General features: G+C 65.8%; 54 protein-coding genes, 1 tRNA gene, 2 pseudogenes and 1 riboswitch (1 of these 58 only partly in view). Of the genes and pseudogenes, 29 read left to right on the forward strand and 28 right to left on the reverse strand.

Features of this window, described 5'->3' with window-relative positions:
• Window positions 1–90 precede the first annotated feature (90 nt).
• From ACIBK4_RS45100 to ACIBK4_RS45115, 4 genes are all read right to left on the reverse strand, one after another.
• Window positions 91–948: a fumarylacetoacetate hydrolase family protein gene (locus tag ACIBK4_RS45100; protein ID WP_399005064.1), complete on the reverse strand. Its 858-nt coding sequence runs from the start codon at window positions 946–948 to the stop codon at window positions 91–93.
• Window positions 949–1,087: 139 nt separating this feature from the next.
• Window positions 1,088–1,762, reverse strand: coding sequence for a YidC/Oxa1 family membrane protein insertase (locus tag ACIBK4_RS45105; RefSeq protein WP_399005066.1), 675 nt, complete (start codon window positions 1,760–1,762; stop codon window positions 1,088–1,090).
• Window positions 1,763–1,849: 87 nt separating this feature from the next.
• Window positions 1,850–2,143, reverse strand: a complete 294-nt coding sequence (locus ACIBK4_RS45110) for a DUF6412 domain-containing protein (RefSeq protein ID WP_399005068.1) — start codon at window positions 2,141–2,143, stop codon at window positions 1,850–1,852.
• A 70-nt stretch (window positions 2,144–2,213) separates the two neighbouring features.
• Window positions 2,214–2,741 (reverse strand): winged helix-turn-helix transcriptional regulator, encoded by a 528-nt coding sequence (locus ACIBK4_RS45115; RefSeq protein ID WP_399005070.1) that lies wholly within the window; start codon window positions 2,739–2,741, stop codon window positions 2,214–2,216.
• 68 nt (window positions 2,742–2,809) lie between these two features.
• Here ACIBK4_RS45115 and ACIBK4_RS45120 point away from each other — a divergent pair, with 68 nt between their 5' ends.
• Complete coding sequence (locus ACIBK4_RS45120) at window positions 2,810–4,228, forward strand: MFS transporter (protein ID WP_399005072.1); 1,419 nt, start codon at window positions 2,810–2,812, stop codon at window positions 4,226–4,228.
• A gap of 39 nt (window positions 4,229–4,267) precedes the next feature.
• Here the strand turns inward: ACIBK4_RS45120 and ACIBK4_RS45125 are convergent, their stop codons facing one another.
• Entirely contained in the window at window positions 4,268–5,071 is an 804-nt protein-coding gene (locus ACIBK4_RS45125) for a class E sortase (RefSeq protein ID WP_399005074.1), read from the reverse strand.
• A 275-nt stretch (window positions 5,072–5,346) separates the two neighbouring features.
• On the opposite strand from ACIBK4_RS45125, the gene ACIBK4_RS45130 reads away from it, so the two are divergent.
• The 6 genes from ACIBK4_RS45130 to ACIBK4_RS45155 all read left to right on the forward strand — a co-directional run bounded on the left by ACIBK4_RS45130 (window position 5,347) and on the right by ACIBK4_RS45155 (window position 11,977).
• A complete protein-coding gene (locus ACIBK4_RS45130) occupies window positions 5,347–6,822 on the forward strand; it encodes a beta-1,6-galactanase (RefSeq protein WP_399005076.1) in 1,476 nt (491 codons plus the stop codon).
• 89 nt (window positions 6,823–6,911) lie between these two features.
• Window positions 6,912–8,084, forward strand: a complete 1,173-nt coding sequence (locus tag ACIBK4_RS45135; RefSeq protein WP_399005078.1) for an MFS transporter — start codon at window positions 6,912–6,914, stop codon at window positions 8,082–8,084.
• Between the two features lie 153 nt (window positions 8,085–8,237).
• A complete protein-coding gene (locus ACIBK4_RS45140; protein ID WP_399005080.1) occupies window positions 8,238–9,248 on the forward strand; it encodes an SEC-C domain-containing protein in 1,011 nt (336 codons plus the stop codon).
• A gap of 48 nt (window positions 9,249–9,296) precedes the next feature.
• The gene (locus tag ACIBK4_RS45145) at window positions 9,297–9,623 is read left to right on the forward strand and encodes a nuclear transport factor 2 family protein (RefSeq protein WP_399005378.1); all 327 of its coding nucleotides are present in this window, start codon (window positions 9,297–9,299) and stop codon (window positions 9,621–9,623) included.
• A gap of 90 nt (window positions 9,624–9,713) precedes the next feature.
• The gene (locus ACIBK4_RS45150) at window positions 9,714–10,115 is read left to right on the forward strand and encodes a very short patch repair endonuclease (protein WP_399005380.1); all 402 of its coding nucleotides are present in this window, start codon (window positions 9,714–9,716) and stop codon (window positions 10,113–10,115) included.
• Between the two features lie 626 nt (window positions 10,116–10,741).
• Window positions 10,742–11,977 carry a DNA cytosine methyltransferase gene (locus ACIBK4_RS45155; RefSeq protein ID WP_399005082.1) on the forward strand — a complete coding sequence of 412 codons (1,236 nt, stop codon included), beginning with the start codon at window positions 10,742–10,744 and terminating at the stop codon, window positions 11,975–11,977.
• A gap of 9 nt (window positions 11,978–11,986) precedes the next feature.
• On the opposite strand, the gene ACIBK4_RS45160 is transcribed toward ACIBK4_RS45155, so the two are convergent.
• The 4 genes and pseudogenes from ACIBK4_RS45160 to ACIBK4_RS45175 all read right to left on the reverse strand — a co-directional run.
• A complete protein-coding gene (locus ACIBK4_RS45160; protein WP_399005084.1) occupies window positions 11,987–12,868 on the reverse strand; it encodes a DUF6339 family protein in 882 nt (293 codons plus the stop codon).
• Entirely contained in the window at window positions 12,865–13,857 is a 993-nt protein-coding gene (locus ACIBK4_RS45165) for a hypothetical protein (protein WP_399005086.1), read from the reverse strand. The genes ACIBK4_RS45160 and ACIBK4_RS45165 overlap by 4 nt, the downstream gene beginning before the upstream one ends.
• Window positions 13,854–16,004, reverse strand: a complete 2,151-nt coding sequence (locus ACIBK4_RS45170) for a helix-turn-helix domain-containing protein (RefSeq protein ID WP_399005382.1) — start codon at window positions 16,002–16,004, stop codon at window positions 13,854–13,856. Before ACIBK4_RS45170 ends, ACIBK4_RS45165 begins: the two co-directional genes overlap by 4 nt.
• A 198-nt stretch (window positions 16,005–16,202) precedes the next feature.
• Window positions 16,203–17,057 (reverse strand): annotated as a pseudogene (locus tag ACIBK4_RS45175) (RNA polymerase sigma factor RpoD/SigA); the annotation flags it as partial.
• A gap of 533 nt (window positions 17,058–17,590) precedes the next feature.
• Here ACIBK4_RS45175 and ACIBK4_RS45180 point away from each other — a divergent pair.
• From ACIBK4_RS45180 to ACIBK4_RS45195, 4 genes are read left to right on the forward strand one after another with little or no spacing between them, the layout of a single operon-like run.
• Complete coding sequence (locus ACIBK4_RS45180; RefSeq protein WP_399005088.1) at window positions 17,591–19,210, forward strand: NERD domain-containing protein; 1,620 nt, start codon at window positions 17,591–17,593, stop codon at window positions 19,208–19,210.
• Entirely contained in the window at window positions 19,207–22,365 is a 3,159-nt protein-coding gene (locus ACIBK4_RS45185; protein ID WP_399005090.1) for a helicase-related protein, read from the forward strand. The genes ACIBK4_RS45180 and ACIBK4_RS45185 overlap by 4 nt, the downstream gene beginning before the upstream one ends.
• Before the next feature lie 3 nt (window positions 22,366–22,368).
• The gene (gene drmB / locus ACIBK4_RS45190) at window positions 22,369–24,246 is read left to right on the forward strand and encodes a DrmB family protein (protein ID WP_399005092.1); all 1,878 of its coding nucleotides are present in this window, start codon (window positions 22,369–22,371) and stop codon (window positions 24,244–24,246) included.
• On the forward strand, window positions 24,243–25,343 hold the full coding sequence (locus ACIBK4_RS45195; RefSeq protein WP_399005094.1) for an AAA family ATPase: 1,101 nt from the start codon (window positions 24,243–24,245) through the stop codon (window positions 25,341–25,343). The genes drmB and ACIBK4_RS45195 overlap by 4 nt, the downstream gene beginning before the upstream one ends.
• 99 nt (window positions 25,344–25,442) lie before the next feature.
• On the opposite strand, the gene ACIBK4_RS45200 is transcribed toward ACIBK4_RS45195, so the two are convergent.
• The gene (locus ACIBK4_RS45200) at window positions 25,443–26,063 is read right to left on the reverse strand and encodes an ATP-binding protein (protein WP_399005384.1); all 621 of its coding nucleotides are present in this window, start codon (window positions 26,061–26,063) and stop codon (window positions 25,443–25,445) included.
• Window positions 26,064–26,289: 226 nt separating this feature from the next.
• Between ACIBK4_RS45200 and ACIBK4_RS45205 the strand changes: the two genes are divergently transcribed.
• The gene (locus ACIBK4_RS45205) at window positions 26,290–27,138 is read left to right on the forward strand and encodes a helix-turn-helix domain-containing protein (RefSeq protein WP_399005096.1); all 849 of its coding nucleotides are present in this window, start codon (window positions 26,290–26,292) and stop codon (window positions 27,136–27,138) included.
• Complete coding sequence (locus tag ACIBK4_RS45210) at window positions 27,135–27,338, forward strand: DUF397 domain-containing protein (RefSeq protein WP_399005098.1); 204 nt, start codon at window positions 27,135–27,137, stop codon at window positions 27,336–27,338. The genes ACIBK4_RS45205 and ACIBK4_RS45210 overlap by 4 nt, the downstream gene beginning before the upstream one ends.
• 19 nt (window positions 27,339–27,357) lie before the next feature.
• On the opposite strand, the gene ACIBK4_RS45215 is transcribed toward ACIBK4_RS45210, so the two are convergent.
• Window positions 27,358–27,978, reverse strand: coding sequence for a nitroreductase family protein (locus ACIBK4_RS45215; protein ID WP_399005100.1), 621 nt, complete (start codon window positions 27,976–27,978; stop codon window positions 27,358–27,360).
• 207 nt (window positions 27,979–28,185) lie between these two features.
• Between ACIBK4_RS45215 and ACIBK4_RS45220 the strand changes: the two genes are divergently transcribed.
• The 9 genes and pseudogenes from ACIBK4_RS45220 to ACIBK4_RS45260 form a co-directional block, all read left to right on the forward strand.
• The gene (locus ACIBK4_RS45220; RefSeq protein WP_399005102.1) at window positions 28,186–28,395 is read left to right on the forward strand and encodes a hypothetical protein; all 210 of its coding nucleotides are present in this window, start codon (window positions 28,186–28,188) and stop codon (window positions 28,393–28,395) included.
• Window positions 28,379–28,900 carry a DUF6879 family protein gene (locus ACIBK4_RS45225; RefSeq protein WP_399005104.1) on the forward strand — a complete coding sequence of 174 codons (522 nt, stop codon included), beginning with the start codon at window positions 28,379–28,381 and terminating at the stop codon, window positions 28,898–28,900. Before ACIBK4_RS45220 ends, ACIBK4_RS45225 begins: the two co-directional genes overlap by 17 nt.
• Window positions 28,897–29,727: a helix-turn-helix domain-containing protein gene (locus ACIBK4_RS45230; protein WP_399005106.1), complete on the forward strand. Its 831-nt coding sequence runs from the start codon at window positions 28,897–28,899 to the stop codon at window positions 29,725–29,727. The genes ACIBK4_RS45225 and ACIBK4_RS45230 overlap by 4 nt, the downstream gene beginning before the upstream one ends.
• A gap of 794 nt (window positions 29,728–30,521) precedes the next feature.
• Window positions 30,522–30,959: a glycine-rich domain-containing protein gene (locus ACIBK4_RS45235; protein WP_399005108.1), complete on the forward strand. Its 438-nt coding sequence runs from the start codon at window positions 30,522–30,524 to the stop codon at window positions 30,957–30,959.
• 95 nt (window positions 30,960–31,054) lie between these two features.
• On the forward strand, window positions 31,055–31,426 hold the full coding sequence (locus tag ACIBK4_RS45240) for a hypothetical protein (RefSeq protein ID WP_399005110.1): 372 nt from the start codon (window positions 31,055–31,057) through the stop codon (window positions 31,424–31,426).
• A gap of 143 nt (window positions 31,427–31,569) precedes the next feature.
• Window positions 31,570–32,127 carry a DUF6879 family protein gene (locus tag ACIBK4_RS45245; protein ID WP_399005386.1) on the forward strand — a complete coding sequence of 186 codons (558 nt, stop codon included), beginning with the start codon at window positions 31,570–31,572 and terminating at the stop codon, window positions 32,125–32,127.
• Complete coding sequence (locus tag ACIBK4_RS45250; RefSeq protein WP_399005112.1) at window positions 32,124–32,726, forward strand: DUF5753 domain-containing protein; 603 nt, start codon at window positions 32,124–32,126, stop codon at window positions 32,724–32,726. The genes ACIBK4_RS45245 and ACIBK4_RS45250 overlap by 4 nt, the downstream gene beginning before the upstream one ends.
• A gap of 192 nt (window positions 32,727–32,918) precedes the next feature.
• The gene (locus ACIBK4_RS45255) at window positions 32,919–33,770 is read left to right on the forward strand and encodes a hypothetical protein (RefSeq protein ID WP_399005114.1); all 852 of its coding nucleotides are present in this window, start codon (window positions 32,919–32,921) and stop codon (window positions 33,768–33,770) included.
• A gap of 381 nt (window positions 33,771–34,151) precedes the next feature.
• Window positions 34,152–35,078, forward strand: a pseudogene (locus ACIBK4_RS45260) (hydrolase); the annotation flags it as partial.
• A 112-nt stretch (window positions 35,079–35,190) separates the two neighbouring features.
• Here the strand turns inward: ACIBK4_RS45260 and ACIBK4_RS45265 are convergent.
• The 5 genes from ACIBK4_RS45265 to ACIBK4_RS45285 all read right to left on the reverse strand — a co-directional run bounded on the left by ACIBK4_RS45265 (window position 35,191) and on the right by ACIBK4_RS45285 (window position 41,891).
• Window positions 35,191–36,567 (reverse strand): HupE/UreJ family protein, encoded by a 1,377-nt coding sequence (locus ACIBK4_RS45265; protein WP_399005117.1) that lies wholly within the window; start codon window positions 36,565–36,567, stop codon window positions 35,191–35,193.
• Window positions 36,564–37,832: a DUF3500 domain-containing protein gene (locus tag ACIBK4_RS45270; protein WP_399005120.1), complete on the reverse strand. Its 1,269-nt coding sequence runs from the start codon at window positions 37,830–37,832 to the stop codon at window positions 36,564–36,566. The genes ACIBK4_RS45265 and ACIBK4_RS45270 overlap by 4 nt, the downstream gene beginning before the upstream one ends.
• 666 nt (window positions 37,833–38,498) lie before the next feature.
• Window positions 38,499–38,906, reverse strand: a complete 408-nt coding sequence (locus tag ACIBK4_RS45275) for a hypothetical protein (RefSeq protein WP_399005122.1) — start codon at window positions 38,904–38,906, stop codon at window positions 38,499–38,501.
• Between the two features lie 76 nt (window positions 38,907–38,982).
• Window positions 38,983–40,461 carry an MFS transporter gene (locus tag ACIBK4_RS45280; protein ID WP_399005124.1) on the reverse strand — a complete coding sequence of 493 codons (1,479 nt, stop codon included), beginning with the start codon at window positions 40,459–40,461 and terminating at the stop codon, window positions 38,983–38,985.
• Window positions 40,462–40,538: 77 nt separating this feature from the next.
• Complete coding sequence (locus ACIBK4_RS45285) at window positions 40,539–41,891, reverse strand: DUF445 domain-containing protein (protein WP_399005126.1); 1,353 nt, start codon at window positions 41,889–41,891, stop codon at window positions 40,539–40,541.
• A 106-nt stretch (window positions 41,892–41,997) separates the two neighbouring features.
• Here ACIBK4_RS45285 and ACIBK4_RS45290 point away from each other — a divergent pair, with 106 nt between their 5' ends.
• The gene (locus tag ACIBK4_RS45290) at window positions 41,998–43,359 is read left to right on the forward strand and encodes an SGNH/GDSL hydrolase family protein (RefSeq protein ID WP_399005128.1); all 1,362 of its coding nucleotides are present in this window, start codon (window positions 41,998–42,000) and stop codon (window positions 43,357–43,359) included.
• A 24-nt stretch (window positions 43,360–43,383) separates the two neighbouring features.
• Here the strand turns inward: ACIBK4_RS45290 and ACIBK4_RS45295 are convergent, their stop codons facing one another.
• From ACIBK4_RS45295 to ACIBK4_RS45310, 4 genes are all read right to left on the reverse strand, one after another.
• A complete protein-coding gene (locus ACIBK4_RS45295) occupies window positions 43,384–44,241 on the reverse strand; it encodes a DUF1707 domain-containing protein (RefSeq protein ID WP_399005130.1) in 858 nt (285 codons plus the stop codon).
• A gap of 56 nt (window positions 44,242–44,297) precedes the next feature.
• Window positions 44,298–45,296: an ATP-binding cassette domain-containing protein gene (locus tag ACIBK4_RS45300; RefSeq protein WP_399005132.1), complete on the reverse strand. Its 999-nt coding sequence runs from the start codon at window positions 45,294–45,296 to the stop codon at window positions 44,298–44,300.
• A 17-nt stretch (window positions 45,297–45,313) separates the two neighbouring features.
• On the reverse strand, window positions 45,314–46,090 hold the full coding sequence (locus ACIBK4_RS45305) for an ABC transporter permease (RefSeq protein ID WP_399005388.1): 777 nt from the start codon (window positions 46,088–46,090) through the stop codon (window positions 45,314–45,316).
• A 70-nt stretch (window positions 46,091–46,160) separates the two neighbouring features.
• Window positions 46,161–46,961, reverse strand: coding sequence for an ABC transporter permease (locus tag ACIBK4_RS45310; protein ID WP_399005134.1), 801 nt, complete (start codon window positions 46,959–46,961; stop codon window positions 46,161–46,163).
• Between the two features lie 221 nt (window positions 46,962–47,182).
• Here ACIBK4_RS45310 and ACIBK4_RS45315 point away from each other — a divergent pair, with 221 nt between their 5' ends.
• On the forward strand, window positions 47,183–49,627 hold the full coding sequence (locus ACIBK4_RS45315; RefSeq protein ID WP_399005136.1) for a transglycosylase domain-containing protein: 2,445 nt from the start codon (window positions 47,183–47,185) through the stop codon (window positions 49,625–49,627).
• 8 nt (window positions 49,628–49,635) lie between these two features.
• On the opposite strand, the gene sugE is transcribed toward ACIBK4_RS45315, so the two are convergent.
• The 3 genes from sugE to ACIBK4_RS45330 form a co-directional block, all read right to left on the reverse strand.
• Window positions 49,636–49,956, reverse strand: coding sequence for a quaternary ammonium compound efflux SMR transporter SugE (sugE, locus tag ACIBK4_RS45320; protein ID WP_033286057.1), 321 nt, complete (start codon window positions 49,954–49,956; stop codon window positions 49,636–49,638).
• Window positions 49,957–49,990: 34 nt separating this feature from the next.
• Window positions 49,991–50,058, reverse strand: a riboswitch (guanidine-III (ykkC-III) riboswitch).
• A 73-nt stretch (window positions 50,059–50,131) separates the two neighbouring features.
• Window positions 50,132–50,488 (reverse strand): co-chaperone GroES, encoded by a 357-nt coding sequence (locus ACIBK4_RS45325; protein ID WP_026150372.1) that lies wholly within the window; start codon window positions 50,486–50,488, stop codon window positions 50,132–50,134.
• A gap of 56 nt (window positions 50,489–50,544) precedes the next feature.
• Complete coding sequence (locus ACIBK4_RS45330) at window positions 50,545–50,892, reverse strand: DUF3618 domain-containing protein (RefSeq protein WP_399005139.1); 348 nt, start codon at window positions 50,890–50,892, stop codon at window positions 50,545–50,547.
• A 94-nt stretch (window positions 50,893–50,986) separates the two neighbouring features.
• Here ACIBK4_RS45330 and bcp point away from each other — a divergent pair, with 94 nt between their 5' ends.
• Window positions 50,987–51,454: a thioredoxin-dependent thiol peroxidase gene (bcp, locus tag ACIBK4_RS45335; protein WP_399005141.1), complete on the forward strand. Its 468-nt coding sequence runs from the start codon at window positions 50,987–50,989 to the stop codon at window positions 51,452–51,454.
• Here bcp and ACIBK4_RS45340 read toward each other — a convergent pair.
• Entirely contained in the window at window positions 51,451–52,002 is a 552-nt protein-coding gene (locus ACIBK4_RS45340) for a GNAT family N-acetyltransferase (protein WP_399005143.1), read from the reverse strand. The two genes, bcp and ACIBK4_RS45340, sit on opposite strands and share 4 nt — an antisense overlap.
• A gap of 155 nt (window positions 52,003–52,157) precedes the next feature.
• On the opposite strand from ACIBK4_RS45340, the gene ACIBK4_RS45345 reads away from it, so the two are divergent.
• The 3 genes from ACIBK4_RS45345 (at window position 52,158) to ACIBK4_RS45355 (ending at window position 53,575) form a co-directional block, all read left to right on the forward strand.
• On the forward strand, window positions 52,158–52,811 hold the full coding sequence (locus tag ACIBK4_RS45345) for an HNH endonuclease signature motif containing protein (protein WP_399005145.1): 654 nt from the start codon (window positions 52,158–52,160) through the stop codon (window positions 52,809–52,811).
• On the forward strand, window positions 52,808–53,485 hold the full coding sequence (locus ACIBK4_RS45350; protein WP_399005147.1) for an HNH endonuclease: 678 nt from the start codon (window positions 52,808–52,810) through the stop codon (window positions 53,483–53,485). Before ACIBK4_RS45345 ends, ACIBK4_RS45350 begins: the two co-directional genes overlap by 4 nt.
• Window positions 53,486–53,502: 17 nt before the next feature.
• Window positions 53,503–53,575: transfer RNA gene (locus tag ACIBK4_RS45355), tRNA-Leu, on the forward strand.
• A gap of 50 nt (window positions 53,576–53,625) precedes the next feature.
• Here the strand turns inward: ACIBK4_RS45355 and rdgB are convergent.
• From rdgB to ACIBK4_RS45375, 4 genes are all read right to left on the reverse strand, one after another.
• Entirely contained in the window at window positions 53,626–54,228 is a 603-nt protein-coding gene (rdgB, locus tag ACIBK4_RS45360; RefSeq protein WP_399005149.1) for an RdgB/HAM1 family non-canonical purine NTP pyrophosphatase, read from the reverse strand.
• A 31-nt stretch (window positions 54,229–54,259) separates the two neighbouring features.
• Entirely contained in the window at window positions 54,260–54,673 is a 414-nt protein-coding gene (locus tag ACIBK4_RS45365) for a hypothetical protein (protein ID WP_399005151.1), read from the reverse strand.
• 142 nt (window positions 54,674–54,815) lie between these two features.
• A complete protein-coding gene (rph, locus tag ACIBK4_RS45370; protein WP_399005153.1) occupies window positions 54,816–55,553 on the reverse strand; it encodes a ribonuclease PH in 738 nt (245 codons plus the stop codon).
• A gap of 132 nt (window positions 55,554–55,685) precedes the next feature.
• The gene (locus ACIBK4_RS45375) at window positions 55,686–56,045 is read right to left on the reverse strand and encodes a glucose PTS transporter subunit EIIB (protein ID WP_399005155.1); all 360 of its coding nucleotides are present in this window, start codon (window positions 56,043–56,045) and stop codon (window positions 55,686–55,688) included.
• A gap of 15 nt (window positions 56,046–56,060) precedes the next feature.
• Between ACIBK4_RS45375 and ACIBK4_RS45380 the strand changes: the two genes are divergently transcribed.
• Window positions 56,061–56,826: the 5' portion of a PTS transporter subunit EIIC gene (locus tag ACIBK4_RS45380; protein WP_399005157.1), read on the forward strand. The gene runs 527 nt beyond the window's last position; 766 of the gene's 1,293 nt are visible here — the first part of the coding sequence; the start codon lies at window positions 56,061–56,063; its stop codon lies off the right edge, out of view.

A 56,826-nucleotide genomic window follows, 5' to 3' on the forward strand; every position in this document is an offset into this window, starting at 1 on the left:
CGTTACGACAAGAGGGCCTACGTCTTCCACGGCACCGTCACCACCGCAGCCATCAGACTATGGCTCCGGCCCTGATCCGCCGGACAGAACCTAGGCGTCTTTGAACTCCTGCCGCTGCCGCCCAAGCCCCGAAATCTCCAGCTCAACAACATCCCCGGCCCGCAAGAACGGCTTGGGCTCAGGCTGCCCAAGAGCAACCCCCGCAGGCGTACCGGTGTTGATGACATCCCCGGGATACAAGGTCATGAACTGGCTGACATACCGCACCACTTCAGCCACCGAAAAGATCTGCTCAGCCGTCGTCCCGTCCTGCTTCAACTCCCCGTTCACCCACAGCCGTAGCGACAAGGCCTGCGGATCCGCAACCTCATCCGCGGTCACCAACCAAGGCCCCAGCGGATTGAACGTCTCGCAGTTCTTCCCCTTGTCCCACGTCCCACCCCGCTCGATCTGAAACTCCCGCTCGGACACGTCATGCGCCACCGCATACCCCGCGACATGCGCGAGCGCCTCCTCATGGGACTCCAGATAACGGGCCGTACGCCCGATGACGACGGCGAGTTCGACCTCCCAGTCGGTCTTCACCGACCCGCGAGGGACCAGCACCGTGTCGTACGGCCCGACAACCGTGTCCGCGGCCTTGAAGAAGATGACCGGCTCGGCGGGCGGCTCCGCGCCGGTCTCACGCGCGTGGTCGTGATAGTTCAGCCCGATGCACACGACCTTGCCGATCCGCGCGACCGGCGGCCCGACCCGCAGCCCGTCGGCGTCCAGCGCGGGCAACTCCCCCGCGTCGGCGGCGGCCCGGATCCGACCGAGCGCGGCGGTGTCGGCGAGCAGCGGCCCGTCGATGTCCGGGACGATGCCGGACAGGTCCCGCAGGGTCCCCTCGGCGTCGAGCAGCGCGGGCCGCTCCGCCCCTGCCGTACCGACTCGCAGCAGCTTCATGTTCACCATCTCCATCGATCGCGGGCGGTCGACCGATGGGTGCAGCCATCGGAGGACTGGTCGATCCTCCAAGCTCACGGTCCAGTCCGCAATACCTGGTTCACGGACTGGACCGTAACCACGAGCCGTCAGCCCGCCGTCACGTGTACAGCACCGCCCGCTCCACGGCGCTCCAGGCCGCGCTGGTCACCACGTACAGCGCGACGGCGAGCGGCACGACGGCGACGGTGATCAGCGTGCCGTAGGAGAGGAGCGGCAGCACCTTGCCGAGGGCGCCGGTACCGGTGCCGGCCGGGGCGACGGCGGCCGCGCGCCGGGTACGGACGTAGGTGAAGGTCGCGACCGCGACGACGACGAGGAACAGCCCGACGTAGACGAGCCCGGCCGGACCGAACATCCCGTCCCCGGCGAGCGCGTCGGCCCAGCGTCCATCGAGCGGCGCGGCGAAGAGCCGGTGGGACAGCAGGCCGTCGCCGCCGCCGGAGAACAGCCGGTACAGGAGGAAGAACGCCGGGAGTTGGAGCAGGCTCGGCAGGATCCCGGACAGCGGGGACACCTTCTCCTCGGCGTGCAACTCCAGTACGGCCTTCTGCAGCTTCTCGGGCTGCTTCGCGTACCGCTTCCGCAACTCGGCTACACGCGGCTGGAGTTGGGCCCGCGCCTGCTGCCCGCGCGCCGCGGCCCGAGACAGGGGATGCACGAGGAGTCGTACGAGAGCGGTGAACAGGACGATCGCGGCGGCGGCCGCGGCCGTGCCGAACAACGGGTGGAGCAGGTCGGCGAGTTGCTCGACCAGGGCGGCGAAAACGGACATGGGTGAGCCCTCCGTGGGTCTCGTCGTGCCGGGAGTTAGGCATGGCGACGTGACGACCCTCAGCGTGGGGCAGCGGAAAGAGGTGCCTTACGCGGCGGTCGTCCGGAGGGTGTGTCCGGGGGCTCGGGGGCGTGGGCGGCCCGAGGCGTCGGGGTCGCGCTGGGGCAGGAACGCCGTACGGCGGGCCCGGTCGCGGATGGCCGTACGGACGCGGGTGGGCGGTACGGCGGGTGCGCTGCGCGCGGTGAGGAGGGCGCAGACGGCGAGGGCGGTACCGGTCGCGGCGAGCGCGACGGCGGCCGGGAGGCTGCCGGTGTCCAGCAGCACCATGGGGAGCAGGAAGAAGAGCAGCAGGGCACTGGCCCGATGCCGTTGATTCATGATGAGTCCGCCCCCTCCCCAACTGCCGTTCCAGCACTGCCCGTTACAGCCGTCCGTCATACGGGATCGGCTATACGGGATCGGTCTCGATCGGCTGGAGCAGTCGCCTCGGTTTGAGGAGCGCCCGGCTGACCGGATCCGCCGGGTCCTGATCAAGACCGGGACCCGGGTCCATGATGACATCCCCCACCGGGACGATGACAGCGCAGGTGGGGCACTCGCCGTAGGAGCCGAGTTCGGTGCCGCAGTCCGCGTGCCGGAAGTAGCGCCGCTGGGTCTCCTCGTACTGCTCGCGCTTCCAGCGGCCGAGCGAGCGCAGCACCGGCCAGAGGGCGATGCCGCGCTCGGTGATGACGTACTCGTCGCGCGGCGGGGACTCCTGGTAGCGGCGCTTTTCGAGGATGCCCTCGACGGTGAGGGCCTGGAGGCGGGAGGCGAGGACCGCGCGCGGGATGCCGAGGTGGAGGAGGAAGTCGTTGTAGCGCCGTACGCCGTAGAGGGCGTCCCGGACGACGAGCAGCGTCCAGCGCTCGCCGACGACCTCCAGCGCCCCGGCCATCGAGCATTCCTGTCCCGCGTAGTCCTTGCCTAGTGACATGCCGTCCACTGTAGCCACTTTCCGCCAGTGAGTTCAATGACCGAACCTTCAGTGCTACGGTGTTCCACATGACTAGGTTCAATGAGCGAACCATGGACGAGGTTCCCGACACAGCGGCCAAGGCCGCCGAGACATCCCAGGTCTCCGCGCCGAGCGTGCCGCATCCCCGCGCCACCCTCGCCCTGACCAGCGCGGCCACCGCCGTCGCACTGATGACATACACCGCACCGATGGTCACGCTCCCCGACATCGCCGCCGCCCTGCACACCCCGCTCTCCGCCCAGGCCTGGCTCCTGAACGGCACCCCGCTCGGCCTCGCCGCCCTGCTCCTGGTCGCCGGCAGCCTCGCCGACGACTACGGCCGCCGCCGGATCTTCCTCGCCGGCACCTTCGCGCTCGGCATTACGACGGCGCTCTCCGCGCTCACGTCCTCGACCTGGCTGTTCACGCTGACCCGGATCGCGCAGGGCGCGTCCAGCGCTGCCCTGCTGGCCAGCAGCCTGGGCCTGATCGTGCACGCCTTCCCGACCCCGCGCGGCCGCCTGCACGCGACCGGCGTGTGGGGCGCGTTCGTCAGCGGCGGCATAGCCGTCGGCCCGCTGGTCGCGGGCGCGATGCCGGACTGGCGGATGATCTACGCCGTGCTCGGCGCGGCGGCGATCGTCGTGGCGGCCCTCGGCGTCCGTACGTTGTCCGAGTCCCGCGCGCCGCGCGGCGGACGCCCCGACCTCGCCGGAGCGGTCACCTTCGGGCTGGCCCTGGTCGCCCTCGTCGCCGCGCTGACCCTGGGCCGCGACGGCTGGCTGCGGGCGCCGGTGGGCCTGCTGGCGCTGGCGGCCGTGCTGCTCGTCGGCGTCTTCGCGCTGGTGGAGCGCCGGGTCGCGACCCCGATGATCGACCTGAGCCTGCTGCGCCACCGCCTCTTCCTGGCCTCCTCGGCGGGCGGCCTGTTCACGGGCTTCGCGGTGATCGGCCTGTTCAGCTTCCTGCCGGCGCTGTTGCAGCAGACGCTGGGCCTGTCGGCGATGGACACGGCCTGGCTGTTCCTCCTCTGGTCGGGCCTGTCCTTCACGGTCGCCCTCCAGGCCCGCCGCCTCGCCGGCCGCGTCTCCTCCCGGCACCAACTCGCCCTGGGTTTCCTCCTCCACGCGGCCGGCGTCCTGACGATGCTGGGCGCGCTGGACTCCGGTTCCTGGCTACGACTGCTGCCGGGACTGGTGATCGCGGGCGTGGGCAGCGGCCTGCTGAACGCCGCGCTGCCGCTGCTGTCGGTGGAGTCCGTACCGGCGGCGCGGGCGGCGATGGGGTCGGGGGCGCAGCAGACGTTCCGGTACATCGGCTCGTGTGCCGGGGTCGCGCTGACGATCGCGATCGCCACGTCCGCGGGTGGCGGTCTTGCCCGCGGTGCGGACATCGCGATGGTGGTGTCGGCGGGGCTCGCGGTGGTGGCCGCGGTGAGCGTGGCGGTGCTGCGGGAGCGGGCGTGAACTCCCTTTGTGTTTGCGGTACTTACGGGGTTTCGTGCCTCACCGGGGGTGCGTGGAGGTGAGCGTGCCCCACACCGCCATGCGGTACCTGGACGTGAACTCGGGCGTGCAGGTGGTGAGGGTGATGTAGTACCCGGGTCGGCTGTAGCCGTAGGCCGGCTTGACGATCGAGCGCGGGATCGGCCGGATCACGCCGGAGTCGGACGCGGAGGTCTGCGGCAGGATCTTGTCGACCGTGTACGTGTAGGTGGCCGCGCTCGTCTCGACCTGGACGGTGTCCTTGAGCCGCAGCCGCGGGAGGTACCGGAACGGCTCGCCGTGCGTGTTGCGATGCCCGGCGAGCGCGAAGTTACCTGCCTGGCCCGGCTGTTGGGTGCCGGGGTAGTGGCCGACGTACCCCTTGTTGAGCACGTTCTGCTTGCTGACGCCCTCGGCGATCGGGACGCGGAGGTGGAGGCGGGGAATGGTGAGGATGGCGTAGGCCTGGGAGCGGTGGGGGGTGGTGGCGGAGTCGGCGGAGCCGGTGACCGTGGTGGAGCCGTCGGCGGAGGTGGAGCCATCAGCGGAGGTGCTCCGGTGCGGTGAACTCCCGCCCGCCGGACTGCTGTTGGACGACGGGGGGCCGCCCTGCGCCGTGCCCGGTGTCGCCCATTGCCGTTCCAGGGCCTGCACTTGGCGCTCGGCGCCCTGACGGGCCTCGCGGTTGGTCCACCACAACTCGTGGACGACGAGGAGGAGCAGGACGACCCCGGCGGTGACGAGCAACTCCCCACCGGTCCACAGGGCGCGTCGGCCCAGCGCACGACGTCGACGGCTCCGGTGCTGCACGACGGGGACCCGCATGCGTACACCTCCTTACGCCCACCGGCCGCCCGCACCATAAAGGGCGGCTCCTCAACTCACCAGACCCATGGCCGCTGTTGCTCAGGCCCATGGCCGCCGTTGCTCGCGGGGGCGCCCGTTCGAGCCTCCGTACAGGTTCGTACACGGGTTTTAGAAAGGGGTGTCACAACCCTCGACAACCTCACGCACCACACCCGATGCTTCCTGATGGCACGAGCCGGGGGGATGGCCGACGCCGGTGGGACGACCGGCGGTTGAGCGAATCGGGAGTAGAGATGATCCGACGCAGAACCCTGCTGGCCGCAGCGGGCGGTGGGCTCCTCGGCACCGCCCTGGCGACCGGCACCGCACGCGCCGACGCGACGATCGCGGTCAACCCGGCGACGAAGTACGGCACTTGGGAGGGCTGGGGCACCTCGCTGGCCTGGTGGGCGAATGTCTTCGGCGCCCGGGACGACTTCGCCGACATTTTCTTCACCACCAAGTCGACGACGTACAACGGCACTTCACTGCCGGGCCTGGGCCTGAACATCGCCCGTTACAACCTCGGCGCGTGCAGCTGGAACTCGGTGAACGGCGAGTCGATGGTCGCCTCGGCCAACATCCCGGCGTTCAAGCAGATCGAGGGCTACTGGCAGGACTGGAACAACGAGGACCCCACGTCCTCGGCATGGAAGTGGACGGCGGACGCGACCCAGCGGGCGATGCTGGTGAAGGCGACGTCACGAGGTGCCACCACCGAGCTCTTCGCCAACTCCCCCATGTGGTGGATGTGTTCGAACCACAACCCGTCGGGCGCGGCGGGCGGCGGCAACAACCTCCAGACCTGGAACTACCGCCAGCACGCCTCCCACCTGGCGTCCGTAGCCCTCTACGCGAAGAACAACTGGGGAGTGAACTTCGCGACGGTGGAAGCCTTCAACGAACCGTCGTCGAGCTGGTGGACGGCGACGGGCACGCAGGAGGGCTGCCACATGGACTCGACCGTCCAGGCCGCCGTACTCCCGTATGTGCGAAGCGAGTTGGACAGCCGCGGCCTGACAAGCACGAAGATCTCGGCGTCCGACGAGACGAGCTACGACCTCGCGCGCACGACCTGGGGCGCCTTCTCGTCGACGACGAAGGGGTATGTGAACCGGGTCAACGTCCACGGCTACCAGGGCTCGGGCGGTCGTAGAGACCTCCTCTACACGGACGTCGTAACGACATCGGGCAAGGCCCTGTGGAACTCCGAGACGGGCGACAGCGACTCCACGGGCCTGACGATGGCGAGCAACCTGCTCTACGACTTCCGCTGGCTGCACCCCACGGCATGGACGTACTGGCAGGTCATGGACCCGTCGTCCGGCTGGGCGATGATCGCGTACGACCAGAGCACCCTCACGGCCGGCGCGGTCCAGACGAAGTACTACGTGATGGCCCAGTTCAGCCGGCACATCCGCCCCGGCATGACGATCCTGGACACGGGCGTGAGCTACGCGGCGGCGGGTTACGACGCGTCGGCGAAGCGGCTGGTGATAGTCGCGGCGAACACAGGCTCGTCGTCTACGACTTTGACCTTCGACCTCTCCAAGTTCACGACGGTGGCGGGGGGTTCGAGCGGCCTGGTCCCGCGCTGGAACACGGTGACGGGCGGCGGGGGCGACCTGTACACCGCCCACTCGGACACATACCTGAGCGGCAAGACGGTGAGTGCGACGTTCGCGGCGGGGGCGGTGCAGACGCTGCAGATCGACGGGGTGGTGATCTGACCCCGGATCCCCAACTCAGCTACACCGGCGGGCGGTTCGGCCTGCCGGCGCTGGCGCTCGGCGGTTTCGGAATCGGCCTGACCGAGTTCGTGATCGCCGGGCTGCTCCCGCAGGTGAGCGGGGGCCTGAACGTGTCCACGGCCGCGGCGGGTTGGCTGATCTCCGGCTACGCGCTGACGGTAGCGGTAGGCGCGATAGTGGTGACGGCGGCGACGGCAAGGCTGCCCCAAAAGCCGGTCCTGGTGGGCTTGGTGGCGTTGTTCGTCGCAGGAAACCTACTGTCGGCACTCGCCCCCACCTACGGGGTGATGCTCCTGGGCAGAGTCGTGGCGGCGCTGTGCCACGGCTCGTTCTTCGGCATCGGCTCCCTCGTCGCCCGCCGCCTGGTCCCTCCCGAACGGGCCTCGCGGGCAGTGGCGTTGATGTTCACCGGCCTGACGGTGGCGAACGTACTGGGAGTCCCGTTCGGCGCGCTGGTCGGCGAACGGTGGGGCTGGCGGGCGACGTTCTGGGCGATCACGGCGATCGGCGCGGTGGCGCTCGTCGCCATCGCCACCCTGGTACCGGCATGGGCGGGAGCGAGCAGCGGCAGGGCGGACCTCCGTACCCAGCTGCACGCCTTCCGCTCCACCCAGGTCTGGCTGACGCTAACCGCCACGGCCCTCGGCTACGGCGGCATGTTCGGCGCGTTCACCTACCTCGCGTACACCTTCACCCGGGTCACGGGCTTCTCTACGACGGACGTGCCCTGGCTGTTGGTCGTCTACGGCACGGGGCTGGTCGTCGGCAACATCGCGGGCGGACGGGGCGCGGACCACAACCGGGACGGGACGTTGCTGGTGTCCCTGGCCGGGTTGGCGACCACGTTGGCGGTATTCGGTGCGTTGGCGAGCAGCCGGGGGGCGTCGGTGATCCTGGTGTTCCTCCTGGGTGTGTTCGGGTTCGCGACGGTGCCGGGGATGATCACGCGGGTTACGGATGCGGCGGGGGGTGTGCCGTTGGCGGCGAGCGCGAATGTGTCGGCGTCGAATGTGGGGAACGCGGTGGGGGCTTGGGCGGGGGGTTTGGTGATCAGTGCGGGGTTTGGGTATGCGGCTCCGTTGTTTGTGGGGGCGGGGGTTGTGGGGGTGGGGTTGGGGGTTATGGGGGTTGCGGTGTGGGGTTCTGTGGGTGGCGGGAGAGGGACGGGGACGGGGACGGGCGGGGCAACGGGAGGTGAAGGTCGTAGAAGCACAGGGGCAGTAGAAACGAAGCAGCCGTAAAACCGGCGAAAACCGGAAAGCCACCCGGTGCTTCCCGCAGGGCTGCCCCCGTCGCCCCCCTCACCGCTCCCCCACGCCACTCTCACCGGCCGACCTGGGCATATCTCTCCCCTTGCCTCCATCTGTGTCGGCATCGGCAGTACCGTGTCGTTCATGCGCCCCGACACGCCCGCCGAGAACGTCGACCACCCCGCCGAAGCGGCCCGCCTTGAGCGAACCGCCGCCTTGTACCCCGAGGACGCCGAGGCCCTGCTCCTCCAGGCCGCGGCCCACCTGGAACTGGCCGGCGACCGCCCCGCCGCCACCGCGCTCTACGACCGCCTGCTGTCATCGGCGGACTCCCTGGAAACCCCGCATCTGGTACGCGCCCTCAAGGCCTCCAACCTCTGGGAGTACGGCCACGAGGCCGAGGCCAGGGCCATCATCGACGGCATCCGCGCCGCGTCCCCGCGGGACCCGGCTCCCTGGGTGATCGTCGCGGAGTCCCTGGAGTCCCACGACGAGTTGGAGGCGGCGCAGGAGACGTTCACGGAGGGCGTGACGCTGCTACTGACCGATGTCCCCGAACCTCCTTACTCCACCCACCCGTTGCTGTACGGCCGACACCGGGTACGGCGCATGCTGGGCGTGTCCCACGACGAGTGGGACACGCTGGCGGACACGCTGCACTCGTCGTCGGTGTCCTTGGACGAGCTGCACGACCCGAAGAGGGTGTGGTCCCTGGGGTCGGACAACCCCGCTGAGCTTGAGGCCGAGATCTCGCGGCTGCGGGCGGAGTTGGGGGCGTACCGGGAGGCGTTGTCCCGACCGTTCCCGGTGGCTGTGCTGCATTGGCCGGAGGGTGAACTGGCCGAGCTGGTGGGGGCGTATGCCTCGCTGGCCGTGGAGTACCCCTCACATGAGGAGCACCTCGCGACGATAGAGGGGTCGCTGCGGGAGCTGGCGGCCAGCGGTACGCCGAACCTGGGGATCGTGACCGGGACTGTGCCCTCTTATGAGGCGTTCGCTGCGTCTGAGGGTGCTTCGCCGGGGGACGTTGATCTGTTGCCGCAGTATGCGACGACGCTTGCGGCTCGGGGGCGGGCTGTGGTTTGGCCTCCGCAGCGGGGGGCTTCTTGTTGGTGTGGGTCGGGGCGGGCTTATGGGGAGTGTCACGGGGGCTGAGGGTCGGTCGTGGCGATTCAGCAACATGGGCTTACTGACCGCGAGTTGGTGCTCCGCTACTTCGAGATGTGGAACACGGGCGACTCCGCAATCGCCGGTGAAGTCCTCCATCCGGAGTGGCGGGACCATTCGCATCCGGAGATCGCAGGGCCGGACGATGTTCGGCGGGCGGTGGAGCGTGTACGGGGCGCTCAACAGGACCTGCGGTTCGACATCAGTGCGGTGTTGAGCGAAGGGGAACTGCTGGCCGTGGTGAGGGAGGTGAGCCGGGGTGCCGGTGCGGCGGCAACAACGAGCGGGCTGATTTGGCTGATCCGCGTTCGGGACGGCTTGCTCGCGGAGATGTGGACCTACCGTCGCGACGAACGGGCGTGATCTGCGGCTCTCGGCACGGGGCCTCAAGCGCGCTGGCACAATGCCTGTGTGCCAGATGTCGTCCCATCCTCCGCTGCCGTGTCCGCCCGTATGAGCCGACAGGGCTCCCGTGACACGGCTCCCGAGGTGGCGGTTCGACGCCTCCTGCACGCTGAGGGCCTGCGGTACCGGGTGAATGTACCGGTGCCCGGCATACCCCGCCGCACGATCGACATCGTCTTCCCCAAGGCCAAGATCGCGATCTTCATGGACGGCTGCTTCTGGCACGGCTGTCCCGAGCATGCGACGCAGCCCAAGTCGAACGCGGAGTGGTGGCGGCAGAAGCTGGATCGCAATATGACGCGTGATGCGGAGACCACTGAGCACCTCATGGCGGCCGGGTGGGAAGTTCTACGGTTCTGGGAGCATGAAACGGCGGAGGACGTGGCCATGACTGTCGCTGCGATGGTGGAGCAGCGACGGGCACAGCAAAGACGGGGGAAGAATCGATAAGCGGGCTGACCTCGATCGATGCGTGCTTTGAGGCGGGCGGACTTGCCCTGGGATCGGAGTAGGCGGGCTTCGAGCCGAGACAGCTGTTGGATGACGGCATCGACGCCTGCCGGACCTTGCGGACCAACCGACCGCACTGGAACGTGCTTCAGGAGGGTTCTCGATATCGATCCGAGCGGGCACCCCGAGAGCTACGCCGTTGACCTGCTGTCCGCGGGGCTGTCCAACGCCAGGGCCGCTCGGACCGTATCGGGTGCGGAGGAACGGCTGTTGAAGGGGAGAAGCCGTAGGGGAACGCCCACTCACTCAGCAACGAAACCACCAGGCTCGACTTTCCTTGGGTATCGGAACGGGCAGCCAGGCCCGATCCAACTCATAGCCGACCAAATAACCCTGCTCCAGCGCTTCACCGAGAGCTGGGAGGTCACCCGAAAGCAAGACTTGCCGATATCGGCGGATCGACTGCCCCTTCCCATCACTGATGGTCGAAGCGTTCGGCTGGGTCGTCATCCTTACAGCTCGTTCCGGACGAAGAATCTCCAGGTCAGAAGAGTAATCAGGAGCTCTTCATCAACCGCAGCACAGCGGAGGTATAGACCACCTTCGGCCGGCTACACTCTCACCCCATGACCCGAGCACCTCACCCACGCGCAAACCAGGACAATCCACCCGTCATTGTGGACCTGTTCGCAGGGCCGGGCGGCCTGGACATCGCGGCCGAGATGCTCGGCGTACCCAGCATCGGCGTGGAGTGGGAGCCGTCGACTCGAGCGACCCGCCGCGCCGCCGGTCTACGTACCACCAAGGTCCGTGACGTGGCGGAACTGAACCCGCTGGCCCCCGAGGTTCGCTCAGCCCGCGTCCTCACTGGAGGTCCGCCCTGCCAGACCTTCTCGGTGGCAGGTAACCGCGAAGGGCACGAAGCCCTTGGAGTGGTGAAGCGCTTGGCGCTGCTCGTGGGACAGAGCAAGACCGTCGAGCAACTGGAGAGTGCATGGGCGGTGGTGGAACGGGCAGCTGACGAACTGGAATGGACCAACGAGCGCACTGGGCTCGTGCTCCAACCCTTGCGGTGGATCGTCGCGAAGAAGCTCAAGTCCAATCCCTACGAGGTGGTGGTGTTGGAGCAGGTCCCCACCGTTCTGCCCGTTTGGAAGAGATACTGCGAGATCCTTCAAGAGCTCGGTTACGACGCAGATTGCGACATCCTGCGCACCGAAGAATACGGGGTGCCACAGACACGCCGTCGTGCGGTACTGATCGCCCGCTACCGGGGGAATACTGAAGGCCAGGACGTTGAGTTCCCTGACGTGACCCACCAGCGCTATCACAAGGGAATAGAGCGCTTCCCCGCGGTGCATGAATCCACAACACCGATGAGTAGTCCGCAACAGAGCGGGCTCTTCGAAACCCCGGAACACGTCGGCAGGTCGAAGATTCAACCTTGGGTTTCCATGGGCGATGCACTCGGGGACTCACGTTCGGGAGACTTCGTCGTCGTCTCCAATTACGGATCAGGCGGCGACCCTAAAAAGCGGGGGCGCCGCACCTCCAACTCACCGGCCGCGACTGTCACCGGCAAGGTACGCCGCAACAAAGTGTTCGACCTCAAAGGCTTCGACGCGGACGGTGAGCCTGAGCTGGGCGCAGAACAGGAGCGTTTCACATTCCGGGAGGCCGGGCTGCTGCAGACCTTCCCGGTGAACTATCCATGGCAGGGCACCGACGTCGCGCAACAGATCGGCAACGCGATCCCACCCCTCTTGGCCGTGCATGTCCTAAGCACAGCACTAAAACTGGAGGAAGGCCGCAAGCAGCGAGCCATCGAAGCATTCAAGACCTGGCGTCCTAGGCACTCGTAGGACGGACGATCAGTCGTCCTCCGCGTCATCCGTTGCCTCATCCTTCCCGCGCACCGGCGCGTCCGCGAAGAGCTCCGCAAAGTAGTCCGCCAAGCGCTCGATCGAATCTTCGAGGGCTCTTTCCTCCGCAGGTCCGACGGGAAGAGAGCGATGATGCACGGCAACGCCCTCATCTCCTTCACCGATCCACCTCTGCACAGCGTTTGCATCTCGCACTACGTCCGGCGCGATCACGTCGTACATCAGGGTCGCGCCTGCTGTGTTGACAGCCTTGCCCAGGGCGTTCGCATCACGCCCCGTCCGTACGATCTCCCGCTTCAACAGTCGGACCAATGCCTGCGCCGTGGGGCGGTGATCGATGACGTCCAACCTCAGCACCGTGTTGAGCATGTCCTGATTGCTGCAGGCCATTTCAACGGGCTCATAGTCGGACCCGTTTCGGAACAGTTCGGCTGACCACCAGAGCCGCGCGAAAGCCTGCTTGTGATAGGGGCCTTTGAAATACCGGGGGTTGACGGTCTTCTTCTTTTCGGAGAGATGCCGCCAAACCACAAAATCGGGAGCGACACCGAGGGCAAGGTAGTTCCACAGTGCGGGGTCTGCGGCCTCTGCCCGTGTCAGACGAAGGATCGAGTGCAGACGTGGTGCAAGCCAGGCATCTGCCTGCGTCGGTTTGTTGTCCTGGTAGGTACGCATCGCATCGTCGATCAGGTCCCGAATCGCACGAAGCCGCCACCGAGGGCTCTCGGGCAGGGGCTGAGCAGCCTGGTTGAGGGCGATGGTGGGGACATCGTCCTTTCCAGACAACAACCCGTCCGTGATGAAGCGCACCGCATCCTCGTCGGCGAGCCGCGCCAGGTGCTCGGGGAGGTGGTAAGGACTGTCCGTCATGCCTCGTCCTCACGCTTGAGCTTGTTCAGACCACGTACCGTCTCCGAGAGCACCCTGGGCACCTCGGCTCTTCGCATCGCCGCGTACTGGATACGCGGCTGTAGTTCGGTCCATCCCGTCACGCCTACACGACGGCTGTGTACCTCACACAAAGCGTCTTCAAGAGTCCGGTCGGGCACGACATCGGGAAGCATCTCCCTGAGGACCTCACCCTGCCAACCATGTGGAAACAGCGGGGTGCCATCATCCTCGATCTCCAGATCACCGACAGCCGAGTGAAACACGGCGATCCATACATCGGCGGCCATCTGCGCCACCATAATCTCGTTGACCAGACCCTCAGGTCCCCGCCCCTCAGCGCCAAGAATGTCTGTCATTCCCTCGAAGTCGGTATTGATGTGTACTGTCGGCAGCGCCCCCGACGCGTTCACGATCCACGGAGCGTCGGTGAACTTCTGCAGCCACCTCGGCCCCTTGGCGAACCCGACCTCCTTGACATCGAAGCTCTGCTCCCGTGTCGGAGCGTCACTCCTCACGTCGACGATCCAGTCGTCAACCCCCTCCGCGATGATCCGTCCCGGTACCCCGTCGACCGTCGCGACCACTTGAACCGTCATTGTGGCGCGGTCGAAGAGGTCAGCGCGGAGCACCTGTAGTTCACCGCGCCATTCACGGCCGCCTTCCGACTCGGGGTCGAGCCTCGATGTGACACGAGTGTTGGTCGCCCTGTCGGTCAACACCACCACCACAGCGACGTCGGACCACGGGCTGCCCTGCTCGGTGGCCTTCGAAGGGATCGTCGCCGAAACGGTCAGCGTCGCGGTTTCCCAGTCCTCTGTCTCCGCCAGGCCGAGCGCAACCACACGCTCGACCACGGAGCGTGCGCGGGAGTCGAGTTGCTCGCGAGGCTGCTCGGGTGCCTTGACTCTCGCCGCATCAACCCGAAGGGAGACCGTGCCGCGCAGGCGCGGGTACGGGAACACCTTCATGACAGCGACTCCCCTTCGCCCGTGCGCAGTTCGACGATGAGCCCACTCAGACTGGTCCTGACAGCGTGCGTCGTAGGATCTGTAATACCCAGGAAGGTTGCGGTGCGCGCCTCATCGAAGCGCAAAGCGCCGTCCACCACCTGGCAGTTGTCCACACCCAAGAGCTCGGCCCAAGCAATGGTAGGACGCGGGCCTGAGCGCACGTCGAACTTGGCCACCGGGACGAGCCGCCAGGTGTGTCCGCCCGCAGGAATCCTGATCTCACCGGTCACCTGCCAGGCTCCGTCGTCAAGCACTCGTGCGTCCAACTCCTCCAAGACTGGCAGCGTCGCCGCGAGCAGCCGAGGCCGCTTCGTCCCCGCGCCAACGGTTAGCTTTGGGGCCAAGCGCCCTCCCCCCTCTTTGGACCGTTTCTTGGGGCGGGCCAGCATCTTCTTGATCGCCGCATTGGTCTCCCGGGTGAGGGAGTTGATCCGCCGGTACGCCGAGGGCGAGTAGGCGAGTGTCAGCTCCTCGGTCTGTCCCCACTTGTTGTGCTCGGGAGGTTCGGCCGCGCGGAGGAACTCCTCTGCCTCGGTGGCGAACGGCGCATCTGCGCCGGCGGCGTCACCGGTCAGCAGAACGGCCTGGAAGGGGTTGACAGACAACGGCAACCCTGACACAGAGCTGTCCCGCACAGTCATTCGATTGCCGCGCATCGCCACGACACGATTCGGTTTGCCGTCCGCGTCCTCAGCATCTGTCACCAGGAGTACCGCGCGATGCTCGCCCAGAGAGGCTCGTCCGCTACCCCGAGCGGGCAGATTGAGAGGAACGATGGTCGCGGCGACCTGACCTGATTCCGTGAGCTGCTCCACGGTCGTACCGTCGAGGAATGCCTTCAGAGCGCGCGTACGTGAGGGCTGGGTGATCGTGGGGTCCACACGCTCCTCCGCGATGACCACGGCACCGTTGCGCAGAGTACGTACAGAAGCCTCCAAGAGTGGCAACTGGTTACCGCCGCCCGTCATCGCAGCCCAGAAGTTCTTACCCAAGGCACGCACGAGCCTGTGGTGCATCCGCTGGATACTGTCGTCGTCCTCGCCCTCGTCACCATCGGGTGCGGCATTGTCATCTACGAGGCTGGCCACGTCGTGGGCTGCCACGATCAGGAACGACGTCCCCGGCTCGTCGCTCTCACGCTTCAGGTGAAGTGCTTCGACGGTCTCCTCATCGGCCCACCAAGAACGCGCCACCGCAGGTCCCGCCGAGCCGGGGTCAGGCCGCCCCAGCCACGCCGGCCCTGCCCATGCCTTACCGCCGACCTGACGCCACGGCAGATCGAGGCGTCCGATGAGGCGACGTTCGGTGCGACCCTCGTGTGGTTCGGACAGCGTGGAATTCATGAGCACGAGGCCCAGCCGACTGGTGGCCCACAGAGTGGCCTTGCCCAAGCCGTACGAACCGCCCGCCGAACTACCCGACTTGTGGCTGTCGAGTTGCCGCCGCACCACCGCCGCGAAGCGGCCGTCGTCGTAGTCGTCGCCCGTCAAGCCCGCAGCGTTGTAGTCGTCCACTCTCAAGAGCACGAGGCGGTCGCGCTCATACATGTCTCGCAACCCAGCGTCAATGACCCGGCCGACTTTCTGCTCCTGCGCAGCAGCAGCCTCGTAGTGCGGGAAGAGGGCCTCCCACTGGATGGCCTCCCGGAATCTCGCGAGTGTCTCACCGGTAAGCTCGTGAAGGGTGTAGCGCACATGCACGGGTCGCCCGTTGGCGATGAGCCGCTCGTCAAGACTGTTCTGACAGGTCTCTCTGGCCAGCACCGACACATCGGCGTCGAAGGCAAAGGCAGCGGCGTTGCCCAACTCCCGACCGCCGTCGGCATGGCCAGGACGGTGGTACCAAGTCGGATGACTCGCATCCACTGACCGCTCGTCGTCCTGCTCGTGCTCACCGAAGGCCTCAGATTCAGAGCCAACAGAAACACCCAGCACTTGATGAATTTTTGAAGACATCTCCGCGCTGGGAGCCGATCGCTCGTCTAGCCAGGCCGCGATCAAAGACGGCGCCACCCCGAGCAACGCCGCAAGTTGAGCATCGCTCGTGCCTGCTTCTTCCATATGCCGGGAAAGCCTGGGGCCAAAAGAATCCCCGCTCAAAGCCATCTCCATCTCCTTCTCGGCAGGTTCCCCCGCTGCGACAGCTGCGTTGCCACTTCCATCAGCCGACGGTACTTCGCTCCCGAATTCCACCCCCGGGAATCCTTTACGCTTCGTGCGCACCCTCTGCAACCTGGACTCACTCACCCTCTCTCGCCGTTTCGCCGAGGCAGGCCCATCAGCCTCGAGACCAAGCTGAACGCGGAGATCTATCATCCCCATTTTTTCGATCTGCCGAATACGTTCGCGGGTCACACCGTACTTTTCACCTAGCTCCTGCAGAGTCCATCGTTCGCCGTCGACGAATCTATAGCGATAGAGAAGAACCTCTCGCGCGCGATCGCTCAAATTGTCCAACAGCGGCCACAGAATCTCCCTGTCGAACATGGGCTCCAGCATCTCCTCTGGCCCTGGCAGAGAATGACGCTCGTCTGTCAGAAGATCTCCAAGAGTCGCATTCTCACTTACCGATGCATCAATCGACCTGACAAGTCCACGACTCAGCCGCAAAGATTCCTGGACCTTCTTCAAGGAGATACCGCACTCGAGCGCCAGATCCATGAGGCCCGCCGGCTTCCCCAGTGTCAGAAGCTTGGACTGCGCCCTGCGAACCTTTTCTATCGTCTCCCTCACGTGAACAGGAAGTCGAATGATCGAAGATTCGTTGGCCACACCTCTGTCGATGGACTGTCGAATCCACCAGGTTGCATAGGTCGAGAACTTGTATCCCAAAGTAATGTCGAACTTTCGCAAAGCACGAATTAGCCCCAAGTAACCGTGCTGAACGAGATCCTCGAACGACAACCCTTCACCGAACCGCTCCCTAGCGCCGGCCGACTTCCGAACCAACCCCGTATTGTGGGTCACAAGCCCCGTGTAGGCTTTGTAGGACTCACTTTCACGCGGCAAACGCGCGAAGTACTCCTCAGGCAGGTCGCCGTCCAACGACGCGCCCGCGCGCATCAGCAGACAGAGCCCCACCTCTTGTTCCGCGGTGAGCACCTGCATCGCTGCGCCGGGAGTCAACCGGTCGTTTCGCAACACCCATCGCGCAGCCATACGCGCCTCGTCGAAGTCCCGTACCTGCTCACTCTCCGCGAGCAGATCACCGTCCGGAGCTTCGAGTTGCTCCAGGTCCAGCTCGCCGGGCTCACGAGCATCGCCACCCGCGTCGTCCGCCTCGACATTGCGCCCCTCGGCCAGGTATGAATCGATCGCATCCCCGGACTTCGGAGCTTCGTTTGGCCGCCTGTCGGTCTCTACTCCGAGATCGAGGGCAAGTTGCTCGCGCTGCCGCTCATCCAGACACGCCGCTCGGGCGACCTCAAATACCACACGGTCGGGTACGACCCCCTCGTCGAGGAAGCGACGCGACACGGCGAGCAGCCGCTCCCAGCCAGCGGTACCTGGAAGCCCTTCTGCCTCGTTCCCCTGCCCCGCCCTCACAGATCCCCCTGCACTGCTGTCCTCCCCCTGCGACCCTACTCAAGCGAGTCGCCTTCCCACAGCATTCGGCCTCAAGTGCCGGACGACGCGCTGGAACTGGTCACACTCGCTATCTTGGCCCTTCCAGCAGGCCCACGGGAGCGTTGATGCGGATCATCCCAAGCGAGATCTCAAGTACGACCACGAGCACGGCGGAGCGGGGCGTGTTCGAGGCGCTCAAGAGGTTGCCCAACTCGATGGGGGTGGCACTGCACTCGGTCCACCTCCCGGAGCACCGATACAAGCGTGTGGGGGAGATCGACTTTGTCCTCATCACCCCCGAGTTGCTGTTGTTCCTGGAAGTGAAGGGCGGTCGAATCAGTCAAACAGGAGGAAATTGGACCTACACGGACCGTCTGGGTCGCTCCACCACCAAGCGCGAAGGCCCTTTCGAGCAGGCGAACTCGGGGATGCATGAGCTGGAGAGGGAGCTTGGCCAGGCGATCGGAAACCTGCGAAACCAGGGAGTGGCGAGCGGCTACTTGGTGATCACGCCCCATGTCGACCTACCCAAGACAACGACCTTCACCCATGCCCAGTACCTGGGCATGACGGAATATGACGGAGGCCGGGGTCTCGAGGAGGGGATTCGTCAAGCCAGCCGCTCCTGGCTGCGTCAGAACCCGTGGGCTCGGACTCCGATCCCAGACAGGTTGCGGACACGCATCCTCGAGGCTATTCGCCCGGACTTCGATCTTGTCCCCAACCTGAGATCGCGCATAGCTGACCTGGAGGTTCGCTTCGAGCGTCTCACCACCGAACAGTACGACAAGATCGACGAGTTGGCGGAGAACCGCCGTCTGATCTGGTCCGGTGGAGCTGGCACCGGTAAGACGTTCTTGGCAGCTGAGGCTGCTCGCCGCAAGTCGGCGTATGGAAGCGTCCTGTTCACGTGCGCGAGCCGAACCCTCGCCGCCTATGTGTCCAGAGTCCTCGCCGACGAAGACGTAGCAGTCCTTCCCTTCGAACGACTCAGCGAGGTGAACGGTCAGGTCTTCGACCAATTGATCGTGGACGAGGCACAGGACCTCATGACGTTCGAGCACCTGAGCCGCCTTGAGGAACTATTGGCAGATGGCTTGGAGCGCGGCCAGTGGATCTTCCTGATCGACCGGAACAACCAGGTGCTTTCACCTGAGGCCTTCGATGCTGATGCTTGGGACTACCTGCGTGAACTGGGAGCAGCCTCGAGTTCGCTGTCGCGGAACTGCCGCAACACAGTCCAGATCGTGAAGCAGGTCCAGAACTACACCGGCGCTGACATCGGGGTAGCCATCGCAGGTGAGGGTGAACCGGTTCGCTATCGAACCGTTGAATCAGCCGCACAAGAGGCGGTCGCACTGGACGAGTACATCGATGAGTTGATCGCGGACGGACTGGAGCCCAAGGACATCACTGTTCTGTCCGCCTCCGGAGACTGGGACAACACCGCCGCACGCATGTCTCATCGGTTCGCCAAGATCGAGCGCTACGCCGACACCATCGCAGCCCAGCGCAGAAGAAACCGGGTCACCTGGTCGTCCGTTACAGATTTCAAAGGCCTTGAAAACCAAGTCGTGTGTGTCATCGACCTCGAACCAGAGATACTCAAGGGTCGGCTTGATGCGGTCTACGTTGCTTGGACACGTGCACGAGCCCAGCTCTGGATCGCATGCAGTCCAGAAGCAAAACGAGTATTGAGCGACATGGGTACTGCAATGCTCGAACGAGGAGGAGAAGAAGGGTGACGGTCTCCGAGAACGAACTCGCCGACTATCGCGATCAATTCGTCACTTACTTGCGTCGGCAGTTGGTCGGCCCTGCTCCAGACGATCAGGAGACCCTTGTAGATCCGCCGGATCGGCGATACCTCATGGGGACCTTGTACCCGCGAGGCCAGGATCTGCGCGATCACACCGCCGAAGCCGGCGAATACGAGACCTCGGAGGAGGCGGCAGGGACCGGAGAGGAGGACGGATTCGCCGACGATCCCGTGGCCGAGGCCAATGCCTGGCTACCGTCCTCACTCGGTTTCTCCTTCTTCACCGATGCCTCGGTGATCGCTGTCACTTGTGGTGCGGCACGCTACGAGACATCACGGGTCAGCGGTCGGCGGATGTGGACCAGGCAGCCGCGAGAGGAACAAACGGTCCGGTTCACAAAGGAGTCATCAGCCTCCGAGCAAGTACTGGACGGTCATGCCCGGCTTCACATGCGGTGGCGTCCTTTCGGGATCGGACACTTGGTCACGTGCGTACTTGCGAACGCACACCGAGAAGACGAAGACCTCCGTAACAGCTGGGACCTCATGCTCTTCCAGGCCATGCTGAAGGCCACAACCGTCGGGGGACGGATCCTTGAGTACCCCAGCACACGACTCAACAGTCGCGATCCTGAAGAACAGGAACTCCGCGTCCAGTACCGCCACATTGTGACCCGCGCTGTCGGACATGGCTGCGCCGTCGAATGGGACACCAAGGGAAAAGAAGTCACCGAGGTCCGCGCCGAAGTGATGCCTCAAGCGATCGTGGGGCACATTCGTCCGGGCGGACCTCGCGACCTCCCGATTCTGAATCTTGCCCATCTGTCGCGCCAGAACGTACCTGTGAGTGAACTCCGATCCGAGTTGGAGTCGTTCGTTGCTGGCTACCGCAACTGGTTCGGCTCATTGGAGGACCGCGCGGCTTCGCTTCCGAAGTGGGCTGCTGCACCTGTCTCGCATATCCTCAACCGCATTGATGGCACCGTAAGGCGCCTTGAAGACGGCATCGCTGCGCTCACGGCGGAAGGTCGCGCGGGGCAGAATGCGCGCGAGGCTTTCCGCCTGGCCAATCGAGCCATGGCTCTACAAATGCTTCGCAGCCGACGTGAGCTCGCGGGCTCACGTCATCGCCGCAACGACCCGATCGTGGAACTCTCGGAGCCTGACGGCAGTGCCACCTGGCATCCCTTCCAACTCGCGTTCTTTCTGCTCGTCGTCCGCGGCCTCATGGAGCCGAATCACGAGGACCGCGAGATCGTAGACCTCATCTGGTTTCCCACCGGTGGTGGCAAGACGGAGGCCTATCTACTGACCGCCTGCTTCGAGATGGTCTGGCGCCGTCTGCACCATGGCTCGGCGGGGGGTGGTACTGCGGTCATCAGTCGGTACACGCTCAGCCTCCTGACCACACAGCAGTTCCAACGGACGGCCACCGCCATCTGCGCCCTGGAGTACATGCGATTGGGGCATGACGGCCAGCACATCGAAGGGCTCGGCGACGAGCCCTTCTCCATCGGGCTGTGGGTGGGTAAGGCGACGACACCCAACTCGTTCGCCGAGGCCGAACGGGAACTCGGAGTTCTCCTGCAGATGCCGGAGCCGGACGACCGCTTCCTGCTGGAGCGCTGCCCCTGGTGTGGAACTGAGATCGCCCCTGAGCGCAAGTCTCGACGTGATGACTTTGGAATTCGAGCCACCGCATCCGACTTCAGTTTCCACTGCCCACGCGACTCCTGCGTGTTCCACGAGAGCCTACCCGTGGCCGTGGTTGATCAGCATCTCTACGAGCGACCGCCGACGTTCGTCCTCGGCACTGTAGACAAGTTCGCCCGGCTGGCGTGGGAGCCGAGGGCCGGCCGTATCTTCGGAGGCCGCGACACGCTTCGGCCTTCTTTGGTGATCCAGGATGAATTGCATCTACTCGCTGGCCCTTTGGGCACGACGGTAGGCCTGTATGAGTCCGCGATCCTGCAGTTGTGCGGCTGGGATGGAATCCAGCCGAAGGTGATCGCATCAACGGCAACCATCCGACGCTCGCACAGCCAGATCAAGAATCTGTACGGCCGGAGAACACAATTGTTCCCACCCTCCGGGCTGGACGCACGCGACTCCTACTTCGCCGTCCCGGACGATGAGCGCCCAGGGCGCCTCTATGTCGGGGTGATGGCTCAAGGCCACACCGCTTCCACAGCCACGGTTCACGTCGGAGCAGCAGCCCTACAAGCTCCGCAGCAGCTCAGTTCCGACGACGAACTGAGAGACGCTTACTGGACCGTGGTCGCTTATCACAACAGTCTTCGCGAACTCGGCCGCACGGTCACCATCGCCAAGGACGACATCCCGGCCCGTGTGGAGCATCTGATGCCCAACGACGCTTCCCGTCGCAACCTGTCCGACGATTCGGTCCTGGAGCTGACAAGCAACATCGAGCGTTCCGCACAACCGCGGCTGCTGGACCGACTGGGCAGAACTTTCAAGGAGAAGGGCAGCATCTCTTTCCTGGCAACGACGAACATGCTTTCCGTTGGAGTCGACGTGCCCAGATTGGGTCTGATGCTCATGAACGGTCAGCCAAAGACGACCTCCGAATACATTCAGGCAACCAGCCGTGTGGGCAGGCGGAAAGTGCCGGGTTTGATCGTGACCCTGTGCCGCTCCACGAAGCCACGCGACCGCTCCCACTACGAGTCGTTCGGCGTCTACCATTCTTCCCTCTATCGACACGTGGAACCGACAAGTGTGACCCCCTGGTCCCTCCCCTCGCGCAAGCGGGCTCTCCATGCCGCTCTGACAATCCTGGTGCGTCATGGCCTCGGGCTGACCGCAGAGGACAGGGCCGGCGAGATGCTTGAGCACCCCGAGGGTGTTGCTCAAATTCGGAAGCTCATCCTCGAACATGTGGCGAGGTCAGACGAGGCCGAGGTCGAGGCTGCCGGGGTTGAGCTGGACTCCCTGATCGCGGCTTGGAGGCAAGAGGCCCAGATTGCTCGTGGGCAGGGCAACCGGCTCTACTATTCACCACAAGGGCGCGCCCAATTGTCACTCCTCATGGACTTCGGGAAGACACACGGCTTGTGGGAAACGCCGCAATCGATGCGCAATGTCGACCGGGACTGCCTGGTCGCCATCCAGGGGGTGTGACCGGTGAAAGACGTCAGGAGGAAGGTCCGGCGCACCCAGACGATCACTCCCTTCGGCGTGGGGGGCATTATCGACCTGCAAGGCGAGTCCTTCGTAGCGGCTGACATTCGCAGCTGGGGCGGGCATGGAGAAAAAGTGGAATCTCCGCGCCTGGCACGGAAGCTGGGAGTCCAATCCTTTCGGTCAGCGCCCGTGGTCCCCCCTGGAAAGATGGAATTCGTCTCAAAGGTAGGGCCAGTTTATGCGCGCTTCCCACGGTGGCTATTCTGCCCACACTGCAGAATCATGACCTTCTGGCGATCCGAAATGGAACAGAAGGACAAGCAACCCTCGTGCCGGCGCTGTCCGGGAAATCCACAGTTGGTCCCTATGCGTTTCATCCAAGTTTGCCGAAATGGCCACATGTCTGACGTTGACTGGCGCAGGTGGGCTCATTCCACAGCGGACAGCCCTGAACGCCGCCAGTGCCAACGAAAAAGGCTCAAATTCGTCACCACACCTGATTCGTCAGGCCTTGATGCGCTTGAAATTCATTGCCTGGACTGCCACTCCCGCCGATCTCTCGAGGGAATTAGTCAGAAGAACAGCCTAAAGAGGATCGGAATCCACTGTTCTGGAATTCAGCCCTGGCAACTGGGAAACGACGAGCAGGTCGATTGCGACGAAACTCCGAGAGTCGTACAGCGTGGCGCCAGCAACGTCTACTTCCCTCAAGTTCACTCCGCAATCGATATCCCCACGCCTTCAGACCCGAGCGGGGATGACAAATACGCCCAAGCTGTCCTCGGAAATGCACTGTGGCCGGATTTGATCAGTGCCGACGAAGAATCCCCGATGACAGATCCATACAGAAAGATCATTGCCAAGCAGTGCGGGGTCTCCACGGAATTTGTCGAAATACTCCGCATCCGCCACATGAATGACATGACTGCCCGCCCGGATTCACGGGGAACGGATGAGGATCTCAGTATCGACGAATGGTCTGCGTTTACTTCCGTAGCCGGGAGTTCCCGCACCACCGGCGAATTCGCCGTCAGGCAAGTTGATCTCGGGGCGCGCTCGACGGACAGTAAATCCTTCAAGTTGATCGCTCAACGGATCGATCGCGTCGTCGTAGCCGACCGCATCCGCGAAGTCCGAGCACTAGCAGGGTTCTCACGCTATGAACCCGATAGCCACGAGAGACTTGTCCCCGTCAATCCGGTATCCAAACCCCAGTGGCTGCCGGCCGTGGAATCGTACGGCGAGGGGATCTTCATCTCCTTTAAGGAAAAGGAGATCCAAGAATGGGAATCCAGGGAATCTGTTCGCCTCTGGACCCAGAAAATCGAAGAGAACATGGAGGCCTCGTTCCAGATCGACCGCCTCCGAGAGAAGACAGGCCTCGAGCTGCTCCCTCGCTTCGTCATGTTGCATACGTTGGCCCATCAATTCATCCGACAGCTCTCTTACGACAGTGGCTACAATGCGGCCTCGCTACGCGAACGAATCTATGCGAAGGGCCATCCCAAAGACTCTCCCAATCCAATCCAAGCCGGGATCTTCGTCTACACTGCTGCGGGTGATTCGGAAGGTACGCTTGGCGGACTGGTCCGCCAGGGCGAGCCACCCAATCTGCTGGACACTTTCGTGCGCCTACTGGAATCGGCTCAATGGTGCTCGCAGGACCCACTGTGCGCCGACTCCACCGGCCGATCTCTAGCCAATCTGAATCGGGCGGCATGTCACGCCTGCACATTGCTACCCGAGACCTGCTGCGAGACTGGAAATACACTTCTGGATCGCACACTCCTGATAGGGGAGGGAAATGTGGCTGGCTTCTTCCAGCATGTAATTCGAGCAGCACTCGAGGAATCCGCAGATTCCGTCGATGTCTCATGAAGCTTCCTACGCTCCTGGAGCTGACTCCGGAACAGGAAGCGGTCACCGACATGCCGTTCGAAGGGCAACACATCGTCACCGGACCACCAGGCAGTGGAAAGACCGTGATGGCCATCTACCGGGCCTGGATGCTAGGCAGCGTGGGTCGACCGGCCGTACTGATCACCCATTCCAACCTACTCCACCAGTACTGTGCACACGCCGCACAACGCCTGTCCGACCAGTTCCGTATCACTACTTTCCATCGCTGGCTCCGTACCACCTGGCAGCGAAGTTACGACAAGCCCCCACCAAATGCCGGAACCGGTGAATGGAGCTATGACTGGATCGACATGATCCGCGACTGTGTCAGAAAACGTCCAGCTGTGGAACATCTGGTTATCGACGAGGGCCAGGATCTACCCAACGGGTTCTACGACCTATGCAGCGTCCTCGGAGTCAGTATCACGGTTTTTGCGGATGAAGACCAACGCATCACCGAAGAACAGAGCACGATTGCGGAGATAGCAACGGCACTTGACATCACCCGAGAGTTCGTCCCATTGGAGGGCAACCACCGCACCACTCGTGAGATCGCACTCCTCGCATCCCACTACGAGGTCCACTCCAGGCATCAGTTCCTGCTTAGCCCTGAGCCGGCGGACATAAAGCCCCGCGTCACGCATTGGGGATCTCCCCAATCCTTCCTCAGCGATGTGGTCCACTACATCAAGGCCCATCCCCACCTCGAGATCGGAGTCCTCTGCAGAACCACTGAGGCGCAACGAGCAGTTGAGCTACATCTGGCCAAACATGGTCTCGAACTCTCGATGCAAACCTACGTTTCCAACGACGTTAATCGATCATCCGTTGACTTCTCCAAGAGACGAGTCCGCATCGTCAATACGGCTAGCATGAAGGGATTGGAGTTCGACAGCGTATTCGTCCCAGACCTGGACTCGTACTCTGAGGATCCGTCCGGCGCCGACGTTCGTATGCGATTCCACGTCCTGTGTACGCGTGCCAGAAGCGAACTCTATTTTGCATACTACGGACAGAAGGAACCAGCCATTATCGCTGACGTACCACAGTCGATGCTTGAGCGACATCGCGGCTGATGTCGGTCGCGTCAGTGTCTGTGATGAACCGTTGACAACAACTCCCCGAGGATCGCTTCACCGTTCACTTCGGAACGACAGCCCTTCATTTTCCGCGATCTACGCTTCAAGGCGTGCCTGCGCCCGATCCAGAACGTCGTCCGCATCGCAGCCGTGTGCCCTGAGCCAGTAGAGGAAGTCTGTGATGACATCGATGACCCTCTCCTCGGCAAACCGGGTGGTTAACTCGGTCGGCCTCGTCATCCCAAGCGGCTCTGCAACCGTTGCGTAGAGAGCGAGCGTGGCTTCGGCGCGAGTGACACATGCGCCGCTCACATGGCCGTTCGGCGCGGTGACCCCTGTCGCCAGCTCACACCAGGTCACTTTGCGGTCCGGTTGAAGCAAGACACCCCAGCGGTCTGCGACCGCATCGACGAGAGCTACGCCTCGTCCGCCCTCGGAGTCGGAGGTTGCGTCGACGAGGGTGGGCAGGGCTCGCGTGTCCGGGTCGTGCACCTCGATGCGCAGATGGGTGCCGTTCATGGAGACCGCGAGTGTGGCCGGGGTGCCAGGGCCCACATGCGTGATGACGTTGGACACCAACTCACTGACACAGAGCAGAGCCCCCTCGGTCACGTCATGCAGGCCCCAGCCGCCCAGTTGCAAGCGCATGACTCGTCGAAGTGCAGCCACTTCCTCGGGATCCGCCGTGAAGGCCAGGTTCCACGGCTTTCGCGACATGCATGCTTCCTGGATCACCAGGACTCCTCTCGTCCCATGCCATCCCGACATGATCGGCGGAGCGTCACACACCCTCACGGCGTGTGCCGTCGCCGACCAGAGTGGCGCCAACACATCCCGCCGTGCAATGTGCAGGAAGAGATTCCCACTTCCGAGTGATTGGCACGCAGAGGTCTTGGCGCGAGACTGAACACCCGCTATTCGACGGATGGTTGAGAGGGTTGAGATGGCCGGTTCACCGACGGCACGCCGTCGTCGTCTCTCGATCGAGCTGAAGAAGCTCCGGGAGACGAACGCGTTCACCTGTGCGCAGGTCGGCCAGGCCCTGGACTGGAGCGGCTCCAAGGTCAATCGTATGGAGACGGGCAGCGGTCGGGTCCAGCCGTCGGACATCGATGCCCTCTGCCGGTTCTACGACACGACCGACGAACTGCGCGAGTTCCTCAAGTCGTTGGCCCGGGAGGCCAAGACGCGCGGCTGGTGGCAGGTGCACGGCGCCGGTGTCCCCGAGTGGTTCAACATCTACATCGGCCTGGAGCAGGATGCCTCCACGTTCCGCCAGTACCAGTGCGAGTTGATCCCAGGACTCATGCAGACCCAGGCGTACATCGGTGAACTCCACAGAACGGGAGCCCACATGTCCGCCGAGGACATCGACAGGGCCGTACAAGTGCGCATGGAACGCCAGGCCATGTTGGCGCGGCCCGACGCCCCTGATGCCTGGTTCGTCGTGAACGAGGGCTCGCTGCGCAACGTCATCGGGGATAGGACGCTGATGCGAGAGCAGCTCGAACGTGTTCTGGAATCAGCCGAGTTGCCGAGCGTGACCCTGCAGATCCTCCCCTTCGACTCGGGCACATATCCGGCCACGGGCACATTCACCATCCTCGGCTTCCCCGCTCCGGAGGACCCTGACCTGGTGTACCGGGACGGCATCACCGATGCTGTGTACCTGGAGGGCGAGCATCATGTTCGTGAGTACACGAAGGCATTCGACGGCCTCCGGGCTGCGGCGCTCAGTCCTCAACGCTCCACCCAGTTGATCAAGTCCGTTCTGAAGGAATACGCAAGTTGAACAGCGCAGAGGCCGGGACCCACAACCGTCTGATCTGGTTCACGTCGTCCTACAGCAACGGCGCCGGAGGTGAGTGCGTCGAGTGCGCGATGACCGGTGAATACGCGCTCGTGCGCGACACCAAGTACACAACGAGCCCAGTGGTCACCGTTCAAAGCAGGGCTTGGTGTTCCTTCGTGCACGCCTTGAGGAACAGCTAGTCAACGAACTGCTCCCCTCTCAGGCATGCCGCCCCCACTGCCCCCGGTGAACAACATCCCCCACACCACGCCGCCGCTCCGCAACCCGGGCGCCCTGCTCAGGAACATCCTCAGCCCGGTACCCCACCGTGATCCCACCGATCGGGTCGTACTCCTCCGGCACCCCGAACTCGGCCCGGAACGGCTGCAGATGCTCCGGCATGATCCCGAAGAAGCAGGCACCAAGCCCTTCGTCGACCGCGGTCAGGAGCATCAGCAGGGAGGCCATTCCCGTGTCGATGTACCAGTACGGCGCGGGCCAGCGGGCCTCTGCACGGTCCTCCCAACCCTTGTCGGGTTCGGCGTAGCGCGCCAGGTAGGCAGCCTTGTGCGCCAGGGGTACGACGACCAGCGGAGCGTCCTGCATGGTCGGGGTGTTCTCGACCCGCGTGGGGACGAACGGCCAGAAGCGGGCGCGGTCGGCCGGGTCGGTCAGGACGAGGAACGCCCAGCCCTGGGAGAAGCCGGCCGAGGGGGCTCGTAGGGCGGAGGCGAGGATGCGTTCGGTTACCTCCGGGGTCAGCGGCTTGTCGGTGTAGTGCCGGATCATGCGTCGTCGACAGACCACTTCGGAGAACTCCATGCCGGCAGATCTTGCCATGAACTCCCAGAGTACTGAGCGCTGTTGAGCCACGGGATAGCCATCGAGGCGTGGCAAGTTACGGTCCGCTCCCGGACACGTCGCCCCTCACAAACAATCACTTATGCCAGGTCGGGAATATTTCGGAGTCGGCGTAGACGAGGCTCGATGCCGTCCGTAGCGTCATCCGAAAAGGTCGCTCCGGCGGGGCGGGACAGAGGGGGCATCATGGCTCGCGAAGAACTGACGCGGCTCACTGGGTCGGGCAACGGGACCAACTGTGATGACGACGACTGCCCGAACGTCTACCGCACGGCCAAGGGCTCCATCGTGGTCCAAGGGAACATGTCGGACGCTTTCCAGCCGCCGGACGGTGAGGCTCTGGTAGAGATCCCCGAGTCGGTACTCAAGGAGGCCGTGCGTGCTCTTGGATGGTGACGAATGGCGGAGGATGTTCGACGCGTACCAACGTGACGCGTGGCGGTTCGAGGCTCAGCCCACCTACACCATGCCCAGAGAAGCCGAGAATGTCGCCCGCTTCCTTCGCGGTGAGCCGAAGCCGACCGACCACAATGCGCGCTGGCATGAACGGGTACGCGGATACGTGACTTCAGGGCGCGCCATTGGGCGCGTACGGGTTGTGCGGCGGCCGTTGACGGAATATCAGCGGTACCAATTCGCTTGGGGAATTCCGGGGAACATAGCCGCCGGCGAAAACATCCGGATCCTGGATGTCACAGAGGAAGACTACGGACTTCCCCTTTCGGGAACCGACTGGTGGTTGTTCGACGAGGAGCGCATAGTGCGTCTCAATTTCCGGCCGGACGGGACACAGATCGATCGTGAGATGTTCGCTGGTGATCCTTCCCCATATCTGGAGTGGAGGCGGATTTCACTCGCCCACTCGGTGCCGTTCTCCGCGTATGTGAAAGAATTCGAGTGACCTTTGATCCTGAACAGCTGGGGCAGTCGAGAACTGACCTAGCAGAAACATTGCGCGAGTTGCGCAAGCGAGCCGGTCTCACTGGGGACCGGCTCGCTCGTCGTTGCAACATGTCTCAGAGTCAAATCAGCAAGTTCGAGACTGGTAAGAAGACGCCGAAGCTCGTTGATGTGGAACGTATCCTCCGGGCGCTTGATGCCCCTGCTGAAATAGTTGGGGAAGTCACGGCTCTCGCACGCATCGCGAATACCGAGTGGCAGGATAAACGCGCTTCCCGGCGCCGCGGAATGGAGAAACGACAGGCCGAGCTCGCTTCCTTGGAGGGTGAAGCAACGGAACTTAGATACTTCCTTCCTGCCATGATTACAGGCCTGTTGGCCACACCGGAGTATGTTCGTGCCAGTCTTACTCACACGCCGGGAAACTCCTCGAATACTGTGGCACGCAAGCTGGAACGCCAAGCCGTCCTCTATGACGCGTCAAAGGCCTTCACCTTCCTCCTGACGGAGCAGGCGGTACGGTGGGCAATCGCCCCGCCGTCCGCCATGGCGGTCCAGATCGATCGCCTGGTATCGCTGTCCCACCTGCCAAATATCCGCATCGGGATCCTTCCGGTCGGAACCGAAATGGCACGCGGTCCGATGAACACGTTCACGATCTACGACAACCGGCTGGCCACGGTCGAGAACTTCACCGGCCGCATGATCTTTCGGGACTCCAGAGACATTTCCGAGTATCTCATCGTGTTCTCTCTTTTTGAACAGTGTGCCTACTTCGGCGACGAAGCAAGGGAATTGATGAAGCAGTGGGCCAACTCCTACCGATGATCTTTAGTCCGCAACGGGAATAGTGTTCGGATCACCCTCTCGCCCGGTGAATCATAGAAGCGTCACCAAGCCGGGGAGGACGGATGGCGGTACCGCAGAAACTTCAGTCGCACGAACCTACGGAACGACCTTCCAGAGCGAAAGACCTTCCAGGGCGTAACGTGTGCCCCTCTACCAGACTCTTCGCTAACCGCGCCCTGATGACAATGCGCGTTTCCCGCGACTCCGGGAAGACCTGGGGCCCGGAACGCGCCGTGTTCGGCGGCAACGGTCTGATTCCCTCGATCACCTCGGAATGGCCTCCGTGCCGATGCTCGCGCTGCACGGCGTGTCACGAAGTCTCCAAGGCGTTCGGCACCCTCACCAATCACTACCTTGCTTGCCATGTCTGCAAGGCCACACCAGACCGGATGTGCCCGGAAGCCCAGCAGTTGCACCAGGCCTGGAAAGCGATCTGGAAGGAGACCCTTCGCCGTGATGTGCGGAGCTATTGACCAGACGATTCACCACGGCGAGGAATACGACGAACACGACAAGGTCTCGTCATCCGCCGGTGGAAGCACGGTCTACCTGCACAAGAAGTGCCCTGTAAATCCTTCGCGGAGTACCTATCGACGAGGCGTCAGCACCCGAATACACCGACTTGACGGACTCCCACTCGAATCGCACCCCATCTCGCCCAAAATCCACCAACTATGAGGTGACACCGTGATCAGTTCAACCCCGCCTGGCCCCGAGAAGCCGCCCGGCCCGACCCCGCCTTGCAACACGACAAGCAGGAAGGGGGTCACTCGATGACCACCGTCGTCTCCATCGGAACCCGTACCGGCCGCTCCCTCGTCCCCGACGCCGACTTCGCCATGCTCACCGCGTTCTGCGCAGACGAATACGGCCTGGAACACGCCGTCGCAGACCGTGTCGTCGACCAGGCCCTCGCCCTGGTCTTCGTGATGGGCTCAACAGGCGAGGGTGCCGCCATGGCCCCGTCGCAACAGGTCGACCCCGGCTGGCACACCCTCATCCTTCACACCGACTGGTACGCCGACTGGTGCGAGCGCACCTTCGGTTACTTCCTGCACCACCAGCCGAACAGCAAGACCCGTAACCGCGGCCTGATGACCTCCGTCGTCAGCAAGATCCGAGCAGCCGGCTTCGAGGTCGACGACCACCTGTGGGGCACAGCCGCCGAATGTAACGCGCCCGCCTGCTGCGGCGACGGCCCCTGCTGCTGATCCGCATCGCCAACCGCTGCTCACCAGGGCGGGCCAGGTCCTCTCCCTAAGGGAAACCCGGCTCGCCCTCTCCGTCAGAAACGGACCACCCTCTCGTGTCCCTGACCGAGCTGACCGCAACCAGCCGTGTCACCGTCTTCCCCCTCGAAGCCCTCACCGTCGCCTACACCACCCAGTCCAGCGACGAACGCGGCCTGGGTGACATCGGGATCGTCGCCGTGGTCGACGTGCTCAGCGAGGGTGAGGAGCTGTGGCAGCTGGCGCGCGACTTCAGCGGCCGTAGCAACAAGTCCGACCAGGCCCGTTGGATCCTCACTCAGGCGAACCGCGCCCGCGTGGTCGCCGCATACACGGACTTGCCGCGTGCGACCTGGACGGCGTACATCCGCCGACGTATCGACCTCGACACGCTCTTCGTCAACCACGACATCCTGCTCACTGGCTGGATTGCGTTGCCTAACTTCTGAACAAGTGCACTGTTTCTCTTGGCCGTTGGCAACCTTGACAGTTCTTGAGCAATGGCTGCCGGGCAACGGCAATAGAGAATGCTCGCCCCATCGAGGGGGAAGTAGTCGTGAAGATCGCAGAATTGGTTCTGAGGGGGCTGTGCGTGCTCTTGGCTCGTGAGGGTTGGCGGAAAACGTTCGACTCCATGCAACAGGAGGCATGGCGCCTGGAGGCTCTGCCCGTCTACCGCGTGCCGCAGGAGGAAGAAGCGATCCGGCGGTTCCTGGCCGGGGAGCCGGTAACGCGCGATGCGACTCAGCCCTGGTCCGACCGGGTCAAGGCGTACGTCGCCGGCGGTCGCCGGGTCGGGCGGGTGCACATCGTGACGCAGCCCCTCACGGACTATCTCCGCTTCGAGTTCGAGTACTACCGCCACAACATCGAAGCCGGGGAAGCCGTTCGCATCCTTGATGTGACCGGACGTCCCAACCCCCTTGATGGAGTGCGGGACTTCTGGATGTTCGACCGTTCCCAGATCGTGCTCATGCACTATGAGCGCGACGGGACTCAGATCAGCCGGGAGGTGTACGAGGGCGCCCCAGAACCATTCCAGGAGTATCAGCGGATCGCCCTTGCCGAGTCGGTGCCCTTTGAGGAGTACGTGACCTCGTTGGCGGCTGGACATCGGCGTCCGAGGCAATCGAGAGGAGAGATCCAGTGACCAGCTCGACCCCATGGCAACAGCGTCTGTCCACCGGCACCGAAGACATCCAGGACGAGGTAATCGGCTGGTATCAGCAGACTCGGCATGGCAAGGCGTATGTCCCGAACATGATTTGGGGCACGGTCCAGACCGAGGCGTACGCGACCGTGATCCTGCGGCGCGTCGTCGAGTTTCTCGGAGTTCCCGACGACGTGCCGGCGGGCGTGGCCAAGCGCATGGAGCGGCAGCAGGTTCTGTACGACGGTGAGCACCGCTATGACGTGGTCCTCGGCGAACAGGCCCTGTACACGAACGTTGGGGGCAGTCAGGTCATGTGCGAGCAGTTGGAGCGTCTCCTCCGGGACATGGACCTGCCCTCGCTCGGCCTGGGGATCCTCCCTGCCGACGCCGAGTTCGGCGTCGTCCCCATGCCCGGATTCAACATGGGTGAGGACCGCGCCCACTACGAACTCGTCTCCTGCGGCGTGGACATCACCGACGCCACTGAACTGGCCCTCCACCACAAGGCGTTCGACGCCCTCAGCGGTGCGGCGTGCCACGGAGAGTCGGCAAGAGGGTTGATCAGCAAGGCCCTTGCCTTCTGGAGTAACGCCTGAACGTGTTCGGCGACGGGCAGCCAGACCGCCGACGGCTGGTCGGTAGCAACTCCCCCTGCCCCACTGCCCCCTTACGCACTTATTGCCCAAGAGATCTTCACCATTTCCGACCTGAGTCCATATCATGCGGAGATCAACAGGCCCGGCCAAGGGGAGACTTGGGCGGGCCTCTCAGGTTCCTGTGGGGGTTTCATGCGTATACGTGTTGCGGCTGCCGTCGCTGTTTCCGGTGCCGTCGTCCTGTCCGCGCTCGCGCTTCCGGTCGTCGCTCAGGCGGCGGAGCGTCCGAGTGCGGTGGCGGGGCTGACTTCCTTCGGTGCGAAGGCCGTTCAGCCCAGAGACTCCTCGGGCAACACCAAGTTCTCGCACGCCGTCATCAACGGCGGCAAGGACATCGTTCTCGGCACCACCGGCACGAAGTCCGTCACCGTGACGTACACCGCCACGAACGCGAGCGGTATCGCGCTCACCGAGGCGTTCCTGTGGCAGGGCACCGACAGTTCGACCACGGCCGGCATCACCGGCGGCCTGGGTACGGACGACGACCCCGCCTGCACGGAGACGGCGACGCAGGGCACGTACACCTGCAAGGCCGTCTTCAACATCCACCCCGCCACCGACATGAAGGACAACGGTGTGGCCGGGACCTGGAAGCTGTTCCTGGGGGCCTGGGACCTGTACGCGAACGCCAGTGCCGACGACGACGTCGCCACCACCTCGATCAAGAAGGCCGCCACGCTGACCGCCAACGCCACGCCGGAGCCGGTCAAGAAGGGCAAGACCATCACGGTCACGGGCAAGCTCGCCCGCGCTAACTGGTCGACGGGCAAGTACGCGGGCTACGTGTCCCAGCCCGTGAAACTCCAGTTCCGCAAGAAGAGCAGCAGCACCTACACCACCCTCAAGACGGTCAAGACCAACAGCACCGGCGTCCTGAAGACCACCACGAAGGCCACGGTCGACGGTTACTACCGCTACGTCTTCGCGGGTACGGCCACCACCGCCGCGGCCACAGCGGCCGGCGACTTCGTCGACGTTCGGTAGGCGGTTCGGTAGCTCCTCGACATCCGCACGTCAGCACTTCGGTGCCGGGTCGCCATGCGTCATCGCGCCCGGCACCGCGCCATTTCCCCACCCCGGCAGCGCCGAGTAAGAGATCTACGTGAACCGCCCGGAGAGTCTCCCAACACCCCCGATCTCCTGTGTACCGTCCTCCCTTGTGTCGATCGGTGATCACTCAACTACCGTTCTACGCGCGAAGATTCACCGCAGTCAGCAACACCCGTAGTACCCGCAATACCCGTGGGAACCGCAGCACCTGTAGTACCCGTAGTACCGCACCCGCACCCCCCGCCCATTCCACCCCCCACTGATGGAATCCCCCCACTCACGGAGGTTCACCGGATGCTCAGCTTTGGCAAGTCCATGACACGTGCCTACACGTCCCGTCGTAGGTTCACCACCGCCCTCACCGTGCTCGGCATGCTCGCCACCGGCGCTGCCGTCCAGGCGGCCACCGTCACCCCGGCGCACGCGGCCACCACGCACCGCGTCCTGTTCGACGACGGCCACGCCGAGGAAGCCGGCAACGCGGACTGGATCATCTCCACCAGCAAGCCGGACCCGCTGTCCCAGGACTCCTCCCCCTCCTCCGACAAGGACTGGACCGGGGCGCTCTCCTCGTGGGGCATCGCCCTGCAGAAGACCGGCGACTACAGCCTCAAGACCGCGACCAGCGCGCTCACTTACGGCGGCTCGTCGGCCACCGACCTCTCGAACTTCGACACGCTCGTGCTGCCCGAGCCGAACATCAAGTTCACGACCGCCGAGAAGACCGCCATCATGAACTTCGTGAAGGCCGGCGGCGGGCTGTTCATGATCTCCGACCACACCGGGTCCGACCGCAACAACGACGGCTACGACGCGGTCCAGATCCTCAACGATCTGATGACCAACAACAGCGTTGATTCCACGGACCCGTTCGGCTTCTCCATCGACTCGCTCAACATCAGCTCCGGCTACCCGGCCGCCATCAGCGACAGCACCAACCCGGTACTGCACGGCTCCTTCGGCACCGTCACCAAGAGCCTGATCGCCAACGGCACCACGGCCACGATCAAGCCCGCCGACAACTCCGCCGCCAAGGGGCTGCTCTACCGCTCCGGTTACTCCGGGAACACCGGCGCCTTCTTCGCGACCAGCACCTTCGGCAGCGGCAAGGTCGCGTTCTGGGGCGACAGTTCACCGATCGACGACGGCACCGGCCAGTCCGGCAACACGCTCTACGACGGCTGGAACGACACCGGCGCCACCAACGCCGCCCTCGCCCTCAACGCGACGGAGTGGCTGTCTTCGTGACCCAATGATCGCGATCCCGTACAGCGCTGGGTAGTTGAGTGCGGGTCCGGGGAGCCTGCTTCCCCGGACCCGCACTCTCCGCGTTCCGTTCCGACGGACTACGGCACTACGGGAGTGGGGAGAGCACCAACTCCGGTACCTCGCGGCCCCGTTGGCGGACAACGAACGTCCACACGCCCGCCCCCACGGCCGTCACCGCCCCCACCGCAAGCACCACCAGCATCCCCGTCGTATGGGACCCCGCGCTGTCGGCCACCCTGGCCACCGGGTTCGGCAGCCCCAACCGATCCGCCAGCCAGCCGACAGCCGCCGTGGCCGTGACGAGCGCACCGCCCACCCGTAGCGCGGGCTGCACCCGCACCCTCGCAAGGACCAGCAGCGAGGGCAACGCCAGGCAGACCAGCAGGAGTTGGACGAGCTCGATGCCCAGGTTGAAGGCAAGGAGGCTGGTCGCCAGCTGGGCTGTGGACAGGTGCATTTCGGCTAGGACGAACGAGAACGCCATGCCGTGGCCCAGGCCGAAGACGCCCGCAACTACCGCTTCCCTGCCGGGGAACAGGGGTCTGATCGCGTGGACCGCTCCTACCAGGATGCTGGCCGCGATGAACGCCTCGACCGGGCGGCCGGGGATCTCGAAGCGGGTGAGGGCAGTTGCCGCAAGGGCGACGGAGTGGCCGACGGTGAAGGCGAGGGTGATACCGCCGATGCGCCTGATCGCCGCACGCGGTCCGGCCAGGCCCCTCCAGCGTCCGCCGGCCGCCAACAGCGGTGCGGGGAGCAACAGGATGAGCAGGAACAACAGATGGTCGGTGCCGGTGAGGATGTGGTTGCCGCCCAGTTCGAGCATCGCGACGAACCCGCGCCAGGCACTCCCCTCGCCGAGGTCGACGGTCAGCGGCGGCACCTTCATGTGCCGGACGTCGAGGCGAATGGTGCCCACCTGCGTGGCACCGTCACCCTCGACCCGACCCGCGGCCCAGTCCTGACGCACCGACACCAGCGTTATATGCGTGACCACTTGGTGCACGATCACGTCGTAGCCAAGGATGAAGTGCCGTACGTCCGCTCCCGCGGGCGGGGTGAGAACGGCCTTCGCGACCAGCTCGCGGTACGGGCCGGTGGAGGTCTGTTCGGTACGGCTGAGGCTCAGCGCACCGATGGTGACCTGCCAGGCCTTGCCTTTGAGGGTGGTCGGGTGGATGTGCCCGGCGAGGTAGGCACGGATCGCAACAGCCTTACTGGCCAGGGCGGTTGACTTGACCGTGTTGAGATCGATGCCGCTCGCCCGGGAGAAGTCGTCGACCGGCAGGGCCAGCCGTGCGGTCACCGAGGCCTGGTACACGTCGAGTTGGACCACGGAGTGCGGCATCGGGTGCGCGGCGGCCGGCGACGCTCCGAGCAGGAGCGCCGCCGGTACCGCGATCGCGATCCCGGCCACCAGGCGAAGTAGCGCTGTGGTCAGCCAAGTTCGCGGTCGGATCATGAGAAGGTGAACTCGCTGCCGTAGTCGCGGGTGTGGTCGCGGTACACGGTGTGGTAGTGGATCTGGTCCCGGTACACGACACCGTTCTGGCAGACGAACTCGACCCAGACGCCGGGGCCGTCGATGCGGACGTAGTCGCCCTGGGTGTCGAGGGCGGTGCCGCCGGAGTAGGCGACGTAGGTCTGGTTCAGCTCATGCTCGTACGTCTTCATGAGCTTCTTCGCGGTGGCGTCGTCCACGTTGGCGATCCAGGGGTGGATGGCCTTCAGGACCAGCCGCTTCTGCTTCGGGGAGAGCGTGCTGACCTTGATGCCCTCCTTCGTCTCCGGGAACTGGCCGTCCTGGCCCGGGCCGAGGAGGACGTCACTGAACGACTCGGAGAGCTTGGCGGTGGCCAACTGTTCCGTGCTCAGGCTGCCGGTGAGGGCGAGGAGGCCGTTGCGCATGGTCGCGAGCGGCGAGTACGTGGTGCCCGCGTCGTCCGTCCAGGTGCTCGGCTCGACGCCGACGAAGAAGGGGCTGGAGCCTGCCACCTTGCCCTTCTTGTAGGTGAGGTTCAGGGCCAAGTGGTGGCCGCCGAAGTGCAGTTGCCAGGTTCCGGTCGCCGAGGGGGTGCCGAGGAAGGCGAGGAAGTAGACGCCGCTGCCGTAGCCGCCCATGCCGCCGCCCCCGGTGCCGCCGGACGGCGGGGTGCCGGTCGGGACGTCGGTCGGAGCATCCGTGGCCGTCGAGCTGGCGGACGGGTCCGCGGAGGCCGTGCTCGACGCGGTGTCCGACGGCGCCGGACCCGCGGAGCTGGTGCTCTGTGCGGCGTTGAGCACGTCGTCGGCCTTGATGATCTGCGTGATCTGGTCGTACCCGGTGCCCTTGCCGGTGCCCGTGGCGAGCTTCACCACCTTCATGGCGGCGGCGAGTTGAGTGTCCGTCAGGGAACCCAGCTGGATGCCGGGGCGGCAGGACGAGCCGCACGGGAGGTTCGACCACGCGGTGGCGTTCGCCTGCGAGAAGTCCAGCAGCACCTCCGCCTGCTGGTCGGCGTCCAGCGTGTTCAGGAACGCGTTGGCCGCGCTGACCACGGCACCGACGCCGGTGGCCTTCTTGTCGACCGGACGCTTGACGCCCGCGGCCGATGTACCCGTCTGACTGTCCGTCGAGGCATTGGCCACGGCGAAACCACCACCGACCAGCACAACCGCCGTAACAGCCCCGGCAATTCCACGCCAGGTCCGTCTCGTACGCACGAGACGGGTTCTTTCTTTACTCACGGACCACTCCTTCAATTCCAGAAAGATGTCCCAGCCGCATGGGCAGCACCCATCGCCGCTCGTCAGCGGTCGCAGGCAGGGGTGAGACACGCAGGGGGCGGCGCCGGTCGGCCGCTCGCGCGATCGTTGGCAAGATTATCGACGTTCTCACCTGAATCTCAATGGATGGTCACGCAGGTAAAATAAGTTTCAGGTTGCACAGCAACCCGGCATGAATTCAGAGAATTCACTCAGCTATTTGCCAGGCGATTCTTATCGCCTGAATAGGATGACCTGCTACCAGGAGGTACGGCGTGGCCCGCTGGACCAAGAAGATCGGCGCCTGGCCCGCCGTCTTCGGGGTCGCCGGCGCCGTAGCCCTCGCATCCTGGGCGGTAGCCGACCGCCACGCGTGACTCGGTCGGCCGCGTACGGCGCGAGGCGTCGTGTCGGGGGGTGTCCGCCCGCAGCGGTCGGCGCTCAACACCGCCCCGCTCTTGAGAAACGCCCCCGCGCCGATCCGAGGACGGATACCCCCCGGCGCGGCGCCGCCCCACAACGCACCCCAGGCGAACCACAACGCACCCGCACCAAGGCACAAAGCCGCACCCCCAACCACCCAGGGGCGCGGGGAACTGCGCGACCAGCCCCCACCGAACCCGCACCCGACAACGATCCTGCGGACGGTCACCGACGGGCACACAACACACCGTCGGCCACATCCTCCTCGCCGCGCGGCCTGAAGCAGCGTCCCACCCCCGCCGCGACCAACGTGCCCGCCGCGACCACCAACGTCGCGGACGCCCAGGCCAACGGCTGTTCCGACTCGAAAGACAGATACATCTGCACAGCCGGCGGCACAGCCACCAGCACCACCGGCCAGGCCAAGTCGTCCCTACGGCCGAAGTAGCCCGCCAGCACCACCAGGATCACCCCGAGTGCCACCCCGCCACCGACGTGCACCCCGCCCGGCACCGATCCCGACGGCACGCACACGACATACGCCACCGTCGCAACCCCCGCACCGAGCATCCGGGTCAACCAGCGTTCCGGCCAGGGGCACGTCCGCAGGGGGCTCAGCAGCTTCTCGGTCATGCGTACGAGGGTTCTCCGCGGGCCGAAGCCGCAACAGAGTACGCATACTCAGATCCACCCCTCGCGACTCCACCCCTCACGACTCCACCGCGGTCAACGGCGTAGCCACGTCCTCCAACGACCGCCCCGCCGCCCGCACCGCCAACACCGCCGCCACCAACCCCGCCGCACACATCAACCCCGCCCCGATCTGAAACGCGAGCACCGTGTCACCGACCCTCCCCGTCCCCGTGAGATCCGCGAACAGCAGCGGCCCGCTGATACCCCCCGCCGCCGTCCCCAGCGCGTAGAAGAACGCGATCGACATCGCCCGCGTCTCCATCGGGAAGATCTCCGAAACCGTCAGATACGCACTGGACGCACCCGCCGAAGCGAAGAACAGAACCGCGCACCAGCACGCCGTCATCGTGGTCGCGCTCAACGACCCCCGGTCGAACAACCACGCCGTACCGAACAGCAACAACCCCGACAACAGATACGTAGACGAGATCATCACCCGCCGCCCGACCGTGTCGAACAGCTTGCCCAACAGCAGCGGACCCAGGAAATTACCGACCGCGATCACCGCGAAGTAGTAACCCGTATTCCCCGTAGGCACATTGAAGAATTTCGTCAGGATCGCGCCGAAGCCGAAAGTGATCGCGTTGTAGAGAAACGCCTGCCCGATGAAAAGCGAGAAACCGAGCGTCGCACGCTTGGGATAGTCCCGGAAGATCGTACGGGCGATCTCGGCAAAGGAAACACTCTTGCGCTGCCGGATGGTGATCTCGCCCTCGGCAGGCGGCAGTTCATGCCCCTGCTCCGCCTCGATCCGCCGCTCGATCGAGGTCACCACCTCGTCCGCCTCCCGATCCCGGCCATGGATCAACAGCCACCGCGGACTCTCCGGCACATGCCGTCGTACGAGAAGAATGACCAGCGCGAGCACAGCCCCCAGCGCGAAGGTCAGCCGCCAGCCCACGTCCGCCGCGAAGATGCTCGTGTTCAGCGCGACGATCGACAACAACGACCCACCCACCGCGCCCACCCAGAAACTGCCGTTGATGACCAGATCCACGCGGCCCCGGCAATACGCCGGAATCAGCTCATCGATCGCCGAGTTGATCGCCGCGTACTCGCCACCGATCCCGAAGCCGGTGAGGAAACGGAACGTGAAGAACCACCACGTGGAAAAGGAAGCCGCCGTCAGAGCCGTCGCCGCCAGATACACCACCAGCGTGATCATGAAGAGCTTCTTACGGCCGTAGAGGTCGGTCAGATGGCCCCAGAACAGCGCACCCACACACGCGCCCGCCACATACAGCGCCGCCGCGATACCGGTGACCTGACCGGAGCTGATCGGCAGACCGCTGCCCGGCTCGGAGAGGCGGCTGGAGATGTTGCCGACGACCGTGACCTCCAGGCCGTCGAGGATCCACACGGTGCCGAGACCGATGACGATCGTCCAGTGCCAGCGGGACCACGGAAGGCGGTCCAGACGGGCGGGGATGGACGAGGTGATCGTCCGGCCCCCACCCCCACCCTGGGTCCCGGCACTCACACTCGCACTGGCCATCGGGGTTCCTCCTCGTCGAGCGAACCCCCTCCGGGTGCCCCCGGAATTCGCCCCCTACACCCCGCCTACACCCGCACCTACACCCCCACCAGCCGCGTCACCGTATAGATCAACAACCCCACCAACGACCCCACCACCGTGCCATTGATCCGGATGAACTGCAGGTCACGCCCGATGTTCGCCTCGATCTTCCGGGTCGTGTGCTCGGCGTCCCAGCCGGCCACCGTGTCCGTGATCAGGGAGGTGATCTCCTTGCGGTAGGTCGTGACGACGTACACCGCCGCGCCCTCCACCCACCCGTCGACCTTCGCCTGGAGCTTCGGTTCTACGGCCATCCGCGCCCCCAGCGACATCAACGAGGCCCGCACCCGCAGCCGTAGCTCACTGCGCTCGTCCTCGGCCGCCGAGACGATCATCGACCGGACGGACGTCCACGCGCTGGCGATCAGGTCCTGGACCTCGCCGCGGCCGAGGACCTCGCCCTTGAGGCGTTCCACGCGCGCGCGGGTCTCCGTGTCGGACTGGAGGTCGGCGGCGAAGTCGCCGAGGAACCGGTCCAGCGCGCCGCGGGCCGGGTGGGAGGGCATGTCACGCATCTCCGTGACGAAACGGAGCAGCTCCTTGTAGACGCGCTCGCCGATGCGCTTGTCGACGAATCTCGGGGTCCAGCCGGGTGCGCCGCCCTCGACCGCGTCCATGACCTGCTCGTCGTGCAGGACCAGCCAGTCGTGCGCGCGGGCGACGATCAGGTCGACGACCCGCTTGTGGCCGCCGTCGGCGACGATCTTCTCCAGCGTTTTCCCTATCCCGGGCGCGATCTCCTGGGCGTCGGCCCGGCGGGTGATCGCCTCGCCGACGATCGCCTGGACGTCCGAGTCGCGCAGGACCGTGAGGGCGCCCCGGAGCGCGGCCGACAGTTCCGCCGTGACGCGGTCCGCGTGGTCCGGGTCCGCCAGCCAGGCGCCGAGGCGGCTGCCGATGCCGACCGCGTGCAGGCGCTGTCGTACGACCTCCTCGGAGAGGAAGTTCTCGCCGACGAACTCGCCCAGGGAGACGCCCAGTTGGTCCTTCTTGGTGGGGATGATCGCGGTGTGCGGGATGGGCAGGCCCAGCGGGTGGCGGAACAGGGCCGTGACCGCGAACCAGTCGGCCATCGCACCGACCATGCCGGCCTCGGCCGCGGCGGCGACATAGCCCGCCCAGGGTCCCGCACCCGAGTGCGACGCCCACTTCGCGAGGACGTAGACGACGGCCACGAAGAGCAGCAGGGCCAGCGCCGTCAGTTTCATCCGCCGGACGCCGCGCTGCCTCTCCTGGTCGGCGGCGCTGAACGTGGTCATCGTGCGGCGGGAGCCGTCACGCTCGGTCGCCGCCCCCAGCCCCGCCTCTGTCCGTTCCATCCGCTCCACCCGTTCGCCGGTACCGTGCATATTGTCCCTTCCTGACCGACTCCCGGAACGGGACAGGAGTTCCCGTTGTCACCCGATCGGGCAAAATGGCAGGGTCCTGCCACTCACCCGAGGAGATCAGTACCGCGTGACCAAGCGACGTGCTGGGGATGTGGGGGTGTCCCCCACAAAGCAGCGTGCCCTACTGTCCGCGATCATCACCTTGATCGCGGTCCTTTCGCTCTGCATATACGTCGGAGCCTCCGCCGGCGACGGTGGCATCGACGACGGCAAGAACTCCTCGGGCTCCCGCTCCGGCGGCAACTCCGCCGCCCCCGCCTCGGCCGGCACCTGGGTCGGCGCCTGGGCCGCCGCCCCCGTCGCCGGCGAGTCCGGCACCAAGCGGGTCGACACGGCGGGCCGCTCGGTGCGCAACATCGTCCACACGAGCGCGGGCGGCGCGGGCGCCCGGATCACCCTGTCCAACCTCTACGGCCGGGTCCCGCTCACCCTCACCCACGTCTCGATCGCCGTCGCCGCCGCCGACAACAGCCCCACCGCGGCCAAGGACACCATGCGCCGGCTGACCTTCGGCGGCGGCGCGACCTCGGTCACGATCCCGGCCGGGGGACAGATACTCAGCGACGCCGTGCGCCTCCAAGTCCCGGCGGGCGCCGACCTGTTGGTCACCACCTACTCCCCCAGCGCGTCGGGACCGGCCACCTACCACCCGTACGCACGGCAGATCTCCTATCTCGCCGACGGCGACCACGCCGAGGACGCGACCGGCACGCCGTACCGTGAACGCACCGCGATCTGGCGGTACTTGACGTCGGTGGACGTGCTGAGCGACCAGGCGAACGGTACGGTCGTCGCGTTCGGCGACTCGATCACCGACGGGTCCACCTCGACGGAGAGCGCCAACCGCCGCTGGCCGGACGCCTTTTCGCAGCGGCTGCGCGCGGCCGTGGCCGCCGGGCAGGACGTGCCCCGCTACAGCGTCGTCAACGAGGGCGTCAGCGGCAACCAGATACTCGCGAGCCTCGACGGCACTCCCGCCATCAACCAGAGCGGCCTCGTCCGCTTCGGCCGGGACGTGCTGGGCCGCCCGAACGTCAAGGTCGTCGTCATCGACCTCGGCGTCAACGACGTCCTGCACGGCGCCACCGCCGACCGGATCGTCACCGGCCTGCGCACCCTGGTCCGCCAGGCGCACGCCCGCGGCATCAAGGTCATCGGCGCGACCCTGATGCCCTTCGGCGGCCACCCCCGCTCCTCGGCGGGCCGCGACGCCGTACGCCGGCAGGTCAACGCGGCGATCAGGAGCGGCAAGGTCTACGACGCCGTCGTCGACTTCGACAAGGCGCTGCGCGACCCGTACGACCCGCGCAGGTTCGCCTCGCAGTACGACTCGGGCGACCATCTGCACCCCAGCGACCGGGGCTACCGGAAGATGGCCGCCACGATTGACCTGGGTGACCTCAAGGGCGCGGTCCCGGCCCAGCTGTAACCCGGTCCCCCTCCCGGAAAACCGTCAGTCCCAGTCCCGGTGCCTGCGCCCCCGCCGCTCCCGGTGCCGCTCGCGCCGCTCCTCGTGCCGTTCCCTGCGCTCCTCGTGGCGGCGGCGGATCGCCTCGCGGTGTTCCTCCATGGCCTCGCGGTGGGCGTCGTGCAGACCGGCGAGGGCGTCGCGGTGGGAGCCGTAGAGCTCCCTGGTCGGGGAGCCCCGGTCCAGTTTCTGCTGGCGGCGCTCCTCCTTGAGGCGTTGTCGTTCCGCGCGGGTCACCTTGCGTTCCACGCCGACGCCGCCCCAGAAGGCGAAGCCCGTGATGATCACACGTGGGGCGCCCGGGTCGCCCGGCACGCCCTCCTGGCTCTGGTCGAAGGCGCCCATGATGCCGATGCCGCGGACGACGACCTCGACGCCCGGCGGCACGGTGATCTGGACGCCGCCCATGATCGCGATGCAGTTGATCTCGACCTCGCGGTCCGCGAAGTTCGCCTCGCGCAGGTCGAGTTCGCCGCCGCCGAAGAAGGAGAAGCAGGTGAACCGCTTCGGGACCGTCCACCGTCCCTTGCGCTGGAACCCGGACAGGACGGCCACGGCACCGGTCGAGGACCCCTCGCCGCCGACGATCCGCCCGGCCCAACTCCCGCTGTCCACCGGCTCCTTGACCATGTTCACCCGTGGCGGGGTAACGCCGACGGCGGGCAAGTCCCGGGTGATGGGGGTCAGTTCGCCGTACGTCCGCGCCTTGTAGGTCGCCTCCAGCCGCTCCTCGAACTCCTCCATGTCGAGGCGGCCCTCCGCGACGGCGTCGCGCAGCACCTCGGCGACTCGCTCACGGTCGGCGTCGGATGCGCGGAGCTCCGGGACTGCGTCGTCGGTCATACAGAGCAGCCTACGAGGTGACTCCGCGCAGGGCCATGACGTGACTTGACCCGGGGCTACGACACCGCTTTCTCGGCCTGCTCCGCATACATCTTGGCGATCACCGCCTCGATGTCCGGCTCCCGCACCGACAGGTCCACCATCGGATACTCCGCCGCGATCCGCGCGACCAGCGGAGCCGCCGACTCCGACGCCGGGAACGCGAGCCACTGCCGGGGGCCCTCCACCTTGACCACCCGCGCGTCGGGTACCTCGATCGGGGGCAACTCCCGTTCCAGGTCCACCACCAGGGTCCGTTCGCTCTCCCCCGCCTCGTGCAGCCCGGCGAGGGGGCCGTCGTACATCAGGCGGCCGTGGTCGATGACCATCACGCGGGAGCAGAGCTGCTCGATGTCCTGGAGGTCGTGGGTGGTGAGGAGGACCGTGGTGCCCTGGTCGGCGTTCAAGTCCCGCAGGAACTCCCGGACTTTGGCCTTGGAGATGACGTCCAGGCCGATGGTCGGTTCGTCGAGGTAGAGGACCTCGGGGTCGTGCAGCAGGGCCGCCGCGATGTCGCCGCGCATCCGCTGGCCGAGCGAGAGTTGGCGGACAGGGACGTCCAACAGGGCGCCCAGTTCGAGGAGTTCGACACAGCGGTCGAGGTTCTCGGTGTAACGGGCGTCCGGGATGCGGTACATGCGGTGCATCAGCTTGTACGAGTCGATCAGCGGGAGGTCCCACCAGAGGGTGGTCCGCTGGCCGAAGACCACGCCGATGCGATGCGCGAGCCGGGTCCGTTCGCGGGACGGGTCGATGCCGGCGACCCGCAGCCGGCCCCCGCTCGGGGTGAGGATGCCGGTGAGCATCTTGATGGTGGTCGACTTCCCGGCGCCGTTCGGGCCGATGTAGCCGACCATCTCGCCGCGTGCCACGGTGAAGGAGATCGAGTCGACGGCCCGCACCTGGCGCCGCTCCCGTTTCATGAACCCGGTCTTCTTGCGCACGTCGAAGACCTTCTCGACGCGGTCCAGTTGAATGAAGTGCTCGTCCGCGGACTCATCCGCGGACCTGTCCACAAGCCCGTCCACAGTCCTCAACTTCCCGTGCTCCGGTACGACTTGAGCCCCGCCCGCCACGCCAGCCCGGCCAGCGCGCAGCAGGCGAGTGCCACCAGCGGCGAGGCGAAGGCCGCGCCCGCCGGCAGGTCCAGCGGGTACGGCCGCCCCAACACATAGGAGGCGGGCACCCAGTTGACGAAGGCGAGCGGCAGCATGAAGGTCACGCCCCGTACGAAGTCCTTGCCGAACACCGCCGGCGGATACGACAGCAGGGTGTTGCCGCCGTAGGTGAACGCGTTCTGCACCTCGGCCGCGTCCTGCGCGAGGATCTGGAAGGCCGCGCCCGCCACGAACAGCGCCCCGAAGATCGCCGCGCCGCAGAGCAGCATCACCGGCACCAACAACAGCTTCCCGACCGTCCAGTCGACGTCGATGTGGAGCAGCGCGTACCCGAGGACCAGGGTGCCCTGGGTGATCCGGCCCAGGCGGCGCAGTGCGAAGTGGTCGGCGCCGATCTGGGCCAGCACCGGGGCGGGGCGCACCAGGAGCGTGTCGAAGGAGCCGTCGCGGATGCGGGCGCCGAGCACGTCCATCGAGCCGAGGACCAGGTCGGAGATGCCGAACGCGGTCGCCGACAGGCCGTAGAGGAAGGCGACTTCGGGCAGGGACCAGCCGCCCAGCGAGTGGACCTGGGAGAACATCAGCAGGATCGTGGCGAAGTCCAGGCCGGTCACCAGGAGGTTGCCGAAGACGGTGATGACGAAGGACGTGCGGTAGGCCATGCTCGACCGGACCCACATCCCGGCGATCATCCCGTAGGCGCGCAACCCTTCCTGCCAGCGCGGGAGTTCACCGGTCCGGTCCTCGATCCGGCGGGTCGTCTCAACCACCCTGCACCACCACTCTCCGCGTCGCCGCCGACTGCATCAGCCGCCCCGCCGCGAGCAGCGCCACCGCCCAGGCCGTCTGAAAGGCGTACGCGTGGAGCGGGTCGATCTTTCCCATCAGCACGTCCGCGGGCATCTGCAGCTGTGCCGCCCAGGGCAGCGCCTGGACGAACGCGCCGAACCCGCTGGGGAACGCGTTGAGCGGGAGCACCATGCCCGAGCAGAAGATCCCCAGGATCATCATGGCCTGGTTGACGCCCGTGCCGTCCAGCAGCCAGAACACGCTCAGCGCCGCGAGATAGCGGATGCCGAAGCTGACGAGGACCGCCAGCAGCAGCGCCACCAGGAGGGCCGCCCAGGACAGGACGTCCGAGGGCAGCGCCATCGGGAAGAACAGCGCGCCGAACGTGAACGGGACCACGCCCCGGCCGAGCATCTGGAACAACGCCCGTCCGAAGTCGCTTGCCAGCCACCAGAGTTGGAGGTCGGCCGGCCGGTACAGGTCGACGGCGATGTCGCCCGTGCGGATGCGCTCCATCAGGTCCTTCTCGAACCCGCCGCCCTGGATCGCCAGCATCGCGTACAGACACTGCCCCAGCCACACGTACGTCACCGCCTGCGCCTGGTCGTACCCCCCGAGATGCGGGCGCTCGTCCCACAGCGCCAGGTAGGTGTAGACGAGCACCACACCGAAGACCGTGTTGGTGAAGACCCCGGCGAGCGTCGCCGCCCGGTAGGTCGCGTACCGCCTGAAACCCCCCGCCGCGACGGCCGCGTACAACCGCCCAGCGCCCACAGAAACCAACCTCCACCCTGTCTTGACACCGAAGCGCAGGAGCCTAGTCCGCAGGTGGTGACGCACGCCACGCATTTTCCGGGCAAGTGCGTGCCGATGGGCGGGAACGGAACGCATGGTGCGAGAGTCTTCGTCTGGGGGCGCAGAAGCGCACAAGGCCGTACAGGAACGTACGAGGCAGTACGGGACCGTACGACGCGAAACAGGAGTCCGTGCACGACATGAGCGACCAGCCGCAGCCGCAGCAGCCGAACCAGGGCTGGGCACCGAGAGAGCCGGAAGCGGCCGCCACCCCCGAGGCCCCCGGGGCACCCGGCGGTGAGAAGCCGAAGAAGGCCAAGCGGCCCAAGCGCACCGGGTGGCGCAGGATCATCCCGACCTGGCGGATGACCCTCGGCGGAGTCGTCGTGCTCATCGCGCTGCTCGTCGGCGCGTTCTTCCTCGGCTACTCCCTGGTCAAGATCCCGCCCGCCAACGCCCTCGCGATGAAGCAGTCCAACGTGTACCTCTACGCGGACGGCTCCCAACTCGCCCGCGACGGCGAGGTCAACCGCGAGAACGTCGGCCTCGACCAGATCTCCGCGAACGCCCAGCACGCCGTACTGGCCGCCGAGGACCGGGACTTCTTCACCGAGTCCGCCGTCGACCCCAAGGCGATGGTCCGCGCCGCGTGGAACACCGCGACCGGCAAGGGCACCCAGTCCGGCTCGACGATCACCCAGCAGTACGTCAAGAACTACTACTTGGGCCAGGAACAGACCGTCACCCGAAAGGTGAAGGAGTTCTTCATCTCGATCAAGCTGGACCGCGAGGAGTCCAAGGCCGAGATCCTGGAGGGCTACCTCAACACCAGCTACTTCGGCCGCAACGCGTACGGCATCCAGGCCGCCGCCCAGGCCTACTACGGCAAGGACGCCACCGACCTCGACGCCGGCCGCGGCGCCTACCTCGCCGCGCTGCTGAACGCGCCGAGCGAGTACGACGTCGTAGCGCATCCGGAGAACAAGGCCGCTGCGGTGGCCCGTTGGAACTACGTCCTCGACGGCATGGTCAAGAAGGGCTGGCTCACCCAGTCCGCGCGCGCCGGCATGAAGTTCCCCATGCCGAAGGAGGCGACGGCCTCAACGAGCATGTCCGGACAGCGTGGTTACATCGTCGGCGCGATCAAGGACTACCTCACCAGCAACAAGATCATCGACGCGGACACCCTCGAAGCCGGCGGCTACCGCATCACCACCACGCTCCAGAAGAGCAAGCAGGACGCCTTCGTGAAGGCCGTCGACGACCAGGTCATGTCCAAGCTCGACAAGAAGAACCGCAAGGTCGACAACTACGTGCGCGCGGGCGGCGCTTCGGTCGATCCCAAGACCGGCAACATCGTCGCGATGTACGGCGGCATCGACTACGTGAAGCAGTACACGAACGGCGCGACCCGCGGCGACTTCCAAGTCGGCTCCACTTTCAAGCCGTTCGTCCTCGCCTCCGCGATCCAGAACGACTCGCAGACCCAGGACGGCCAGACCATCACGCCCAACACCTACTACGACGGCACCAACAAGCGCCCCGTGGAAGGCTGGAGCGGCGGCTCGTACGCGCCCGAGAACGAGGACCAGGCCTCCTACGGCGACATCACCGTCCGCACGGCGACGGACAAGTCCGTCAACTCGGTGTACGCGCAGATGGCGGTCGACGTGGGCCCGGACAAGGTGAAGCAGACGGCGATCGCCCTCGGCATCCCGTCCGACACCCCCGACCTGACCGCCACCCCGTCCATCGCGCTCGGCCCCTCCACCGCGAGCGTCCTCGACATGGCGGAGGCCTACGCCACGATCGCCAACCACGGTGAGCGGCACACGTACACGATGATCTCGAAGATCACCAAGGACGGCACGAACGACGTCAAGCTGCCGGACCGCAAGACGACCCGCGCGGTGAGCCGCGAGTCCGCCGACACCACCACCTCGGTCCTCCAGAGCGTCGTCGACAACGGCACGGCCACCGCGGCCCAGGGCGCCGACCGCCCGGCGGCCGGCAAGACCGGCACGGCCGAGGAGGACACGGCGGCCTGGTTCGCGGGCTACACCCCGGACCTGGCGACGGTCGTCTCGGTCATGGGCCAGGACCCGACCACCGCCGCCCACAAGTCGCTCTACGGCGCGATGGGCCTCGAACGCGTCAACGGCGGCGGGGCGCCCGCCGAGATCTGGGCCCAGTTCACCAAGTCCGCCCTCAAGGGCACCGAGGCGAGCGACTTCGATCTCCAGCTCCAGGACGGCGCCGAGACCGTCGCACCCCCGAGCCTCCAGCCCAGCCAGCCGGCGACGACCGGCAACCAGGACAACGGCGGCATGACCGCCACCGGCGGCCAGGGCGACCAGGGCCAGACCCAGGGCCAGACGAACGGCGGCACGACGACCACCGGCGGCGACACCACGACGACCGGCGGCACCACGGGCACGACCACGGACGGCGGGACGACGACCACGGGCGGCACGACGACCGACGGCGGCACCACGACCACCGGCGGCACGACGGGCACGACCACGGACGGGGGGACGACGACGGGGGGCACGACCGGGACCACGACGGACGGCGGAACAACCACAGGCGGCACGACCGCAGGAACGACCGCCGGCCCCCAGAGCACCGGCCGCAAAAAGGAGTGACCCCGGTCTCAGTGACCGGAGGTCGCCTTCAGCCCCACGACGGCGACCAGCAGCAGACACACGAAGAAGATCCGGGCGGCGGTGGCAGGCTCCCCCAGCACCACCATGCCGAGCACCGCCGCCCCCGCCGCGCCGATCCCGACCCAGACGCCGTAGGCGGTACCGATGGGCAGCGACTTCGCGGCGTACGAGAGCAACAGCATGCTGGCGACGATCCCGGCACCGGTGAACACGCTGGGGACGAGCCGCGTGAAGCCGTCGGTGTACTTCATGCCGATAGACCAGCCGACTTCGAGCAGACCGGCGACGACGAGCAGAACCCAGGCCATGACAGGCACCTCCGAGACGTACGTACTGAACGGGGGTGCGTCGTCTTTCGGTGTCGCTGCCCCGGTACGGCGCGTCTCGTCGGGCTCATTTCCAACGTAGCAAAGGAACGGCAAAAGGGGCTGGTGACCATGGTCACCAGCCCCTTAAAGGCTTGCTGCTTACAAGGTACGCGCCCTACAGATACAGGCCGGTCGAGTCCTCGGACCCCTCGAACCGGTCGGCGGCCACGGCATGCAGATCCCGCTCGCGCATGAGGACGTAGGCGACCCCGCGCACCTCGACCTCGGCACGGTCCTCCGGGTCGTAGAGAACCCGGTCGCCGGGCTCCACGGTCCGCACGTTCTGCCCTACGGCGACCACGTCGGCCCAGGCCAACCGGCGCCCCACGGCCGCCGTCGCGGGGATCAGGATCCCGCCACCCGAACGCCGCTCGCCCTCGCTCTTGTCCTGCCGCACGAGCACACGGTCGTGCAGCATCCGGATGGGCAGCTTGTCGTGCTGGGTGCTCTGCTCGTCTCTCTTGGCGCTCACGCCCACGAACCTACCTGCCCGGGACCCGTCCGTACGCGGCCGGGTGACCCACGGTTTCAGCCCTTACGACCACTGCGACGCCGGGAGCCGAGGACGAACAGGCCCACGACACCGACGGCGACGAGAGCGACAGGAACGATCCGCTCGATGCGCGGCGCGCCCTCTTCGTCCACGAACTGACCCTTGACGTCACTGACCACCCGGTTGACGCCGACGTACGCCCTGCCGAGGGTGTGGTCGATGTTGGACGCGACCTTGGCCTTCGCGTCGCCCACGATGGTCTTCGGGTGCACCCGCACCCCGATCTCGTCGAGCGTGTCGGCCAGGACATCGCGGCGACGCTTGATGTCCGCCTCGATCTGCGCCGGGGTTCTGGTGTCCGGCGTGTTCGACGTGTCCGTCACCGTACGGCCTCCGAAGTCTGCTGGTACTTGTGCCGGACAGTCTGTCAGCTCTCGCGCGGAGTGCACTGTCAGCACCCCCGGTTACGCTAGCGCGATGAGTGAACGACTCCAGCCCGGGGACGTTGCCCCCGCCTTCACGCTCCCCGACGCCGACGGCAACGACGTCTCCCTCGCCGACCACAAGGGCCGCAAGGTCATCGTCTACTTCTACCCGGCGGCGCTGACCCCCGGCTGCACCAAGCAGGCCTGCGACTTCACGGACAACCTGGAGCTGCTGACGGGCGCCGGCTACGACGTCATCGGCATCTCCCCCGACCAGCCGGAGAAGCTCGCCAAGTTCCGCGAGAAGGAGAACCTCAAGGTCACCCTCCTCGCGGACCCCGACAAGAAGACCCTCGACGCGTACGCGGCCTTCGGCGAGAAGAAGAACTACGGCAAGACCTACATGGGCGTGATCCGCTCCACGATCATCGTGGACGAGTCCGGCAAGGTCGAGCACGCGCTGTACAACGTCCGCGCGACGGGCCACGTGGCGAAGATCATCAAGGACCTGGGCATCTAGGCCTCCAGCACCTTTCCGTACCTGAACGACACCCACACATCAGGAGCCAGGTCGGCCCGCCCGGGCACCGGCCTGCGCTCCTCGGCCCAGCACCCCGGGGCGAGGTCTTCGGCGACGCGCCGCCAGAACGCGACGGCCCCCGGATTGGCGTCCTGAAACGCGACCTCCCACTCCCCCGGATACCGCGCGACAACATCCCGCACGGCCCGCATCCCGACCCCACCCCGCCGGACACCGCGCACGACGAAGAAGCTGTTGAGGACCCGGGTGGCGGAGTCGATCCCCCGCACGAACGCGAACCCGACGGGATGCCCGCCACTCCAGAAGAGATACGGCGCCCAGTCCCCGCCCCCCTCGCCGAACGCCGCGTCCACCCGCTCACTCCGGAACGTGCCGTCGGGGTTGGGCAGTTGAGCCTTCTCGCCTGTCCCGAACCCGGACATGTCATGCCGGAACATCAACCAGAGCCGCTCGACGGTGGGGCGGTCGGCGGGGGTGGCCGGTCGTACATCGACTGCTATTTCTGCTGCTCCCACAAAAGAGGTCATGAAAAAAGCCTCCCGGCCGGACAAGGGTCCGTTCCTGGAAGGCTTCAGCGACCGACAGGCTATCAACTGCTTTACGTTTCGGGCGTGACTGTCTGATGAGCAGCTCGTTACTCCGTTCGAGGCCACGAACGTGTGGTCGAGATCGGAGGGGAACGATGGGGGTCAGCGCGTATTCGCGGGAGCGGCTTGAGGGAGCGGCTCAGGGGGCTCGGACGTTGTCCGAGGCGTTGGAGAGGTTGGGGGTGGATCCGGGGAGTTCGACCCGGCGCTATGTCCTTGGGCGGATGAAGAAGCTGGGGGTGGATGTCTCGCACTTCGAGCGCGAGGGCGTGAAGTGGACGAAGGAGATCCTCCAGGCGGCGGTTTCGGCATCGACGAACATGTGCGAGGTGCTGCGGAGTCTCGGGCTGGAGGTCGTGGGCGGACACCACACGCACATCAGCCGTCGTATCAAGGCGTACGACATCGACACCTCGCATTTTCGGGGGCCGACCCGGCGGAGTGAAACCCGGCAGCCCCGGACACCTGAGGGACTGCTCGTCGAGCAGCCGACCGGTCAGGCTCGGCGCATCCCGAGCGATCGGCTCAAGTGGGCGATGAAGGCATCGGGAATGCGGGAGCGGTGCGCTCTGTGCGGGGCGGAAGCGGTCTGGCGAGGGCATCCGCTCCCGCTGGAGGTCGATCACATCGATGGCAACTGGCGCGACAACCGCATCGAGAACCTGCGGTTCCTGTGCCCCAACTGCCACTCGACGACGGACAGTTATCGAGGGCGTGGAAAGGGACGTGGCAAAGGCGGCACCTCATGAGCAGCGGTGTGCAGTACACCCGCGAGCGACTGGCTGAAGCCGCCACACGCTGCTCCGACATCGACGAGGTCATCGCTTTCTTCGGGACGCAGCCCTATGGCAACCTTCGCCGCCACCTCTTTGGCCGCTTCGACCGTTTCGGAATAGATGTCTCCCACATGCCGCGCCAGAGACGATCGAACGCGGCTCCACTCAAACCGGCCACCGATGAACTGCGCCGCGCCGTCGCGGGAGCCACATCCATCGCGGACACGCTTCGTGCGCTGGGGATGGAGCCGTACAACAGCCGACTGCGCACACTGCTCCGCGAATGGCTGACGGAAGACGGCCTCGACACCTCCCACTTTCTGGGACAGGCGCACCAGCGAGGACGGTCAGGCGGTGTGCTTCTTCGGAGCGCCGAAGACATCCTCGTCCAGCACGACGGCAACCGCCGAACGAGAACCCACCTGCTGCGTCGGGCGCTCCTGGAGATAGGCACACCAGAGGTGTGTGCCGAATGCGGGATCGGGCCCGAGTGGCTCGGCAAGCCCATGACGCTGGAGGTCGATCACATCAACGGGGACTGGAGTGACGACCGACGCGAGAACCTACGGTTGCTGTGCCCCAACTGCCACGCGATCACGAGCACGTGGTGCAGGGGAGGTCGACAACGCAGTTGCGGCGCCCAGTAAAGTAGGTCTCAGCACTGGCGCCCGTACGCCAAGGGCTGAGCGGCGATCTTTAGGTGGTCGTGTTTGTCGGTTCGAATCCGACCGGGCGCACAAGGATGCCCCGCACCTTCGATTCGTAGGTGCGGGGCATTTCCGTGAAGTCAGTCCAACAACTCCCGAACCACCGGCACCAACGCCCGAAACGCCTTCCCCCGATGGCTGATCGCGTTCTTCTCTTCGGCCGTCAGCTCCGCGCAGGTTCGGGTCTCGCCCTCCGGCTGCAGGATCGGGTCGTAGCCGAAGCCGTTTGTGCCGACCGGCGTGTGGCGCAGCAGCCCCCGCAGCTGGCCCTCGACCACGCGTTCCGTGCCGTCCGGCAGGGCAAGTGCCGCCGCGCAGGCGAAGTGGGCGCCCCTGTGTTCGTCCGCGATGTCCGACAACTGGGCCAACAACAGGTCCAGGTTGGCCTGGTCGTCGCCGTGGGTGCCCGACCAGCGGGCCGAGAAGATGCCGGGGGCGCCGTTCAGGACGTCCACGCAGAGGCCCGAGTCGTCCGCCACTGCCGGGAGGCCCGTTGCCCGGGCCAGGGCGTGGGCCTTCAGGAGGGCGTTCTCCGCGAAGGTCACGCCTGTTTCCTTGACGTCGGGGATGTCGGGGTAGGACTCCGCGCCGACGAGGTCGTGGGGCAGGGCCGCGGCGGTGAGGATGGACCTCAGTTCGGTGATTTTGCCGGCGTTGCGGGTGGCGAGGATCAGGCGTGTCATGCCGTTCAGTATCCCAACCCCCACCCCGCACCTACGACGTGCAGACCTTCGTCAGTTCGCCCGCCGCGTCCGTCACCGGGCTGATGTCAGGTGTGTTGTCGCCGTTCTTGACCGCCGTACGGACGTTGTCGACGGCCGTGTTCAGGTGGTCCACCGCCTTGTTGACGTCCGCGTTGTCGGTCTTGTCGCCGATCTTGTCGAGGTCCTTCTCGATGGAGTTGAGGGACGCGTCGGTCTGGGTGGGGTCGTTCGCCGCGTTCTCCACGGCCTGTTGGAGGCCGGTGACGCTGTCGGCGATCGTGTCGGCGGTCTGGACGCAGTCGATCGCCTTGTCGACGGCGTCGCAGCCGGTGGCGAGTCCGGCGGTGAGGCCGATCGCCGCGACGGTGGCGGCTATGGCGATACGGCGGCGACTGCTGCGGCTTCGTCGGCTTGCGGCGGCCATCGTTCGGTGTCCTCCCCCTGGGTGGGCCTGCGCGGCCGTCCCCGTTTCCGTTCCGTATGCGTAGGGACGCGGGTGCGGGCCGCCGGGTTGCCCCCGCGGCCCGCCTCTCTTGGTACGTCCTTTACCCGGCCGGTCCAGCTTCTTACTTCTCCAGCGCGGCCTCAAGTGCCTTGCGCTGTACGGCGGCCAACTCGTCGCAGCCGGCGACCGCGAGGTCGAGGAGGGCGTTGAGTTCGTCGCGGGCGAAGGGCTCCGCCTCGGCGGTGCCCTGCACCTCGACGAAGCGGCCGTCGCCGGTGCAGACGACGTTCATGTCGGTCTCGGCGCGGACGTCCTCCTCGTAGCAGAGGTCGAGGAGCGGGACGCCGCCGACGATGCCGACGGAGACGGCGGAGACCGTGCCGGTGAGGGGCTGGCGGCCGGCCTTCACCAGCTTCTTCGTCTGCGCCCAGGTGATCGCGTCGGCCAGCGCGACGTACGCGCCGGTGATGGCCGCCGTACGGGTGCCGCCGTCGGCCTGGAGGACGTCGCAGTCGAGGACGATGGTGTTCTCGCCGAGGGCCTTGTAGTCGATGACGGCGCGGAGCGAGCGGCCGATGAGGCGGCTGATCTCGTGGGTGCGGCCGCCGATCTTGCCGCGGACGGACTCGCGGTCGCCGCGGGTGTTGGTGGCGCGGGGCAGCATGGAGTATTCCGCGGTGACCCAGCCCTCGCCGCTGCCCTTGCGCCAGCGGGGGACGCCTTCGGTGACGGAGGCGGTGCAGAAGACCTTCGTGTCGCCGAAGGAGACGAGGACGGAGCCCTCGGCGTGCTTGCTCCAGCCGCGTTCGATGGTGACGGGGCGGAGCTGTTCGGGGGTTCGGCCGTCGATGCGAGACATGGCGAAGAGCCTAGTCGTAGGTCCGGCCGGTACATGGGGGAAGGGGCTCCTCCCGCGACGGGAGGAGCCCCTCGGTGCAGCCGGCCGGCACCAGTGCGCCTAGTACGCGAAGCCGGGGATGATCCCCGCGCTTCACATCATGTCTTCGATGTCCGCCGCGATCGGGTCCGCGTCCGTGCCGATGACGACCTGGATGGCCGTGCCCATCTTGACGACGCCGTGGGCGCCGGCTGCCTTCAGGGCGGCCTCGTCGACGAGGGCCGGGTCCTTCACCTCGGTGCGCAGGCGGGTGATGCAGCCCTCGACCTCTTCGATGTTGTCGAGACCGCCGAGCCCGGCAACGATCTTCTCAGCCTTGGTGGCCATGTTGTTCTCTCCCTGATCCGAACCGCTTTGTCGCAGTAACCCACAGTTGGCCCAGCTTCGCGAGCGGTCATGTCGTGCGTGCCGAATGATGGTGACGATCACGTCGCCAACTGGTCTACACCACATTACCGAGAGGCGTCCATGAGTGCCGACAGTGCCGCCGCCCGACCTGGGCGCAGCTATTGGAGCACCCTGTTCCAGGGGCTGCAGAAGATGGGCCGCAGTCTCCAACTCCCCATCGCCGTACTGCCGGCGGCCGGCATCCTCAACCGGCTCGGGCAGCCGGACGTGTTCGGGGACGACGGGCTGGGGTGGACCAATGTCTCGAAGGTGATGGCGGGCGCGGGCGGGGCGCTGCTGGACGGGCAGTTGGGGCTGCCGCTGTTGTTCTGTGTGGGTGTCTCGATCGGGATGGCGAAGAAGTCGGACGGGTCGACGGCGCTGGCGGGGCTGGTCGGTTTCCTCGTCTACTACAACGTGCTGCGCCAGTTCCCGAAGGACTGCACGGGCGGCACGAACGCGGTTCCGGGCATCGGGTGCCAGGCCGCCGATCACTCGGTCTCGGCGTTCACGTACCAGAATCCCGGGGTGTTCGGCGGGATCGTGCTGGGGCTGCTGACCGCGTTCTTCTGGGCGCGGTTCCACCGTACGAAGCTGGTGGACTGGCTGGGCTTCTTCAACGGGCGGCGGCTGGTGCCGATCATCATGTCGTTCGTGGCGATCGCGGTCGCGGCGGTGGCGCTGTGGATCTGGCCGCCGATCGGCACCGGCCTTGAGCACTTCAGCGACTGGCTGAGCGCGCGGGGTGCGCTGGGTGCCGGGGTGTTCGGTCTGGCCAACCGGGCGCTGCTGGTCGTAGGGCTGCATCAGTTCCTGAACGTGCCCATCTGGTTCCAGTTCGGCAGTT

The organism is Streptomyces sp. NPDC050528, from assembly GCF_044457795.1.
Lineage (GTDB): Bacteria > Actinomycetota > Actinomycetes > Streptomycetales > Streptomycetaceae > Streptomyces.

Coding starts and splice junctions, on each gene's coding strand:
- ACIBK4_RS45200 (WP_399005384.1), bottom strand. CDS start 26,063: ATGTCGCGAAAGCCGTGGAACCTGGCCTTCACGGCGGATCCCGAGGAA.
- ACIBK4_RS45305 (WP_399005388.1), bottom strand. CDS start 46,090: ATGATCGCCGGGATGTGGGTCCGGTCGAGCATGGCCTACCGCACGTCC.
- ACIBK4_RS45255 (WP_399005114.1), top strand. CDS start 32,919: ATGCGTATACGTGTTGCGGCTGCCGTCGCTGTTTCCGGTGCCGTCGTC.
- ACIBK4_RS45315 (WP_399005136.1), top strand. CDS start 47,183: ATGAGCGACCAGCCGCAGCCGCAGCAGCCGAACCAGGGCTGGGCACCG.
- ACIBK4_RS45195 (WP_399005094.1), top strand. CDS start 24,243: ATGAAGCTTCCTACGCTCCTGGAGCTGACTCCGGAACAGGAAGCGGTC.
- ACIBK4_RS45285 (WP_399005126.1), bottom strand. CDS start 41,891: ATGCACGGTACCGGCGAACGGGTGGAGCGGATGGAACGGACAGAGGCG.
- ACIBK4_RS45280 (WP_399005124.1), bottom strand. CDS start 40,461: ATGGCCAGTGCGAGTGTGAGTGCCGGGACCCAGGGTGGGGGTGGGGGC.
- ACIBK4_RS45120 (WP_399005072.1), top strand. CDS start 2,810: ATGACTAGGTTCAATGAGCGAACCATGGACGAGGTTCCCGACACAGCG.
- ACIBK4_RS45350 (WP_399005147.1), top strand. CDS start 52,808: ATGAGCAGCGGTGTGCAGTACACCCGCGAGCGACTGGCTGAAGCCGCC.
- ACIBK4_RS45155 (WP_399005082.1), top strand. CDS start 10,742: ATGACCCGAGCACCTCACCCACGCGCAAACCAGGACAATCCACCCGTC.
- ACIBK4_RS45170 (WP_399005382.1), bottom strand. CDS start 16,004: ATGGCTTTGAGCGGGGATTCTTTTGGCCCCAGGCTTTCCCGGCATATG.
- ACIBK4_RS45140 (WP_399005080.1), top strand. CDS start 8,238: ATGCGCCCCGACACGCCCGCCGAGAACGTCGACCACCCCGCCGAAGCG.
- ACIBK4_RS45115 (WP_399005070.1), bottom strand. CDS start 2,741: ATGTCACTAGGCAAGGACTACGCGGGACAGGAATGCTCGATGGCCGGG.
- bcp (WP_399005141.1), top strand. CDS start 50,987: ATGAGTGAACGACTCCAGCCCGGGGACGTTGCCCCCGCCTTCACGCTC.
- ACIBK4_RS45110 (WP_399005068.1), bottom strand. CDS start 2,143: ATGAATCAACGGCATCGGGCCAGTGCCCTGCTGCTCTTCTTCCTGCTC.
- ACIBK4_RS45265 (WP_399005117.1), bottom strand. CDS start 36,567: ATGATCCGACCGCGAACTTGGCTGACCACAGCGCTACTTCGCCTGGTG.
- ACIBK4_RS45345 (WP_399005145.1), top strand. CDS start 52,158: ATGGGGGTCAGCGCGTATTCGCGGGAGCGGCTTGAGGGAGCGGCTCAG.
- ACIBK4_RS45150 (WP_399005380.1), top strand. CDS start 9,714: ATGAGCCGACAGGGCTCCCGTGACACGGCTCCCGAGGTGGCGGTTCGA.
- ACIBK4_RS45215 (WP_399005100.1), bottom strand. CDS start 27,978: ATGGCAAGATCTGCCGGCATGGAGTTCTCCGAAGTGGTCTGTCGACGA.
- ACIBK4_RS45365 (WP_399005151.1), bottom strand. CDS start 54,673: ATGGCCGCCGCAAGCCGACGAAGCCGCAGCAGTCGCCGCCGTATCGCC.
- ACIBK4_RS45235 (WP_399005108.1), top strand. CDS start 30,522: ATGACCACCGTCGTCTCCATCGGAACCCGTACCGGCCGCTCCCTCGTC.
- ACIBK4_RS45165 (WP_399005086.1), bottom strand. CDS start 13,857: ATGAAGGTGTTCCCGTACCCGCGCCTGCGCGGCACGGTCTCCCTTCGG.
- ACIBK4_RS45130 (WP_399005076.1), top strand. CDS start 5,347: ATGATCCGACGCAGAACCCTGCTGGCCGCAGCGGGCGGTGGGCTCCTC.
- ACIBK4_RS45220 (WP_399005102.1), top strand. CDS start 28,186: ATGGCTCGCGAAGAACTGACGCGGCTCACTGGGTCGGGCAACGGGACC.
- ACIBK4_RS45105 (WP_399005066.1), bottom strand. CDS start 1,762: ATGTCCGTTTTCGCCGCCCTGGTCGAGCAACTCGCCGACCTGCTCCAC.
- ACIBK4_RS45295 (WP_399005130.1), bottom strand. CDS start 44,241: ATGACCGACGACGCAGTCCCGGAGCTCCGCGCATCCGACGCCGACCGT.
- sugE (WP_033286057.1), bottom strand. CDS start 49,956: ATGGCCTGGGTTCTGCTCGTCGTCGCCGGTCTGCTCGAAGTCGGCTGG.
- rph (WP_399005153.1), bottom strand. CDS start 55,553: ATGTCTCGCATCGACGGCCGAACCCCCGAACAGCTCCGCCCCGTCACC.
- ACIBK4_RS45340 (WP_399005143.1), bottom strand. CDS start 52,002: ATGACCTCTTTTGTGGGAGCAGCAGAAATAGCAGTCGATGTACGACCG.
- ACIBK4_RS45205 (WP_399005096.1), top strand. CDS start 26,290: ATGGCCGGTTCACCGACGGCACGCCGTCGTCGTCTCTCGATCGAGCTG.
- ACIBK4_RS45100 (WP_399005064.1), bottom strand. CDS start 948: ATGAAGCTGCTGCGAGTCGGTACGGCAGGGGCGGAGCGGCCCGCGCTG.
- ACIBK4_RS45275 (WP_399005122.1), bottom strand. CDS start 38,906: ATGACCGAGAAGCTGCTGAGCCCCCTGCGGACGTGCCCCTGGCCGGAA.
- ACIBK4_RS45125 (WP_399005074.1), bottom strand. CDS start 5,071: ATGCGGGTCCCCGTCGTGCAGCACCGGAGCCGTCGACGTCGTGCGCTG.
- rdgB (WP_399005149.1), bottom strand. CDS start 54,228: ATGACACGCCTGATCCTCGCCACCCGCAACGCCGGCAAAATCACCGAA.
- ACIBK4_RS45180 (WP_399005088.1), top strand. CDS start 17,591: ATGCGGATCATCCCAAGCGAGATCTCAAGTACGACCACGAGCACGGCG.
- ACIBK4_RS45160 (WP_399005084.1), bottom strand. CDS start 12,868: ATGACGGACAGTCCTTACCACCTCCCCGAGCACCTGGCGCGGCTCGCC.
- ACIBK4_RS45375 (WP_399005155.1), bottom strand. CDS start 56,045: ATGTGGTGTAGACCAGTTGGCGACGTGATCGTCACCATCATTCGGCAC.